The organism is Pseudomonas sp. GW821-FHT10C09 (genome assembly GCF_059415465.1).
The window spans coordinates 57,672-114,228 of sequence record NZ_JBWKNG010000012.1; the positions used below are offsets into that span (position 1 = coordinate 57,672).

51 protein-coding genes and 2 pseudogenes (1 of these 53 running past the window's edge) are annotated in these 56,557 nt (G+C 61.2%); 26 read left to right on the forward strand and 27 right to left on the reverse strand.

Annotated elements, in window-relative coordinates:
* The 4 genes in view from AC07N8_RS14200 to AC07N8_RS14215 are tightly spaced (at most 3 nt apart) and all read right to left on the reverse strand, a layout consistent with a single transcriptional unit that may run on beyond the window.
* Positions 1-1,241, reverse strand: the 5' portion of a protein-coding gene (locus AC07N8_RS14200; RefSeq protein WP_493144151.1) for a sensor histidine kinase. Its footprint begins 73 nt before the window's first position; 1,241 of the gene's 1,314 nt are visible here — the first part of the coding sequence; it begins with the start codon at positions 1,239-1,241; the stop codon falls past the left edge of the window.
* On the reverse strand, positions 1,238-1,906 hold the full coding sequence (locus AC07N8_RS14205) for a response regulator transcription factor (protein WP_483842642.1): 669 nt from the start codon (positions 1,904-1,906) through the stop codon (positions 1,238-1,240). The genes AC07N8_RS14200 and AC07N8_RS14205 overlap by 4 nt, the downstream gene beginning before the upstream one ends.
* 3 nt (positions 1,907-1,909) lie before the next feature.
* Positions 1,910-2,215: a PepSY domain-containing protein gene (locus AC07N8_RS14210; protein ID WP_483842641.1), complete on the reverse strand. Its 306-nt coding sequence runs from the start codon at positions 2,213-2,215 to the stop codon at positions 1,910-1,912.
* Complete coding sequence (locus AC07N8_RS14215) at positions 2,215-2,523, reverse strand: PepSY domain-containing protein (RefSeq protein ID WP_483842640.1); 309 nt, start codon at positions 2,521-2,523, stop codon at positions 2,215-2,217. The genes AC07N8_RS14210 and AC07N8_RS14215 overlap by 1 nt, the downstream gene beginning before the upstream one ends.
* 272 nt (positions 2,524-2,795) lie before the next feature.
* On the opposite strand from AC07N8_RS14215, the gene AC07N8_RS14220 reads away from it, so the two are divergent.
* The 4 genes from AC07N8_RS14220 (at position 2,796) to codA (ending at position 6,698) form a co-directional block, all read left to right on the forward strand.
* Positions 2,796-3,875: a patatin-like phospholipase domain-containing protein gene (locus AC07N8_RS14220; RefSeq protein WP_123432466.1), complete on the forward strand. Its 1,080-nt coding sequence runs from the start codon at positions 2,796-2,798 to the stop codon at positions 3,873-3,875.
* 84 nt (positions 3,876-3,959) lie between these two features.
* A complete protein-coding gene (gene queD / locus AC07N8_RS14225) occupies positions 3,960-4,316 on the forward strand; it encodes a 6-carboxytetrahydropterin synthase QueD (RefSeq protein ID WP_081744008.1) in 357 nt (118 codons plus the stop codon).
* 211 nt (positions 4,317-4,527) lie between these two features.
* The gene (locus AC07N8_RS14230) at positions 4,528-5,352 is read left to right on the forward strand and encodes an alpha/beta fold hydrolase (protein ID WP_493144157.1); all 825 of its coding nucleotides are present in this window, start codon (positions 4,528-4,530) and stop codon (positions 5,350-5,352) included.
* Between the two features lie 104 nt (positions 5,353-5,456).
* Positions 5,457-6,698, forward strand: a complete 1,242-nt coding sequence (codA, locus tag AC07N8_RS14235; RefSeq protein WP_493144159.1) for a cytosine deaminase — start codon at positions 5,457-5,459, stop codon at positions 6,696-6,698.
* A gap of 112 nt (positions 6,699-6,810) precedes the next feature.
* Here codA and AC07N8_RS14240 read toward each other — a convergent pair whose 3' ends face one another.
* Positions 6,811-7,803 (reverse strand): diaminopimelate epimerase, encoded by a 993-nt coding sequence (locus AC07N8_RS14240; RefSeq protein ID WP_493144161.1) that lies wholly within the window; start codon positions 7,801-7,803, stop codon positions 6,811-6,813.
* Positions 7,804-7,997: 194 nt separating this feature from the next.
* On the opposite strand from AC07N8_RS14240, the gene AC07N8_RS14245 reads away from it, so the two are divergent.
* Positions 7,998-9,584 (forward strand): glucan 1,4-alpha-maltotetraohydrolase domain-containing protein, encoded by a 1,587-nt coding sequence (locus AC07N8_RS14245; protein ID WP_493144163.1) that lies wholly within the window; start codon positions 7,998-8,000, stop codon positions 9,582-9,584.
* 109 nt (positions 9,585-9,693) lie between these two features.
* Complete coding sequence (locus AC07N8_RS14250) at positions 9,694-10,845, forward strand: MFS transporter (protein WP_483842634.1); 1,152 nt, start codon at positions 9,694-9,696, stop codon at positions 10,843-10,845.
* Positions 10,846-10,941: 96 nt separating this feature from the next.
* Here the strand turns inward: AC07N8_RS14250 and AC07N8_RS14255 are convergent, their stop codons facing one another.
* From AC07N8_RS14255 to AC07N8_RS14275, 5 genes are all read right to left on the reverse strand, one after another.
* A complete protein-coding gene (locus AC07N8_RS14255) occupies positions 10,942-13,365 on the reverse strand; it encodes a TonB-dependent siderophore receptor (protein WP_493144165.1) in 2,424 nt (807 codons plus the stop codon).
* A gap of 108 nt (positions 13,366-13,473) precedes the next feature.
* Entirely contained in the window at positions 13,474-14,448 is a 975-nt protein-coding gene (locus tag AC07N8_RS14260) for a FecR family protein (protein ID WP_493144166.1), read from the reverse strand.
* Between the two features lie 40 nt (positions 14,449-14,488).
* On the reverse strand, positions 14,489-14,989 hold the full coding sequence (locus AC07N8_RS14265; protein WP_059182462.1) for a sigma-70 family RNA polymerase sigma factor: 501 nt from the start codon (positions 14,987-14,989) through the stop codon (positions 14,489-14,491).
* A 137-nt stretch (positions 14,990-15,126) separates the two neighbouring features.
* Positions 15,127-16,617, reverse strand: a complete 1,491-nt coding sequence (locus AC07N8_RS14270) for an aldehyde dehydrogenase family protein (RefSeq protein WP_483842631.1) — start codon at positions 16,615-16,617, stop codon at positions 15,127-15,129.
* A 48-nt stretch (positions 16,618-16,665) separates the two neighbouring features.
* Positions 16,666-17,055: a c-type cytochrome gene (locus AC07N8_RS14275; RefSeq protein WP_483842630.1), complete on the reverse strand. Its 390-nt coding sequence runs from the start codon at positions 17,053-17,055 to the stop codon at positions 16,666-16,668.
* A gap of 242 nt (positions 17,056-17,297) precedes the next feature.
* Here AC07N8_RS14275 and AC07N8_RS14280 point away from each other — a divergent pair, with 242 nt between their 5' ends.
* The 3 genes and pseudogenes from AC07N8_RS14280 to AC07N8_RS14290 all read left to right on the forward strand — a co-directional run.
* Positions 17,298-18,620: an alginate export family protein gene (locus AC07N8_RS14280; RefSeq protein WP_483842629.1), complete on the forward strand. Its 1,323-nt coding sequence runs from the start codon at positions 17,298-17,300 to the stop codon at positions 18,618-18,620.
* 416 nt (positions 18,621-19,036) lie between these two features.
* A pseudogene (locus AC07N8_RS14285) lies at positions 19,037-20,086 on the forward strand (methyl-accepting chemotaxis protein); the annotation flags it as partial.
* Positions 20,087-20,347: 261 nt separating this feature from the next.
* A pseudogene (locus tag AC07N8_RS14290) lies at positions 20,348-20,944 on the forward strand (methyl-accepting chemotaxis protein); the annotation flags it as partial.
* 160 nt (positions 20,945-21,104) lie between these two features.
* Here the strand turns inward: AC07N8_RS14290 and srmL are convergent.
* Both srmL and AC07N8_RS14300 read right to left on the reverse strand, forming a co-directional pair.
* A complete protein-coding gene (srmL, locus tag AC07N8_RS14295) occupies positions 21,105-22,256 on the reverse strand; it encodes a PheS-related mystery ligase SrmL (protein WP_483842628.1) in 1,152 nt (383 codons plus the stop codon).
* A 287-nt stretch (positions 22,257-22,543) separates the two neighbouring features.
* Positions 22,544-22,906: a DUF6124 family protein gene (locus tag AC07N8_RS14300; RefSeq protein ID WP_483842627.1), complete on the reverse strand. Its 363-nt coding sequence runs from the start codon at positions 22,904-22,906 to the stop codon at positions 22,544-22,546.
* Positions 22,907-23,520: 614 nt separating this feature from the next.
* Between AC07N8_RS14300 and AC07N8_RS14305 the strand changes: the two genes are divergently transcribed.
* Genes AC07N8_RS14305 through AC07N8_RS14315 form a run of 3 tightly spaced genes read left to right on the forward strand, consistent with a single transcriptional unit; the run spans position 23,521 to position 27,151 of the window.
* Positions 23,521-24,846 carry an amino acid permease gene (locus AC07N8_RS14305; RefSeq protein ID WP_483842626.1) on the forward strand — a complete coding sequence of 442 codons (1,326 nt, stop codon included), beginning with the start codon at positions 23,521-23,523 and terminating at the stop codon, positions 24,844-24,846.
* Positions 24,839-26,119, forward strand: coding sequence for an aspartate aminotransferase family protein (locus AC07N8_RS14310; RefSeq protein ID WP_493144170.1), 1,281 nt, complete (start codon positions 24,839-24,841; stop codon positions 26,117-26,119). Before AC07N8_RS14305 ends, AC07N8_RS14310 begins: the two co-directional genes overlap by 8 nt.
* 9 nt (positions 26,120-26,128) lie before the next feature.
* Entirely contained in the window at positions 26,129-27,151 is a 1,023-nt protein-coding gene (locus AC07N8_RS14315; protein WP_493144172.1) for a phosphotransferase enzyme family protein, read from the forward strand.
* A 112-nt stretch (positions 27,152-27,263) separates the two neighbouring features.
* Here AC07N8_RS14315 and hpaC read toward each other — a convergent pair whose 3' ends face one another.
* Positions 27,264-27,776 (reverse strand): 4-hydroxyphenylacetate 3-monooxygenase, reductase component, encoded by a 513-nt coding sequence (hpaC, locus tag AC07N8_RS14320; protein WP_493144174.1) that lies wholly within the window; start codon positions 27,774-27,776, stop codon positions 27,264-27,266.
* Between the two features lie 258 nt (positions 27,777-28,034).
* Between hpaC and AC07N8_RS14325 the strand changes: the two genes are divergently transcribed.
* The gene (locus tag AC07N8_RS14325; RefSeq protein WP_007945336.1) at positions 28,035-28,664 is read left to right on the forward strand and encodes a response regulator transcription factor; all 630 of its coding nucleotides are present in this window, start codon (positions 28,035-28,037) and stop codon (positions 28,662-28,664) included.
* Between the two features lie 116 nt (positions 28,665-28,780).
* Here the strand turns inward: AC07N8_RS14325 and feaR (AC07N8_RS14330) are convergent, their stop codons facing one another.
* From feaR (AC07N8_RS14330) to AC07N8_RS14370, 9 genes are all read right to left on the reverse strand, one after another.
* Entirely contained in the window at positions 28,781-29,698 is a 918-nt protein-coding gene (gene feaR, locus AC07N8_RS14330; protein ID WP_483842622.1) for a transcriptional regulator FeaR, read from the reverse strand.
* A 152-nt stretch (positions 29,699-29,850) separates the two neighbouring features.
* Entirely contained in the window at positions 29,851-30,798 is a 948-nt protein-coding gene (locus AC07N8_RS14335) for a PDR/VanB family oxidoreductase (RefSeq protein ID WP_493144176.1), read from the reverse strand.
* A 235-nt stretch (positions 30,799-31,033) separates the two neighbouring features.
* Entirely contained in the window at positions 31,034-31,774 is a 741-nt protein-coding gene (locus AC07N8_RS14340) for an SDR family NAD(P)-dependent oxidoreductase (protein ID WP_493144177.1), read from the reverse strand.
* Between the two features lie 11 nt (positions 31,775-31,785).
* A complete protein-coding gene (locus AC07N8_RS14345) occupies positions 31,786-32,286 on the reverse strand; it encodes an aromatic-ring-hydroxylating dioxygenase subunit beta (protein ID WP_493144179.1) in 501 nt (166 codons plus the stop codon).
* A complete protein-coding gene (locus AC07N8_RS14350; protein WP_493144180.1) occupies positions 32,283-33,566 on the reverse strand; it encodes an aromatic ring-hydroxylating oxygenase subunit alpha in 1,284 nt (427 codons plus the stop codon). The genes AC07N8_RS14345 and AC07N8_RS14350 overlap by 4 nt, the downstream gene beginning before the upstream one ends.
* Positions 33,567-33,598: 32 nt before the next feature.
* Positions 33,599-34,720: an amidase gene (locus tag AC07N8_RS14355; protein ID WP_493144182.1), complete on the reverse strand. Its 1,122-nt coding sequence runs from the start codon at positions 34,718-34,720 to the stop codon at positions 33,599-33,601.
* A complete protein-coding gene (locus AC07N8_RS14360; RefSeq protein ID WP_493144184.1) occupies positions 34,717-35,187 on the reverse strand; it encodes a nuclear transport factor 2 family protein in 471 nt (156 codons plus the stop codon). Before AC07N8_RS14360 ends, AC07N8_RS14355 begins: the two co-directional genes overlap by 4 nt.
* Positions 35,188-35,190: 3 nt before the next feature.
* Entirely contained in the window at positions 35,191-35,562 is a 372-nt protein-coding gene (locus AC07N8_RS14365; RefSeq protein ID WP_007945348.1) for a hypothetical protein, read from the reverse strand.
* A gap of 26 nt (positions 35,563-35,588) precedes the next feature.
* Positions 35,589-36,752 carry an acyl-CoA dehydrogenase family protein gene (locus AC07N8_RS14370; protein WP_493144186.1) on the reverse strand — a complete coding sequence of 388 codons (1,164 nt, stop codon included), beginning with the start codon at positions 36,750-36,752 and terminating at the stop codon, positions 35,589-35,591.
* A 241-nt stretch (positions 36,753-36,993) separates the two neighbouring features.
* On the opposite strand from AC07N8_RS14370, the gene AC07N8_RS14375 reads away from it, so the two are divergent.
* The 10 genes from AC07N8_RS14375 to AC07N8_RS14420 all read left to right on the forward strand — a co-directional run bounded on the left by AC07N8_RS14375 (position 36,994) and on the right by AC07N8_RS14420 (position 48,038).
* The gene (locus AC07N8_RS14375) at positions 36,994-38,475 is read left to right on the forward strand and encodes an ATP-binding protein (RefSeq protein WP_483842614.1); all 1,482 of its coding nucleotides are present in this window, start codon (positions 36,994-36,996) and stop codon (positions 38,473-38,475) included.
* Positions 38,476-38,803: 328 nt separating this feature from the next.
* Positions 38,804-39,952 (forward strand): amine dehydrogenase large subunit, encoded by a 1,149-nt coding sequence (locus AC07N8_RS14380; RefSeq protein WP_483842613.1) that lies wholly within the window; start codon positions 38,804-38,806, stop codon positions 39,950-39,952.
* Positions 39,953-39,965: 13 nt separating this feature from the next.
* Positions 39,966-40,505, forward strand: coding sequence for a MauE/DoxX family redox-associated membrane protein (locus tag AC07N8_RS14385; RefSeq protein WP_493144189.1), 540 nt, complete (start codon positions 39,966-39,968; stop codon positions 40,503-40,505).
* Between the two features lie 3 nt (positions 40,506-40,508).
* Complete coding sequence (gene mauD, locus AC07N8_RS14390; protein WP_493144191.1) at positions 40,509-41,141, forward strand: methylamine dehydrogenase accessory protein MauD; 633 nt, start codon at positions 40,509-40,511, stop codon at positions 41,139-41,141.
* A gap of 19 nt (positions 41,142-41,160) precedes the next feature.
* Positions 41,161-41,682: a methylamine dehydrogenase light chain gene (locus tag AC07N8_RS14395; protein WP_218436500.1), complete on the forward strand. Its 522-nt coding sequence runs from the start codon at positions 41,161-41,163 to the stop codon at positions 41,680-41,682.
* A 126-nt stretch (positions 41,683-41,808) separates the two neighbouring features.
* Positions 41,809-42,330: a cytochrome C gene (locus AC07N8_RS14400; protein WP_493144193.1), complete on the forward strand. Its 522-nt coding sequence runs from the start codon at positions 41,809-41,811 to the stop codon at positions 42,328-42,330.
* Positions 42,331-42,503: 173 nt separating this feature from the next.
* Positions 42,504-43,085, forward strand: a complete 582-nt coding sequence (locus AC07N8_RS14405) for a hypothetical protein (protein WP_483842609.1) — start codon at positions 42,504-42,506, stop codon at positions 43,083-43,085.
* Between the two features lie 200 nt (positions 43,086-43,285).
* Positions 43,286-44,635: a GntT/GntP/DsdX family permease gene (locus tag AC07N8_RS14410; RefSeq protein WP_027925460.1), complete on the forward strand. Its 1,350-nt coding sequence runs from the start codon at positions 43,286-43,288 to the stop codon at positions 44,633-44,635.
* 140 nt (positions 44,636-44,775) lie between these two features.
* Positions 44,776-46,101, forward strand: a complete 1,326-nt coding sequence (locus AC07N8_RS14415; RefSeq protein ID WP_483843428.1) for an OprD family porin — start codon at positions 44,776-44,778, stop codon at positions 46,099-46,101.
* Positions 46,102-46,361: 260 nt separating this feature from the next.
* Positions 46,362-48,038, forward strand: coding sequence for an MFS transporter (locus AC07N8_RS14420; protein WP_493144196.1), 1,677 nt, complete (start codon positions 46,362-46,364; stop codon positions 48,036-48,038).
* A gap of 44 nt (positions 48,039-48,082) precedes the next feature.
* Here the strand turns inward: AC07N8_RS14420 and AC07N8_RS14425 are convergent, their stop codons facing one another.
* On the reverse strand, positions 48,083-49,096 hold the full coding sequence (locus AC07N8_RS14425) for a GlxA family transcriptional regulator (RefSeq protein WP_483843505.1): 1,014 nt from the start codon (positions 49,094-49,096) through the stop codon (positions 48,083-48,085).
* A 234-nt stretch (positions 49,097-49,330) separates the two neighbouring features.
* Here AC07N8_RS14425 and tynA point away from each other — a divergent pair, with 234 nt between their 5' ends.
* Positions 49,331-51,619 (forward strand): primary-amine oxidase, encoded by a 2,289-nt coding sequence (gene tynA / locus AC07N8_RS14430; protein ID WP_493144198.1) that lies wholly within the window; start codon positions 49,331-49,333, stop codon positions 51,617-51,619.
* 151 nt (positions 51,620-51,770) lie between these two features.
* Here the strand turns inward: tynA and AC07N8_RS14435 are convergent, their stop codons facing one another.
* Positions 51,771-52,079, reverse strand: a complete 309-nt coding sequence (locus AC07N8_RS14435; RefSeq protein ID WP_483843431.1) for a cupredoxin domain-containing protein — start codon at positions 52,077-52,079, stop codon at positions 51,771-51,773.
* A 15-nt stretch (positions 52,080-52,094) separates the two neighbouring features.
* Complete coding sequence (locus tag AC07N8_RS14440; RefSeq protein ID WP_493144200.1) at positions 52,095-53,063, reverse strand: metallophosphoesterase family protein; 969 nt, start codon at positions 53,061-53,063, stop codon at positions 52,095-52,097.
* A gap of 154 nt (positions 53,064-53,217) precedes the next feature.
* On the opposite strand from AC07N8_RS14440, the gene AC07N8_RS14445 reads away from it, so the two are divergent.
* Positions 53,218-53,730, forward strand: coding sequence for a sigma-70 family RNA polymerase sigma factor (locus tag AC07N8_RS14445; protein ID WP_483843433.1), 513 nt, complete (start codon positions 53,218-53,220; stop codon positions 53,728-53,730).
* Positions 53,723-54,460, forward strand: a complete 738-nt coding sequence (locus AC07N8_RS14450) for an anti-sigma factor family protein (protein ID WP_493144203.1) — start codon at positions 53,723-53,725, stop codon at positions 54,458-54,460. Before AC07N8_RS14445 ends, AC07N8_RS14450 begins: the two co-directional genes overlap by 8 nt.
* A gap of 33 nt (positions 54,461-54,493) precedes the next feature.
* Here the strand turns inward: AC07N8_RS14450 and feaR (AC07N8_RS14455) are convergent, their stop codons facing one another.
* Positions 54,494-55,408, reverse strand: coding sequence for a transcriptional regulator FeaR (gene feaR, locus AC07N8_RS14455; RefSeq protein WP_483843435.1), 915 nt, complete (start codon positions 55,406-55,408; stop codon positions 54,494-54,496).
* Positions 55,409-55,493: 85 nt separating this feature from the next.
* A complete protein-coding gene (gene paaX / locus AC07N8_RS14460; RefSeq protein ID WP_310270203.1) occupies positions 55,494-56,417 on the reverse strand; it encodes a phenylacetic acid degradation operon negative regulatory protein PaaX in 924 nt (307 codons plus the stop codon).
* Positions 56,418-56,557: the final 140 nt, after the last annotated feature.

Sequence of the window (56,557 nt, forward strand, 5' to 3'; positions counted from 1 at the left end):
CACGTGTCGACGATGTCGCGCACAATCCCCAGCCCCAACCCGTGCCCATCCGTCTGTTCATCCAGCCGCGTACCGCGACTGAACACTTGCGCCCGCTGGTCCGCGGGAATCCCCGGCCCATCGTCTTCGACGCTCAACTCAAACCCGTCCACCGTCTCGACCACACTCAAGCGAACCTCGGCATCCGCCCATTTACAGGCGTTGTCGAGCAAGTTGCCGAGCAGTTCAAGCAAGTCCTCACGGTCCCACGGCAGCTGCAAACCGGCCGGTGCGCGGTAGCTGAGCGCCAGGTGCTCGCCATGAATCATGTTCAACGTCGCCAACAGCCCCGGCAGTTCTTCATCACAATCAAACAACGCCCCCGGCAGCGCGTCGCCGGACAATCGGGCGCGGTTGAGTTCGCGATTGAGGCGTTGCTGGACCTGTTCCAGCTGCTGTTTGAGGATCTTGCGCAACTCGGGATGAGCGTCGAGTTTTTCGCTGGACGCCAGGCTCAACAGCACCGCCAGCGGGGTTTTCAAGGCGTGACCGAGGTTGCCCAAGGCATTGCGCGAACGCTTGAGGCTGTCTTCGGTGTGCGCGAGCAGATGGTTGATCTGTGCCACCAGCGGCTCAAGTTCCACCGGCACCTGATCATCCAGTTGCGAGCGCTGGCCTTGTTGCAGCTGGGCGATCTGTTCGCGGGCCTTTTCCAGCGGGCGCAAGGCGCGGCGCACAGTGATGCGTTGCAACAGCAAAATCAGCAACAACCCCGCCAACCCCAGCCCCAGCCCCACTTGCTGCATGCGTTTGAAGCTCTCGCGCACCGGCGTGTAGTCCTGCGCGACGCTGATGGAAATCGACTGGCCAAGGCGTCGATAGTCGGAACGCAACACCAGTAACTGCTGCCCTTCCGGCCCCAATTGCAGGTTGCTGTGCAGGCCCGGATGCTCCAGCCGTGGCAATTCCTGATCCCACAGCGAACGGGAACGCCAGTGGTTATCGTCGAAGTCGATGCGGAAGTAATGCCCGGAGAACGGGCGTTGATAGGCCGGCGACAGGTGCCGCTCATCCAGTTGCAAGCCTTGCGGCCCACGGACCAGCGCCACCAGCAGGTTTTCACTGTCGTTGCGCAGCCCGGCTTCGAGGTAGCGCTGCAAGCCCATTTCGAACAACCACAAACTGGTTTGCGCTAACACCAGGCCGACGACGACCATGACGCTGATCAGTCCCAGGCTCAACCGGCGCTGGATCGACCTCACTGAGCAGCCCCGCCGAACAGGTAACCCTGACCGCGACGGGTTTCGATCACGCTGCGACCAAGTTTGCGGCGCAGGTGGTTGACGTGAACTTCCAGCACGTTGGAATCGCGCTCGGTTTCACCGTCGTAGAGGTGTTCGGCGAGGTGGCTTTTGGAGAGGATCTGTTCGGGGTGCAGCATGAAATAGCGCAGCAGGCGAAACTCGGCGGCGGTCAGCTGAATGTCGGCGCCATCGCGGGTCACGCACTGACGGCCTTCATCGAGGTGCAGCCCGGCCGCCTTGAGCGTCGGCTGATTGGCCTGGCCGTGGGAGCGACGCAGCAGCGCCTGAACCCGCAGGTGCAATTCTTCTGGATGAAAGGGCTTGGTCAGATAATCGTCGGCACCGGCCTTGAGGCCTTCGATGCGCTCGGCCCACGAATCGCGTGCGGTGAGGATCAGCACCGGCGTCGACAAACCGCCATCGCGCCATTGCTTCAGCACCTCAAGCCCCGACAAACCCGGCAGGCCGAGGTCGAGGATGATCAAATCATAGGGCTCGCTGCTGCCCTGATAGACCGCATCGCGACCGTCGGCCAGCCAGTCCACCGCATAACCCTGACGATTGAGGCCGGCCATCAGTTCGTCGGCCAACGGCACGTGGTCTTCCACCAGCAGCAATCGCATCGATCAGTCTTCCTTGTCTTTGAGTAAACGGCCGGTGGTGGCCTCGATGTCCAGCTCGCGGACCACGCCCTCGGCGGTCAGCAACTCGACTTCATAAATGTAGACGTCGTGCTTTTCTTCAAGCTCGGCTTCCAGCAGTTTGGAACCGGGATAGCGATCCAGCGCCTGCTGCAGCAGTTGCTCCAGTGGCAGGATCACCCCTTGCTGGCGCAGGCGCAGGGCTTCGTCCTGGTCGAGGTCGCGGGCCATGACCACCGAACAAAACGCCAGAAGCAGCAGCGCCATGCGTGAAAACGAAAACACCTTCATTACGTATCCTGATGATCCTTGAGAACCTGGCCGCTGACGGCGTCTAATTCCAGGTCCCACTCGATGCCCTGTGGGTCGCGCAGCTCAACCTGATAAATGTACTTGCCGTACTCTTCTTCCAGTTCGGTCTGGGTCACCGTCGAACCGGGGTGTTTGGCCAGAGCCGTGGCGTTGAGCTTCTCGAAAGACACAATGGTACCAGCGTCACGCAGCCTCAGGGCTTCGTCGGGACCGAGGTCGCGAGCGTGGGCGAGGCTGGCGGTCATGGCAATGATCGAGGCGGTGAACAGGGCAGTCAGGGTTTTCATGGGTGTCTCCGTATTTTTATGTGTTGCCTACGAAGGGCACCTTAGCGAGCTGAACTTAATTGAAACTGAATTGCCATCATGAAAGATGGCAACACGATATTGCAGACGTCACCCGAAACCCTGTGGGAGCGAGCCTGCTCGCGAAAGCGTCGGAACACGCAACATTAACGTATCTGACCCACCGCTTTCGCGAGCAGGCTCGCTCCCACAGTGGATTGGTGGTGTTGCCCGACCTGTTTATAATCTTGCGCTTGCCAACCATCGAGACCGGTATGACCGCCATCCACATCAAGTTCCCTTCCCTGACCCTCAAGGCCGGCCCGCGTGCGTTGGCGCGCATCCGCAAAGACGGCTTGAGCGCCGCCGACGTCGGCACGCTGCCGGGGGCCGCCGGTGGCCCCAAGGCATTGGGGATTCAAGGGCTGGACCTGGCGTTGTTTGGCGAATGGCTACCGGCCGCACCGCGCGAACGTTCGCTGATTGGCGCCTCGGTCGGTTCCTGGCGCTTCGCCAGTGCTTGTCTGCCGGACGCCGCCGAAGGCATCCGGCGCCTCGGGCATTTGTACACCGAGCAGAACTTCGCCAAGGGCGTGACCATGGCGCAGATCAGCCAGAGTTCGCAGCGCATGCTCGATGAACTGCTAGACGGCCGCGATGCCTCGATCCTGAGCAACGCGAATTACCGACTGAACATCATGGTGGTCAAAAGCCACGGCAACCTGGCCGACGATCATCGCGGCCGGCTCGGGCTGGCGCTGGGCTCGGTGATCGCCGACAACCTGCGCGGTCGCGCGCGACTGTCGCGGCACTTCGAACGGCTGATCATTCACGACCCGCGCCTGGCCCCGCCGGTCAATGCGCTGAACGACTTTCCGTCGCGCTTCGTTGCGCTGAACGCCGGCAACCTGCGCCAGGCGCTGCTGGCGTCGGGTTCGATCCCGATGGTGATGGAAGGCGTGCGCGACTTGCCCGGCGCCGGTGCGGGGACGTTCCGCGATGGCGGACTGCTCGACTATCACCTCGACCTGCCCTACAGCGGCAACGACATCGTGCTGTATCCGCATTTCACCGACCGGGTGATTCCCGGCTGGTTCGACAAGACCTTGCCGTGGCGCCGCGCCTGCCCCGCGCGCTTGCAGGATGTTCTGCTGCTGGCGCCGTCGAAGGAGTATCTGGCGCGCCTGCCCTACGGCAAACTGCCGGACCGTAACGATTTCAAGCGTTTCATGGGCGATGCGCCGGCCCGGCAAAAATACTGGCGCGCCGCCATGGACGAAAGCCGTCGCCTCGGCGATGAATTCCTCGAACTGGCCGCCAATGGTCGCCTCGGCGAGCGCTTGCTGACCCTTTAGTCAGTGTTTCGCCCGCAGCTCTGGTAAACTCGCCGCCTGCCCACATCGCCGCGGCGATCGCCACCTGACAGAGCTGAAACTACTGTGGAAATTTTCAAGGAATTTACGTTCGAATCCGCCCACCGCCTGCCTCACGTACCGGAAGGCCACAAATGCGGTCGCCTGCACGGTCACTCGTTCAAAGTGGCGATCCACTTGAGCGGCGACCTCGACCCGCACACCGGCTGGATCCGTGACTTCTCGGAAATCAAGGCGATCTTCAAGCCGCTCTACGAGCGCCTGGACCACAACTACCTGAACGACATTCCCGGCCTGGAAAACCCGACCAGCGAAGTGCTGGCCAAATTCATCTGGAATGAATTGAAGCCCCTGCTGCCGGAACTCAGCGCGATCCGCATCCACGAAACGTGCACCAGCGGCTGCATCTATCACGGCGAGTAACCCGCTCCAACAGACAACACAAATCCACTGTGGGAGCGAGCCTGCTCGCGAAAGCGGCGTATCAATCGACATATTCATCGCCTGACACACCGCTTTCGCGAGCAGGCTCGCTCCCACAATGAGACTGCGTTTCGTCAGTGAATGATCAAGCCACCTTCATCGGTGGCTTTTTTATGCCTATGCTTTTTGCCTCGCCCAAGAGGACACGCACATGGCTGACTGGCTGCTGGACCGCCAATACCGTTTCAACGGGCACCGCATTCACTACGCCGTGCACGGCGACGGCCCGCCGCTGGTGTTCGTACACGGCACGCCCTTCTCTTCCTTCGTTTGGCACCGCATCGCCCCGCACTTCATCGGCACGCACCGGGTGCATTACTTCGACCTGCTGGGCTATGGCCAATCCGAGAAGATCGACGGCGACGTGTCGCTGGGCGTGCAGAACGAGTTGCTCGCGCATTTGCTCGATCACTGGGCCATCGAGCGGCCCGACGTGGTCGCCCACGATTTCGGCGGTGCCACCGCGTTGCGCACGCACCTGTTGAACGACAAGGATTACCGCAGCCTGACATTGATCGATCCCGTGGCGCTGACACCCTGGGGTTCACCGTTTGTGCAGCATGTGCGCCAGCATGAAGCGGCGTTCAGTGGCGTACCCGATTACATCCAGCAAGCCATTGTGCCGGCCTACATTCGCGGGGCGATAAAACGCGACATCCCCGATGAAGAACTCGCGCCGTATGTGCAGCCATGGCTGGGTGAGCCGGGGCAAGCCGCGTTCTACCGGCAGATTGCACAGATGGACGAGCGCTATACCCGCGAAGCGGAAGGGTTGTACCCGAGCATTCGGTGCCCGGTGCAGATTCTGTGGGGCGAGGACGACCAGTGGATTCCCATCGAACGCGGCCGGGCGCTGCATCAGCGGATACCGGGGTCGCAGTTTCATCCGATCCCCAATGCCGGGCATCTGGTGCAGGAAGACGCGCCCGAGGCGATCGTCGCCGCGTTGCTGAAATTCCTGCCCCTGACTCAATGACCCCACACTCCTACAAGGGCCGTGCTGTGTTTCGTCACGCGGCACTGGCATGGATCGCCACTGCCGCGCTAATTTAGAGTCATCAACCCAAAGGGACTCGCCTCATGCACATCATCAACGCCCGCCTGCGCAACCAAGAAGGCCTGCATGAGTTGCACCTGGAAGACGGCCTGATCCGCACCATCGCCCGACAGACCGAAGCCCCGACCCTGGGCCCCGAGGACCTGGACGCCGGCGGCAACCTGGTGGTGCCGCCCTTCGTCGAGCCGCACATTCACCTCGACGCCACCCTGACCGCCGGCGAGCCGCGCTGGAACATGAGCGGCACGTTGTTCGAAGGCATCGAGTGTTGGGGCGAGCGCAAGGTCACAATCACCGAGGAAGACACCAGGACACGCGCCAAGAAAACCATCCAGACCCTCGCCGCCCACGGCATCCAGCATGTGCGCACCCACGTCGACGTCACCGACCCGCAACTCACCGCGCTCAAGGCAATGCTCGAGGTGCGCGAAGAAAGCCGGCACCTGATCGACATGCAAATCGTCGCGTTCCCGCAGGAAGGCATCGAGTCGTACCGCAATGGCCGCGAGCTGATGGAAGAAGCGATCTGCATGGGCGCCGATGTGGTCGGCGGCATTCCGCACTTCGAGTACACCCGCGATCAGGGCGTCAGTTCAGTGAAGTTCCTGATGGACCTGGCCGAACGCACCGGCTGCCTGGTGGACGTGCACTGCGACGAAACCGACGACCCGCATTCACGCTTCCTCGAAGTGCTGGCCGAAGAGGCGCGCAGCCGCGACATGGGTTCGCGGGTCACCGCCAGCCACACCACGGCGATGGGTTCTTACGACAACGCTTACTGCGCCAAACTGTTCCGCTTGCTCGGGCATTCCGGGATCAGTTTTGTCTCCTGCCCCACTGAAAGCATTCACCTGCAAGGACGCTTCGACAATTTCCCGAAACGCCGTGGCGTGACTCGCGTCAACGAGTTGCTCGAAGCGGGGATGAACGTGTGTTTCGGCCAGGACTCGATCGTCGACCCGTGGTATCCGCTGGGCAATGGCAACATCCTGCGGGTGCTGGAAGCGGGGCTGCACATCTGCCACATGCTCGGGTATCGCAACCTGCAAAGTGCATTGGACCTGGTGACGGACAACAGCGCCAAGGCGATGAACCTCGGCGAGCGTTATGGCCTGGAAGCGGGACGGCCGGCGAACTTGCTGGTGCTGTCGGCGGACAGTGATTACGAGGTGATTCGCAGCCAGGGCTTGCCGCTGTATTCGGTGCGCGGGGGCAAGGTGCTGATGAAGCGGACGATGCCGGTGGTGGAATGGCCAGGGCAATGAATTTGCACTGACTGTCAGGGCCCCTTCGCGAGCAGGCTCGCTCCCACAGGGGATTTGTGAACGACACAGATCCAATGTGGGAGCGAGCCTGCTCGCGAAGGCTGCGTCAAAATCAACCCATCAACCGAGCCGTACCAAACAGCCTGACCCGACTCAATTCCCCCTCATCTTCCTCCAGCAAAATCGGCGCCGTACCGCCCGGCATCACCACTTTAACTTCACCCGCCGAAACCCAACCGACCCGCCAAGCCGCACACGCCACCGCACTGGCGCTGGTGCCCGACGACGCCGTCGGCCCTTCCCCGCGCTCAAACACCCGCGCGACAACCCGGCCTTCGGATTCAAGCATCGCCCACTGCACATTCACCCCCGCCGGACACGGCTCACCGCCCCCGGCCGGCATGGCATAAGCAATCCGCAGCAACCCTTCAGCCAGCGGTGGTTCACGCATCTGCGCATTGCTCGGCAACGCAGCGGCCTCGGCCACCAGCGTCACGCAATGTGGATTGCCGACACGCACAAACTGGCTGCGGTTCCAGGCCGGATCCAGCGCCGACAATGGCGCGACATGACTGACATCCCGACCGTTCAACAGCACCTCTTCCACACCCTGCGCGCCCACGGCTTGCGGCCCGAACGTTGGCGTTCCGAGGTCCAGCCAAAACCCTTGCACGCCCTCGACCTCGGCCGGTTTCACAGACGTCTCCCCCGGCGAAACCGTGTCCATCTTGTCGTGATGAACCCGCAGCAGGCACGCCCCCTCCTCCGGCATCAAGCCCTGCTCACTGAGCGACTGGGAGAAAATCGTCAGCCCATTGCCACTGCGTTCGGCCAACGTGCCGTCGGTATTGACGATCAGCAAGTCATACGGCGGCGCCGCTTGAAACGGTCCGACCAGTAAACCGTCGCTACGATGATCCTTGCTGCCGGGCGGCTGAGTGCCGGGGGCCCAGGCACAAAATGCCTCGATCGCGGCCAACGCCCATTTCTCGCGGGTTTGCGCGGCCTGACTGGCCTGCGCAGGCAAATCGATACCGCTGCCACGCACGACGTCAGGCGCGACAACCGCATAAATATTGCCTCGAGCATCGTAGAACCGGGTCATGGATCAATCCTGAATTCAGCGTGAGAAGAGCTCGTACTGTAGGCCACCGCCAGAAAATTCTCATCTCACTGAACCGTTATGAGCACCCTGCCCTCTATCGCGAATCGGTTGGACCGACCTGTCAGTTATGACAGCAGACAAGTCTTTGCAGCGGGCCCAGAGTGAAGTTCTTCATTCGCACCTGGGACAGCCTCATGAAAAGGACCTCGCGGCTAGCGCTATTCATTGCCCTGGCTTTCACCGGTACGGCAATGGCCGACGCATCAGCCCCGGTTCGCAATGGCACCGGGGAAGAAATCCTGCTGCAGGGGTTCCACTGGAACTCCAGTCGCAACGAACCCGAAAAATGGTATGCGGTATTGGCACGCATGGCCGGTCAAATCGGCAACGACGGTTTTACCGCCATCTGGATGCCGCCGCCGTGGCGAGATACGTCCAGCTGGGTAGACAGCAACAAAGGCACCTCCGGGGGTGGCGAAGGTTATTTCTGGCGCAGCTTCGATAAAAACAGCCAGTACGGCAGCGATGAGCAACTCAAAACGGCCGCCGCGGCGCTGAACAGTGCCGGGGTAAAGGTGATTTATGACGTGGTGCCCAACCACATGGATGACAGCCAGGTAAACAATCCTCTGTTTCCCGGTGGCCGCAACGAGTGGCGCCACGATTGCAACCAGTGCGACGAAGGCGACGCCTTCATGGACGGCAACGCGGACCTGAACACCGGCAATACCGACGTCTATGACACCTTCAAAAACGAGCTGGTTAATTTGCGCCAACAGTACGGAGCCAAAGGTCTGCGCTTCGACTTTGTGCGCGGCTATGCACCGGAAACCGTCGATCGCTGGATGACAGCCTTTGGTAATCAGCAATTCTGTGTCGGTGAAATGTGGAAAGGCCCCAGCGAATACCCGGCCGGCGATTGGCGCAGCGAGGCCAGTTGGCAGGATTCACTCAAGGACTGGTCCGACCGGTCCCACTGCGCCATCTTCGACTTTGCCCTGAAAGAGCGGATGCAGAACGGTTCAATCGCCGAATGGCGGCATGGGCTCAACGGCAATCCCGATCCACTCTGGCGCAAGATCGCCGTCACCTTTGTCGACAACCACGACACCGGTTTTTCACCCGGACGTTCCGGCGGCCAGCATCACTGGGCATTGACCGAAGAACAGCGGAACAAGGCCTACGCTTACATCCTCAGCAGTCCCGGAACACCGGCGGTGTATTGGCCGGACATGTATGACTGGCAACGCGGCGAGATGATTCGCCAGTTAATCAAGACACGCAAGGAGGCCGGAATCAAGGCCGACTCACCGATTCGTTTTCAGCCTCAATATTCCGGGTTGGTCGCGACGACGACCGGCACTCGCAAAAGCCTGGTGATTGCCCTGGACTCGGACCTGACAAAACTGCCCCAAGGCCTGGGTCAACCGACGCTGGAACGCGATGGCGGCAAAATTCGCCTGTGGAGCACGGCTCCCGAACAACCGCCCGTCAGAGTTGCCTTCACCTGCGACTACGCCACCACTTACCCCGGACAGAGTGTTTACGTGGTGGGCTCATCACTTGAACTGGGGGCCTGGGACCCTGGCCATGCCGTGGCATTGAACTACAAGCCCGAGGAAAACCGCTGGACTGGCTCCATCGATTTGCCGGCGCAACAAGGCATCGAATGGAAGTGCATCGTGCGCGGCAACGATCCGACGAGCGCCGCGCGCTGGCAGCCCGGGCCGAACGTGAGCTTCACCAGCGGCGCAGCCAATCAGACACGCGGGACGTTTTAGACACGCCGCTGCATGTCCGTGAAAACCCTCCGAGGTCGCGGGACGCTGCCTGATATGCAAGGATGTTGCCTTGCCTATCGTCAGCAACCCGCAATGCCAAGGATTTTCCATGACTGCCCTCAACACTCCCGCGCCTGTCATCCCCGGCCGTCTGGAGCAGATGTCCACCCGCATCGCCTTCTTCATCGCCGGTCTCGGCATCGCCGCCTGGGCGCCGCTGGTGCCCTACGCCAAGGCACGGGCCGGGCTGGATGAAGGGACGCTCGGTCTGCTGCTGTTGTGCCTCGGGGTCGGGTCGATTCTGGCGATGCCAATGGCAGGGCTGCTGGCGTCACGCTTCGGCTGCCGTCGCGTGGCAGCGGGTGGAACGCTGCTGATCTGTGCGGCCTTGCCGTTGCTGGCGACGGTGTCGTCAGTGCCGGCGTTGATCGCCACCTTGTTCATGTTCGGTGCCGGGCTGGGCACGGTGGATTCGACGGTGAACCTGCAAGCGGTGATCGTCGAACGGGCCAGCGGCAAGAACATGATGTCGGGATTTCACGGGATGTTCAGCCTCGGCGGGATCGTCGGCGCGGCGGGCGTCAGTGGCTTGCTCGGCCTTGGGATTTCACCGCTGGGCGCGATGTTGGTGGTGATTGCCGTGCTGTTGCTGGCCCTGTTGAAAGCGGCGCCGCACCTGTTGCCTTACGGCAGCGAAAGCACCGGCCCGGCGTTTGCCGTGCCCCATGGCATCGTGCTGTTTATCGGCGGGATGTGCTTCATCGTGTTCCTCGCCGAAGGCGCGGCGCTCGACTGGAGTGCGGTGTTCCTGACGCAGGAACGCGGGATCGATACCGCGTATGCGGGGCTCGGCTATGCGGCGTTTGCGCTGACCATGACGGCCGGGCGCTTGACCGGTGACCGGATTGTCCGGCGCCTGGGTTCCACGCGGGTGATGGTGTTCGGCGGGCTGACGGCTGCGGCGGGCCTGGCGCTGGCGACGTTCGCACCGGCCTGGGAGACAGCGCTGGTGGGGTATGCGTTGTTGGGTGCGGGGTGTTCGAACATTGTGCCGGTGCTGTACACCGCTGTCGGCAAACAGACGGTCATGCCCGAACACATCGCCGTGCCGGCCATTACCACATTGGGTTATGCGGGGATCCTCGCCGGCCCGGCGCTGATCGGGTTTATCGCCCATGGCAGCAGTTTGAGTTTTGCCTTTGGGTTGATGGCGTTGCTGCTGGTGGCGGTGGCCATTGGCGGCAAGGTGTTGAAGGCTTAAAAGCTTCGCGAGCAGGCTCGCTCCCACAGGGAATTTGTGAACGACACAGATCCAAGGTGGGAGCGAGCCTGCTCGCGAAGAAGGCGACTCGGTCTATCAGAACCCCACACTGGCCTGCACAAAGAACGTGCGCGGCGCCCCCACGTACATCCCCGAGTTATTGTCGCTGGACCGGGTGAAATACTGCTTGTCGAAGATGTTCTTCACCCCGGCGCCCAGCTTCAGGTTCGACAACTGCGAACCAAAGTCATAGCCAGCGCGCGTGTTCCAGGTCACGTAACCCGGAATATCGCCAAACTGCCCGTCCGCCGAACCTTCGGTGATGTAGTTGCCGTTGAAGCTGCCATCGGCATTCACACCCGTACCCGGCGAGCGCTGCTTGGACTGGGCAAACGCATCGAGGTTGTAGGTCCAGCGATTGATGTCGTAACGCAGCCCGGCGGTCGCCACCTGGCGCGAGTAGAACGGCAGGTCACGGCCCTTGAAGCCCGGAATCTCACCCTCATAAGTGGCGCGGGTGTAGGTAAAACCGGCGTTGGCGGTCAGGCCATCGAGCATCGGGTTGAGCGCAGCCATGTCGTAATGCACGGAGGTTTCAATACCCTGGTGCTTGGTCGCGCCGAGGTTAGTCCAGCCCACGTCGTTGCTGATGTATTGCAGTTCATCATCGAAGTCGATGTAGAACAGCGTCACTTCGCCGCCCCACACGTCGTTGTTGTAGCGCGTGCCGACCTCATAGGTCTTGGCCTTTTCCGGCTCCAGGCCGTTGGCGGTGTTGTCGCCGATACCACCCTGGCCGAGCTGGAAATACTGCAGGCTGCCAAACGACGTTTCGTAGTTGGCGAACAGCTTCCACTCTTCAGACAGGTGGTACATCACGCTCAGGGCCGGCAGCGGCTCGTTGCTTTCGATGCTGCGGTTTTTCTCCGGCACACGCTTGCCGGCGGTATCGAGCACGGCGCGGTCGTGCCAGTCGGTGCTGATGTGTTCGAAGCGGATGCCCGGGGTCACGGTCCAGTTGCCGATGTCGATTTTGTTGTCGATGTACACCGAGTTGGCTTCAGTGCCGCCGGTACGGTCCTGGAACACATGGCCGTCAGAGGACGGCGTCAGCACCGGCTGATTGTTCACCAGCGCGACACGGCTTGATTCTTCGTGCATCGCTTCCTTCAGGTAGCGATAACCGACGCTGACTTCCTGCGTGGTCGGGCCCACGTCAAACACATGGGACACCCGTGGTTCGATGCCGAAGGTGTAGTAACTGCGCGGGTACGAGCTGAGGGTTTTCTGGTCGCGGGCGGCGATGTTGCTGCCGCGAAAACTGTCGGTGTAGTACGTCAGCACTTCGGCCTGGGTACGGTCGTTAATCTGCCGCGCCCACTTGAACGACACGTCTTTGCGGCGGCCGCTGAAGTTGTCGTAGTCGCGCACGGACTGGAACGGGTCGGCGTCGTATTGCGCCTGCGTCAGGCCGCCGGGCATGTCGGCGCTGGCGTCGTAATAGTGAAAGTTGAGGCTGAAATCATCGACATCGGTCGGTGCCCAATGCGTCTTGAGGATCACGTCGTCGATGTCGTTGCCGTTGTTGCTTTCGCGGTAACCGTTGCCGTTGACGCCGGAATACAACAGCGCCATGCCGATGCCGTTGTCAGCGGTGCCGCCGACGAATGCGGTGTCGATGTGTTTCCAGCCACCGTGCTGTGAAGTTTCCAGGGTGGTGCCGATTTCACCGGTGGCTTTTTCCGGGATCGCGCGCGTCACGAAGTTGATCACGCCACCGACGTTTTGTGGCCCATAACGCACGGAACCGGCGCCACGCACCACGTCGATGCTGTCGAGGTTGCCCGAGGAAATCGGCGCCATCGACAATTGCGGCTGGCCGTACGGCGCAAACGCGGCCGGTACGCCGTCGATCAAGACGGTGGAGCGCGGCGACAGACGCGAGGTCAGGCCGCGCACGCCGACGTTCAGGGAAATATCGCTGCCGCCGGTGCCGTTGGCGTCCTGTACTTGCACGCCGGGCACACGCTTGAGCACGTCGCCGACGTTCATCGCGCCCTGCTCGATCATCGCTTCACGGCGAACCACCGTTCGCGCGCCGGGGTGATTCTGCACCAGGGCCTCATCAGCATCGTCGAGCCAGTCACCGACCACTTTGATGTCGGTCATGCCCAGTTCAATCGGACCCGCAACAGCGGAAGTCTGTGCCGGGGTCAGGGTCACCGAGCCTTCATCGATCTGGTATTGCAAGCCGCTGCCTTGCAGCAATTGGCGCAAGGCCTCTTCCGGCGAGATGTCGCCGTCGACGGCCGGGGCTTGTTTGCCGGCGACCAGTTCAGGACTGAAAAAAACCTGCAACGAAGACTGCTGGCCCAGCTCACTCAAGGCCTCGCCCAGTGGCTGCGCTGGAATATGAATGCCACCGGCGGCGAACGCCTGGGGCAGCGCGGCGCTGACCGCCAAGGCGAGCGCCAGCGGTAACCAATGGGTTTTGTTGTTTTTGGCAGAGGTGTTATTCACGTCGAACAATGTCCTGTGGATCGCAAACGTATGCGTTTGTTAATGCAAACCAGTTGCAGTTGGACAAGAAGACGATGAACTCGAAAAAAACCTGAATCGGTTTGGAAATTATTTGGAAATTATTTCCTGACTGCCGTCATCGAGGGTGCGCACGGCCACCGGCAGGATGCTCGGCAGGGCCTTGAGCAGGGCGTCGGTGTTGTCGGATTTGAACACGCTGGTCAGGCGCAGGTTGCCGACTTTGTCGCTGCCGACGGTGAGCGGCTTCTCGCGATAGCGCGACACTTCGGCCGCCACCTCGCTGAGGCTGGCGTTGTTGAACACCAGTTTGCCGCTGCGCCACGCGGTCAGTTCTGCCGGGTTGACGGCGTAGGCCGCCGCGACAGTCCCTTGGGCGTCAATGCGCGTACCGAGGCCGGCGCTCAGGCTGACAAATTCGGCGCCCTGCCCCTGAACCTTGACCGTGCCCTGTTCCACCGCCACCCGGGTTTCGCTGAGATCGCGGCGTACATCGAAGCGCGTGCCGGTGACCGTGACCAGACCATTGCCAGCATCGATCACGAACGGTCGGCTGGTGTCGTGCTCGACGCTGAACATCGCTTCGCCCTCGATCAGCTCAATGCCGCGCCGGTCTTTTTCAAAGTTCACCTGAATGCGGCTGCGGCTGTTCAAGTCGATCACCGAACCGTCGGGCAACGCCACATGACGGCGCTCACCCAACGCAGTGGAATATTCGGCCGTGTAAGGCGCCGGATGATTCAAACCGCTGAACAAGCCCAGGCCCAGCGCCACGGCCACCACACTCGCGGCCACCGCGTAACGCACCCACGACTGGCGTGCTTTGCGGACTGGCGGGTTTTCGCATAACGCTTGCAAGCGCGCGGCCGGCACCAGATCAGCCGCCGTCCACAAGCCTTGCAGGACTTCGAATTCTTCTCGATGTTGAGGGTGTTCGCCGAGCCACGCCTCGAAGCGACGGTATTCGACGACGTCCACCGCCGGCTCCTGCATCCGCACAAACCAGCGCGCCGCGTCGTCCCGAACGGTTGCATGCCCGCACGCACAATCACGAGTATCCATCATGGAAGTTCCTGTTGAGCTGGGGGTGAGAAGGCGTTGCCGATCATGGTTGCAACCCGTCGAGGCGGTCGCGCAGATGCCGCAACGTGCGGATCATATACTTTTCCACCATGTTCTTGGACAGCCCTAGGCGCTCGGCGATTTCAGCCTGGGTCAGGCCTTCGATCTTTTGCCACACAAACACCTTGCGGCAATTGAGCGGCAGCTCGGTGAGCGCCCGTTCGATGGAATCGGCCAACTGGATCGCCTGCATGTACTGCTCCGGGTCGCCGGTCGACGACACACTGAGATCATTCGCCTGCGACTCCATGGCGCCCCGTCGATCCTCCCGCCGATAACCGTCCACCGCGATGTTGCGCGCGGTCTGGTGCAAATAGGCCCGAGGCTGCTCCACCGCCGCCGAATTCGACTCAAGCACCCGCACGAAGGTGTCGTGGGCCAGATCCTCGGCCTGCTGACGATTTCTCAGGCGACGGGTCCAGGTGCCAACCAACTCTTCGTAATGCTCGAAAAAGCCGTGTCTGCGGGGCAGCTTGGGGGTCATTGCGGTGTGCTGTGGGAACGGGGCGTGAATAGTAATGCTTCCTATTAACTGGAAGCAATGGATTCCACGTCGGCCGTGTCGCCGTTAGTCAGTCAAGCCAACGGCCCCCATTGCAGGGGCCGTTGCAAATCACTTAATCAGTGCGCAATACACACCGATTTCAACTCGGTATACGCCTCAATCACCGCACGCCCGAACTCACGGCCCATGCCCGATTGCTTGACACCACCAAATGGCATGGCTGGGTCGAGCAGCACGTGGGCGTTGACCCACACCGTACCGGCCTCGATACGCGGCACCAAGTTCATCGCTTTACCGAGGTCATTGGTCCACAGGCTCGCGGCCAAACCGTAGCGGTTGTCGTTGGCCAGCGCGATCACGGCGTCTTCATCATCGAATGGCATCACGCCCAGCACCGGGCCGAACACTTCTTCACGGGCCACGGCCATGCTGTGGTCGATGTCGGCCAGAATGGTCGGCTGCACGTAGAAGCCCTCGCCTTCCACTAACTCACCGCCCGACACCACGCGCGCGCCTTCGCGGCGGGCCAGTTCGATGTGCTTGAGCACGCTTTGTTGCTGCTTGCGCGACACCAGCGGGTTGATCGCGGCGTTGCAGTTCATGCCCGCGCCGATTGGCATGGCGGAGACCGCAGCGGCGAGCGCTTCGACGAATTGGTCGTGGATCGAGCGGTGCACGTAGAAGCGCGACGCCGCTGCGCAGACCTGGCCGTTGTTCAGCAGGCCACCGAGGATCGCGCCTTGCACGGCTTTTTCGATGTCGGCATCAGCGAGCACGATCATCGGGTTTTTGCCGCCCAGTTCCAGCGAGAAGCGTGTCATGTTTTCCATGCACGCCACGCCGACGCTTTTGCCCACGGCGGTGGAACCGGTGAATGACACTTTGCTCACCAGCGGATGCGCGGTCAGCACGCCGCCCACCGAAGCACCGCCACCGGTGACGACGTTGAACACGCCAGCCGGAATGCCGGCTTCCAGCGCCAGCTCAGCCAGGCGCATGGCGGTCAGCGGGGTTTCCATCGCCGGTTTGATGATCACGGTGCAACCGGTGGCCAGCGCCGGCATCAGTTTCCAGGCAGCGATCAGCAGCGGGAAGTTCCACGGCACGATCCCGACCACCACGCCCACTGGCTCACGCTTGGTGAACGCGGTGAACTTGGCGCCCGGCGGCAGCGGGATCGACACGTCGAAGGTCTGGCCTTCGATCTTGGTCGCCCAGCCGGACATGTAGCGCATGAATTCCACGGTCGCGTTCAAGTCGAGGGCGCGGGCCATGTTGATCGACTTGCCCTGGCTCAGGGTTTCCAGTTGCGCCAGTTCTTCGGCGTGCGCTTCAACCAGTGCGGTGAAGTTCAGCAGGATGCGTTCGCGGTCGGCCGGACGCAGGCCCGACCACACACCGGATTTGAACGCTTTATGGGACGACTGCACGGCCTGCTCAACCACGTCCAGCGGCGCGTCCAGGGTTTCGCACAGGGTTTGCCCGGTGGCCGGGTTGACCACGGCAATGGTCGGGCCATCGGCCAACACCCATTGGCCATCGATAAAGCAGCCATGGCGGCGGTCAAGGAAGGCGGCAACCTGCGGCAGAATTTCAACGTTGCTCATTATTCACCTGTCATTCAAACGTGGGGGTCAGCCTGAGAATCCGGCTGTTCAGCGTTGTTCTTTGAGATAGCAGACCACTGCCTGACGATCATCAGCGGAGGCCAGCCCCATGTAGGGCATGTAGGTCCCGGGCACATAAGCCTGGGGTTGGGTGATCAATTGCGTGATGGTTTCGGCTTGCCAGGTCACGTCTTTGCTGCGCATCGCCTGGGAGTAGCTGAAGCCTTCGAGCGAGCCGGATTTGCGCCCGACCACGCCCGAAAGGTTCGGCCCCATCATCCCGGCCATGCCTTTGCTCACGGAGTGGCAGACCCCGCATTCATTGGCGAAGACCTGGGCGCCGTGGCCCTGATCCGGCGCGCAGTCAGCGGCGACGACGGTTTGCGCCAGCGCCAGGGTCAGCACACCGATGAGGGAAAATTTCTGCGAAGTGAACATAAGAAAGCGACCTTGAAAATCCGTGAGGGGAAGCGACAGCAGGGTTGAGACGGATTGTCAGCGGTCAGTGACGCCCAGGCTTTGCCCTGCGTGCCAGTCGTGTTGGCTGGCCTGCCAAACCGGGCATTTTGGCAAGCACAGGCAACTCTTTGGCAACCACACAAAAGGCCGAAAAAGTTCCGCGCCTTAGTATCGAAACAGACCTCAACCCTGTGGTCATGAACAAGAATGGATGCCACACCATGCTCAAGTCCCCCTTGCTTCGTCTCTCGACGCTCGCGCTGATGATCAGTGCCTCCCAGGCCCATGCCTACGAACTCTATGCCAATGACGACAGTCATCTGAACGCCACGCTGGAAGCGGTTTTCGGCGCTTTCCACAGCCAGGAAAACTACGCACTGTCGGGCCGTCTCAGTGAAGGTTCCTCGTCCTGGCAAGAGGGCTACGTCAAGTACGGCCTGAGCTTCGACAAAGGCCTGGCCGGTTTTGGTACCGCTTATGGCGCCGGCAACATGCTCAGCTCCGGCACCTGGGGCGACGGCGATGCCGCCGGTTTCAGCGACGGTTCGGAACGCACCACCAAGTTCGAAGACGCCTACCTCGGCTGGCGCTCGGGCAAGTTGTTTGAAGCGATGGGTGATGACGGAATCGACCTGTCCTTCGGCCGCCAGAACATCGTGGTCGGCGACGGCTTCCTGATCGACGGCGACGCGCTGAACATGGGCAAGGGCTTGGCCGACGGCGAATTCAATCGCGGCGGCGCCTACTACCTCGCCGCCCGTAAAGCCTTCGACGAAACCGCCGTGTTGCGCCTCGGTGGCAAACAAGGCTGGCGCAGCGACCTGATGTGGCTGAAGTCGGATAACCGCGCCCAGGCCAAGACCGAAATGTACGTCGGCACCCTCGAACACGTGGCCGAAGCCGGCACCGTTGGCCTGACCTACATCGACACCACCGATGTCGACGAGCAATACGCATCCCCGTTGCAAGCTGAACGCGACGGCATGAAGACCTACAGCCTGCGCGCCACCGGTAATGCCGGGGTGAAAAACCTGTTCCTGTCCGGTGAATACGCCGAGCAGGACAAACCGCACACCGGCAACGAAGACGCCTGGTACCTGGAAGCCGGCTGGACCTTTTCCGACGCCCTCTGGACGCCGTATGTCAGCTATCGCTACAGCCGCTTCTCGGAAAACTACGACACGTTGTTCTACGGTTTCAGCCGCGGTTACGGCACATGGTTCCAGGGTGAAGTGGCGGGTAACTATGCCGGGCCGTTCAACAGCAACTCGCGCATCCAGAACGTTTCCATGAAGGTTTCGCCACTGGAAAACCTCAACGTCGGCGTGATGTATTTCAACTACGACACCATCGACCGCAACCTCGGCAACACCGATGGCCACGAGGTGGACCTGTACGCCGAATGGCACGTCAACGAGCACCTGACGGTGATGCCGCTGGTGGGTCTGTACCAGCCGGACAAGAGCGCCGAACAGGGTGGCACCCAGTTGGGCAACAACGACAAAAACCTCTACAGCCAGGTGGTGTTCGCCACTACGTTCTAGGTTTTGTCCGACGCAAATCATCTAGCAACCGGCGCAATCCCTGTGGGAGCGAGCCTGCTCGCGAAGACGGAGTGTCAGTCGACATGTGTGTTGCCTGATACACCGCTTTCGCGAGCAGGCTCGCTCCCACAGGTTGCGCAAGCCTCTACAGATCGCGTTTGCAGCATTAATGTGTTTCAAGGAAAAAGGCCTTTCCAATGCACTCAAGATTTCTGACGATCCAGAGCAAGATCGCCCTGCTCGCCGGCCTCTGCCTGTTGTTGGTGGTGGGGCTGCTGATGGGCTTGTCGCTGTATCAAACTCATCAAAGCAGCCAGCAAGTGGCCAAGGCCAGCAGCGACATGCTCGCCAACGCCGCCAAGGAACACATGCAGGCGCTGGGCACCGTGCAGGCGATGCAGGTGCAACGCACCTTCATGCAGACTCATGAATACGGCCAAGGCTTGTCGCGCTATTTGCTGTACTTGCGGCAACTGCAACAGCAGGGTCATCTGACCCGCCCACAACTGCGCCAGGAGCTGAGCACCCAGCTACACCAGGCCCTGATCGACAAGCCCGACCTGCTCGGGCTTTATGTCATTTTCGAACCCGACGCCCTCGATGGCGCCGACGCCACGTTCGCCAACCAGGCGGACACCGGCAGCAACGAGACCGGCCGCTTCTCCCTGTACTGGGTGCAAAGCAAACCCGGCGAACTGCAAGCGGTGATCGGTGACGAAGCCCTGCTCGCCAACACCTCCCCCGGCCCCAGCGGCGCGCCGTACAACGCCTTCTATACCTGCGCCCGCGACACCCGCCAGGCGTGCGTGCTGGAACCGTATTTCGACGAAGCCTCCGGCAGCCGCAAACTGGTGACCAGCATTGCGTTCCCGCTGATGGACAACGGCAAAGTCATCGCCGTGGTCGGCCTCGACATCAACCTCGCCGCCCTGCAACACAACAGCGAAGCCAGCGCGCATCAACTGTTCGACGGCCACGGGCAGATCAGCATCGTCAGCCCGCGCGGGGTGATTTCCGCCAACAGCCAGGACGTCAGCCGCCTCGGGCAGCCGCTGGACGATGCCCCGGTGATGGACGCGCTGCGTCAGGGCCAAGCGAAAGTGTTTGTCGACCAGCAGCAGATCAACGTCCTCGAACCGCTGGCGCCGATTGCCGGCGCTGCACCGTGGGGCGTGCTGGTCGGCGTGCCGCAAGACGTGTTGCTGGCCCCGGTGACCACACTGCAAAACGAACTCGACGCGCAAGGCGTGCAAAGCACCGCGCTGGAGTTGTTGCTGGGCGGTGGCTCGGCGCTGCTGGGGTTGATGCTGATCTGGTATGCAGCGTTTCGCATCACCCGGCCGCTGCAACTGCTGACGCGGGTGATGGAAGATATTTCCCTCGGCGAAGGCGATTTGACCCGGCGCCTGTCGGTGCAATCGCGGGATGAAATCGGCCAACTGGCGACGGCGTTCAATCGCTTTGTCGAACGTATTCATCATTCGATCCGCGAAGTGTCTTCGGCAGCGCTCGGTGTCAACGAAGGGGCCAAGCGTGTGCTGCTCGCCTCCAACTCATCGCTGAGCAACTTCGACGAACAATCGACCCGCACCAACAGCGTCGCCGCTGCGATCAATCAACTGGGTGCCGCCGCGCAGGAGATCGCACATAACGCGTCCGATGCTTCGCAACAGGCTTCGGCTGCGCGGCAACAAGCCGAGGACGGTCGCCAAGTGGTGGAGCGCACGATCCAGGTGATGAACGAACTGTCCGGCAAAATCAGCACCTCGTGCGCCAACATCGAAGTGCTCAACGGCAAAACCGTGAACATCGGGCACATTCTCGAAGTGATCAAGGGCATCTCGCAGCAGACCAATTTATTGGCGCTCAATGCCGCTATCGAAGCCGCCCGCGCCGGTGAAGCGGGACGAGGTTTTGCAGTGGTCGCCGATGAAGTGCGCAGCCTCGCCGGGCGTACGCAGACGTCGGCGGCGGAGATTCAGCAAATGATTGAAGAGCTGCAAATCGGCGCGCGCGAATCGGTGACGACCATGACCGAAAGCCAACAGCACAGCGAGGAAAGCGTGAGCATCGCCAACCTGGCCGGTAAACGCTTGAGCAGCGTGACACAGCGCATTGGCGAGATCGACAATGTGAACCAATCGGTGGCAGCGGCGACGGAAGAACAGACGTCGGTGGTTGAGGCGTTGAATGTCGACATTACCGAGATCAATACCCTGAATCAGCAAGGGGTGGAGAATCTGCAATCGACGTTGCGGGCGTGTACTGAGCTGGAAAGGCAGGCGGATCGGTTGAATCAGCTTGTGGGTAGTTTCCGGATCTAAGATGGGTGTCGCCTGACCCACCGCCATCGCGGGCAAGCCCGGCTCCCACAGGTTTTGAGGTGATCACAAAATGTTTGAACATGACAAAACCTGTAGGAGCGTGGCTTGCCCGCGATGAACGATGACGCGGAGTTTGAGTGGTTACTGGGGCCGCTCAATGTCAAACATTAGGAAGATCCATTCTATAACCCGCCCCCGGCGCCCCTTCATGCATCGCCGCCTGAATGTCCGCATACAACGCATTCGCCTCAGCGGTAGTGATTGATCGCGAGCAATCACGCAACACCACACGCAAAAGCACGTTTTCCTGGCCCGGCAGCATCCCAAGTCGCTCAATGGCCTGCGAGGGTAAATCCAAGAAATCCCAACGCCCCTTGATCTGCATCTCTTCGATCCAGTCAGAACTATCACCCGCAGCCAGCAACATCCTTTCGGTCAACACTTCTTCGCTTAGCCCCGGCGTTACCGCCAACGAAATGTCACGAGCAATCGACGGCAAACGAGATACCGCAGTCCATGCATTCAGATCATGCATCTGCGCCTGCACTCGCGTGTTCTGATCGCGTAACAAGCGAATATCCGGGATGCCTTTGCGTAACATGGTCAGTCGATCCAGTCCCATTCCAAGTGCCAGCCCCCCATGACGCAGCGGGTCGATCTTCAAGCGTTCCAGCAAAGACCTCGCAATACGACCGCATTCCAGCACTTCGACTTGTGCACCGTCATTCAATACATTCACTTCAATTCCGCCCTCTGTGTAGTGATGAGGACTGTCGCTGTAGACCCAGTTTTTTTCAGGAACGGCGGAATTGAGAATATCGCCAACCAGACGCAATAGATGCTCATGCGTGGACAGTTCCGGATCACCCAGCACCCAGATATCCATTTGATGTGGTTCAGCACAATGCCAACGATCCCGACTATCGCGACGGAAGGTAATTCCCGGCGCAGCGAGCAAGATCATCTGCCCCGGTTGCCGCATTTGAGCGGCTCGCTGAAGCGCTGCTGGAATCTGACTGGTGGTTTGCGTGCGTAATAGCGAGCACTCATCGACCCAACGTGTATGTTCACTCCCGAGCGTGACTTCTGCCGGGTCATAACCGAGCAAACCGTAATTTTCCTCAGCAGACACAATCCTCGGCCCTGTCTGCTGTTGAGCTTGGGGCCAGCCTTTTTCAGCGAGTCCTTGGAGGACTTCATTCAGCAGCAGCCGGACGGCGTGATCGGGAGTGCTTGATTCGGTTAGATCAACCATTAGCAGGGCTTGTTTGAGTGCACTGTCCGTAACGGTTTTCCTTGAAGACTTATCCATACTCTTTCTCTCGACAATGGGTCCTTGCGGACAAAGTACACAGCCGTTGGGGTGTTAAGTCGCAGAGTGAGGAAAATCAGAAGGTGCTGACAGGACGGTCTTACATAGGGGCGTGCAGTATTGGAATGCGTTGATGTGTCGGTCTTGATTCACTTTTGACGGAGGTGATGCCATCGCGGGCAAGCCACGCTCCCACAGGTTTTATAGTGTTCAATCATTTTGTGATCACCTCAAAACCTGTGGGAGCCGGGCTTGCCCGCGATGAACGATGACGCGGTCTCAGCGTATTACTTCGGCACCTCAACGTTATCCATCATCCGGTTCGCCGCCAGTTCCGCCAGCATGATGATCTGCTGGATCGCCATGGCCGTGTGCCGATGCGGCCCTTCCAGGTACCCCGCGAAATCGCTGGTCATGACACTGGCCTGGGCCAAGGTCTCACAGGTGTGGGCCAACAGGTCTTCGTCCCGCAGATTCGGTGCGAGCATGAACATCGTGCTGGGTTTGCGGGTGGCCGGGGATTTGATGGCGCCGGGGTTGAGGTAGTGATCGAGGGCGCGTTCGGCGGCTTCGTGGAATTTCTTTGAATCGACTGATTCGTAGGGGGATGCCGGATCTGTGTCTGGCGGATTTGGCGTTACCTTGAACATATTTACCTTCGTCCTTATCGGGCAGCCACGCCTCGCTACTAATACGAGGGGTGGCGGCTGTACACAGGTTAGTAGACCGGGAACGAAGGCAAAGCCGGCGCGTCCGAGGACGCCCTGCGCACAGCCACCATCAAATACAGGCATGGAAATACCTGTCTGACAGACACTTGTGCAGCCTTCAAATCCTCGGGCTACTAAACCCGATCACTGAGAATCAGTGACGGGAATCAAGTTACCGAGGGCGTCCAAAGCGCACAAGCCGGCGGATTCTGGCGTAGTCGTAGGCAATGGCGCAAGGCGTTGTAGCTTTCCGGAAGTATCCTTAAACACCTTTAAACAGCACTCCGAACGGGCACCGCTTTCGCGAGCAGGCTCGCTCCCACAGTTGACCGCGTTGTCCGGCCCTACGCGGTCCAATGTGGGAGCGAGCCTGCTCGCGAAGAACGATAACGCGGTCCCCCTGAGCGCCCCCCCAACCAATTCTGGCATCCACAAACAACCAGATGGCATACGCACAAACAAGCCCCACCCCCACCCCCGCGTAGTATCAAAACCGATCCCCTTTTCTACCCCCCAAAAACAACAAATCGACCCCAGGGTCGCGGGAGACTTCTGTGCTTAAGAAAAGTGCGTTGGGCTGGCCAAAGATTGCCGGCCTCGGAATTGCGTTAGTGGTGGCCGGGCAGTTCTCCGGCTGGAATTTCGGCCTGATGGCCGGCGGCTGGATGAACATGCTGATCGCCACGGTGTTGATGGCGTTGCTCTGCGGCGGGTTGGCGTTGTGCGTCGCCGAACTGTCGACCGCATTGCCCAGCGCCGGCGGTGTATTCGTCTATGCACAAAGCGCCTTCGGGCCGTTCGTGGGTTACCTGGTCGGCGTCGCCTGCGCGATAGCGCTGACCATCGGCACCGGTGCGGCGGCCACCTTCATTTGCGCCTACACCGAATCGATTTTCGGCCTCGGTGGCTGGCCGGTGAAAATCGCCTTGTTCGCGGTGATCATAGGCATCCACCTGCGTGGCGTCGGTGAGGCCATGGGCCTGACCATGATCGCGGGCGTTATCGCCGTCGTCGCGCTGCTGACCTTTGGCGTGGCCATGGCGCCGCACGTCGAAATGGCGAACCTGTTGACGATGCCGGCGGCCCTGACCGGCCCAGCCGTCAGCCTCGGCGGGATCTTCGCGTGTGTGCCCTTCGCGATCTGGCTGTTCATCACCGTCGAGCAGACGGGCTCGGCGGCGGAAGAAGCGCATAACCCTGGCCGCACCATGCCACGGGGCATCCTCGCCGCCATCGGCACCTTGCTGGTGACCGCGTTGGTGGTGTTGGTCTGCGCACCGGGCGCCGGTGGCGTCGAACTGGTCGGTTCTGCGGGCGATCCGCTGTACGCCGCGATGACCAGCACCAACGTCTACGGCGACGCTTCGTGGCTGGCCAAGGTAGTGGGTTGCGGCGCGGTGTTCGGGTTGATCGCCACGTTCTTCTCGCTGATCTACGCCGCCTCGCGCCAGTTGTTTGCCATGGCCCGCGACGGTTTGTTCCCGCAGTGGCTGGGCAAGACCGGCAAGCGCGGCACGCCGTTCCCGGCCTTGCTGCTGATCGGTGCGATCGGCCTGCCGATGTCCGCCGTCGACCCGGCCACAGTGATGCTCGCGGTCGTGCTGCTGCTCAACGTCTGCTACCTGTTCATTTTCGGCGCGTACCTGCGCATCAAAAGCAGCCAGCCTGACCTGCCGCGCCCGTTCCGTCTGGCCGGCGGCACCGTGGTGGCGTGGCTGGGCCTGGCCCTGACGCTGGTGGTGATCGCTGCCTGTTTCCAACTCGACATGATGATGCTGATCGCCCTGGCGGTGACCTTCGTCCTGTGCATTTTCAACTTCCTGCTGCGCGCCCGGATGCCCGCCCGCAGCGCCGATCTCGAGGTTCCAGACCATGCCTGAAGACACGCTCCTGCAACGCCGCCATCGCGTCCTTGGCAGCGCTTCACCGTTGTTCTACGACAAGCCGTTGCACCTGGTGCGCGGTGAAGGCGTCTGGCTGTACGACGTCGACGGCCAGCGCTACCTCGACGTCTACAACAACGTGCCCTGCGTCGGCCACTGCAACCCGCACGTGGTGGAAGCGATGCACCGCCAGGCGATGACGCTGAACATCCACACCCGTTACCTCGACGAGCAAGTGGTGCGGTACGCCGAACGCTTGACCGCGACCTTCGCCGAGCCGCTCGACACCGCGATGTTCACCTGCACCGGCAGCGAAGCCAACGAACTGGCGCTGCGCCTGGCGCGGTTTGCCAGCGGCGGCACCGGCATCATCGTCAGCGATTACAACTACCACGGTAACTCGGCCTCGTTGGCCGAAGTGACCACCGCGTTGCCCTCACCCGAGCCGTTCGCCGCCCATGCCCGCGCCGTGCCGATTCCGTGCCTGTACCACGCGCCCGCCGGCACCACTGAAGCGCAATTGGCGGAGGAATATGCCGCCAATATCAAAGCCGCCATCGCCTCGATGCAGGCGCAAGGCATTCGCCCTGCCGCACTGCTGATCGACACGCTGTTCGCCAACGAAGGCTTGCCGCGCGTGCCGGCGAGTTTCGTCAACAAAGCCGCTGAGTTGATTCGCGCGGCGGGCGGTTTGTTCATCGCCGATGAAGTGCAATCCGGCTTCGGCCGCACCGGCGATCACCTGTGGGGTCATCAGGCCCACAACGTGGTGCCGGACATCGTCACTCTCGGTAAACCAATGGGCAACGGCTACCCACTGGCCGGGCTGATCACCAGCAAGGCCTTGGTCGAATCGTTCGGGCGCAGCGCCATGTACTTCAACACCTTCGGCGGTTCGCCGGTGGCGGCGGCGGTTGGTATGGCGGTGCTGGATGTGATTGAAGAGCAACAGCTGCTGCGCAACGCGCAATCCGTCGGCGCCTATGTGCAGCAGCGCCTGCAAGGGTTGGCTGGCAAGCATTCGATCATCGGTGATGTGCGCGGCAAAGGGTTGTTCTTCGCCATGGAACTGGTGCGCGACCACGCCAGCAAGGAGCCTGCCGGCGCGGAAGCGCGAAAAGTGGTGAACGACATGCGCGAAAACGGCGTGCTGATCAGCAAGATCGGCGCCGGCGACAACATTCTCAAACTGCGGCCGCCGCTGGTGTTCAACCGCGACCACGCCGACCTCTTCGTTGACACGCTGGACCGCGCCCTGAGCGCTCTTTGAGGCCCTGTCATGACTGAATTCCACAGCCTGAGCCACGACCAGCAAGTCGCCAAACTGCACGACCTCGCCCGCCATGCCCTGCAACAGTGGGACGGCAAGTTTGGCGAGATCGAACTGGTGAAATTCCGCGAAAACGCGGTGTTCTCGGCCCGGCGCGAGGACGGCCAGCGCGTCGCCCTGCGCATCCACCGCAACGGCTATCACTGCGAAGCGGCGCTGCGTTCCGAGCTGCAATGGATGGAAGCCCTTGCCACCGCTGGCATCACCGTGCCGCAGATTATCCGCGCGCGTAATGAGCAACATCTGGTCGAAGTGCTGCATGCCGACATCGGCGAACCGCGCCACATCGACATGCTCGCCTGGCTGCCGGGCGCGACGGCGGGCACCTCTGAAGCCGGGGTGCAGGCGGATACTGAAATCGATTTTCTGTTTGCCGAAGCGGGCGCGATTGCCGCGCGCATTCACTCGCATGCGGCGAGTTGGCAGCAGCCGGACGAGTTTGTGCGGCATGCCTGGGATGAGGACGGATTGATCGGTGCCAATCCGTTTTGGGGGCGCTTCTGGGAGCTGGAACAGCTCAGCGATGATCAGCGTTCACTGTTGCAACACGCTCGTCGCCAAGCGCGCAACGACCTGCGTCGTTACGGGCGGCACCTGGACAACTTCGGCATGATTCACGCGGACCTGGTGCCGGAGAATCTGCTGATTGAAGGCCCGCAGTTGAGGTTGATCGACTTTGATGATGCGGGGTTTGGCTGGCACATGTTCGAGCTGGCGACGGCGTTGTATTTCTGCCTGGATGATCCGCGCTATGAGCAGATCAGAGCGGCGTTGCTGGCCGGGTATGACGCGGTCAAGCCGCTGACCGAGGCAGACCGTGCGACGTTGGCGTTGTTTCTGATGCTGCGCGGCACCACGTACCTGGGCTGGATTCACACCCGCAAAGGCACGCCGACGGCGATTGAGATGGCGCCGATGTTGATTGAGCGGGCGTGCTTGTTGGCCAGGGAATATCTGCAACAGGTGCGGTGACTGGCAGACCGCTTTCGCGAGCAGGCTCGCTCCCACATTGGTCCGCGTCCGTCCGGACAACTCGGTCAAGTGTGGGAGCGGGCTTGCTCGCGAAGAACGATAACGCGGTGTATCAGCAAACCGCCCCCGCATGCTCCAGCCGATGAAATAACCGGTTGAAATACACCAGGCTGTCCCTCTGCGCTCGCACACCAACATTCGACAACTCAACAAACATCACCGAATGCGACCCGACTTCCTTGCACTCAGTGATTCGCCCTTCCAGTTGCACCAGCGCATCGCGCAGCAACGGCACGCCCGTGTCGCCTTCGTCCCACAGGTCCCAGGCAAAACGTTCGGCCATCGACACTTGGGTCATGCCGGCGAAGTGGCGGGCCAGTTCTTCCTGTTCGCCGCACAGCACGTTGACGCACAAGTGGCCGTTGGTGCGGAACACGTCGTGGGTGGCGCTGTTGCGGTTGACGCAGACCAGCACGGTCGGTGGCGAATCAGTGACCGAGCACACCGCGCTGGCGGTGATGCCGCATTGTCCGCCGGGGCCGTTGGTGGTGATGATGTTCACCGCAGCAGGCAGCTGCGCCATGGCGTTGCGAAAGTCGATTTGCTGCTGGCTCAGGTCGGCCATGTCGATGCCCCTTCCTTCAGGAGGACCGTCGTTGCGCGGTCCTTGGTGATGGAACAAGACTAAGACCCCAGGCGGCCCGCAACCATTCTGACGATCCCCATGGCGAGGTGGGCTTTCCGCTAGTCGACTAGGTGGTTTCTTTATCGTCAGCGCCCTTCGCAGTGGGTATCCTGCTTTGAGGCGCCAACATAGGCGCAAGTCCGCCGCAGCGTGCACGCGTGCGATAACAATAAATAGAATTTCTCGTGGCAGTCCCTGATGGAAACCCGCAAACCGATTGTTTACATCGTCGATGACGACAAAGACCTGCGAACCTCGCTCGCCTGGTTGCTGGAGTCAGTCAGTGTGCAGGCGCAATGCTTTGCCGGCGCTGAAGAGTTTTTGAGCCAGTACGACCCCAAACAGCCGGCGTGCCTGGTGCTGGACGTGCGCATGCCGGAAACCAGCGGCTTTCAGTTGCAGGAGATCCTCAACCAGCGTGGCAGCACGTTGCCGACGATTTTCGTGTCGGCGCATGGCGACATTCCGATGTCGGTCACGGCGATGAAAAACGGTGCGCTGGATTTCGTCGAGAAGCCGTACAACCCGCAACAGATGATCGACCGCATTCAGGCCGCGCTGAAGACCGCCGTGCATGCCCAGGCCGATCAGCAGCAGCGCCAGAACCTGCAAGGCAAGCTCGCGCTGCTGACCAGCCGGGAACGGGAAGTGTTGATGCTGGTGATCGATGGCAAGGCCAGCAAGGTGATTGCCCGGGAGCTGAACATCAGCGTGAAGACCGTTGATGTGCACCGGACCAAGATCAAGGAAAAGATGGGCGTGAGCAGCATTGCCATGCTGGTGCGCGAGGTGCTGCATTTGCCGGTGGATGAGCCGGCGCGGCACTGAACCTTAATCTTCGGCGGTCATCAGGCCGCCTTCGCGAGCAGGCTCGCTCCTACACTGGAACTGTGTACGCAGGACCAATGCAGGAGCGAGCCTGCTCGCGAAGAACGATAACGCGGTCAGTGGCTATAGCGCTTGCGGTACTCGCCCGGCGACACACCGAAGCGGGATTTGAACGCCGAGGAAAAGTAGCTGGAATCCGAAAACCCCCACGCATAGCACAACGCCGATAGCTTCTGCTCAACGTCAGAGCGGCGCAGGTTTTCCGCGCAGAAATCCAGGCGCCGATGCTTGATGTATTGCGCCACCACCAGCCCGCGCTTGGAAAACATCCGGTACAAACCACGCACCGAAATCCCCACCTCTCGGGCAATCAGCTCCGGGCACAACTCTTCGCTGCTGATGTGCTCGTCGATGTAGGCGATGGTTTTGCGAAACTGCCGCTCATGAGCGTCGGCGCCGACGTCACGAGCGCTGATCCCCGGCAACAGCAGGCTGACCAGCGCATCGAGCACCGCTTCGCTTTCCTGCATGTCGAGGCTTTGTTGCTGGCGGGTTTCCAGGACCATGCGGTTGGCCAACGCTGCCAGTGGCGTGTTGGCCGCAATGCGCGTGGCGCAGTTGACCGCGTTGAAGTGCGAACCACGCTGCACCACCTGGCGCGGCAGGATCAGCGACAACTGCCGGGAATCCTCGTTATAGGTCATGTCACTGGGACGGCAAGCGTCGATCAGCGCGATGTCGCCACAGCCCAATAACGCGCGGTTGTCGCCCTGTTCGAGTTGCGAACTGCCACGCAGCTGGAACACCGCGTAGTAGTGGCCGTCGCTGCTGGTACTCACGTCTTTGCTGGTGCGATACAAATGCACATGGGCCATGTCGACCACACTGAGGTTGATCGCGCCACTGCGGTACTCCGCCAGTTCACCGTAGAAATTCGCGTCCAGTGCGCGGGCGTCGAAGCGCCCACAGGCCTGATTGACCTGGCTTAACCAACTTTCGAATGCATCGTTGCGCACCGCCGAAGTAGTACTCATGACCGCAGGGCCTCACGTCAGTTTTATTGTTATTTTTCGACCGCTTCGTCGAGCGGTTCGATTAATTCCGGGTACTGACCGTCTCCTCCCTGGACGGTCGTGGGGCGCCGATTTAATCGACTCCCACGCAATGTTTCCAGGGGTTTCGCCCCTTACAGGTCCAATACCAGACGAGCGGAAAGCGCTCGCGAAACGCAGGCGCAAATTTGCTTGTTGCCCGCCTTCTCCTTACTCGACAAACAGTTGTCGCGGTGTTCCGGAACCCCGTCCAGCACCTCGACGATGCACGTACCGCAGATGCCTTCGCGGCACTCGGTGTCGATGTCGCAGCCGTGGGCCTGAAGCACGTCGACCAGGCTGGTATTGGCCGGGATTTGCAGCACCGCGCCGGAGCTGGCCAGTTCCACTTCAAAACCGCCACTCGGGCCGGCATTGGCGGCGGGATCGGCCTGGAAATGCTCCAGGTGAATCGCGTCTTCGCTGCGGCTGCGGGCGGCGACTTCCACCACTTTGTTCATGAACGGCGCCGGGCCGCAGGTGTAGACGTGGGCGGCGCTGCCGGCCTGAGCCAGGCTTTGGGTCAATGCCGCGTCCATGTCGGCCGGTTCGACGCCGAAATGAAACTGCACATGATCGGCGAATGTGCTGGCCAACAGCGCAGAAAACGCGGCGTACTCCGGCGAACGGGCGAAATAGTGCAGGCGATAGGGCTGACCACTGTCTGCCAGTCGATAAGCCATGCTCAGCAGCGGCGTGACACCGATGCCGGCGGCAAACAGTACGTGCTCGGTGGCGGTCGGGTCGAGGCGGAACAGGTTGCGTGGCGCACCCATTTCCAGCTCCATGCCCTCCTCCACCTCGTGCAGGGCGGCGGAACCACCGCGCGACTGCGCTTCTTTTTTCACCGCCACCAGATAGGCGCGGCGATCCTGCGGCGGACTGCACAGCGAATACTGGCGGGTCACCCCGGTCGGCCCGGTCAGGTCGACATGCGCCCCCGGTTCATAACTGTCGAGCGGCTGACCGTCACTGCGCACGAGGCGAAAGGAACGGATATCCAGCGCTTCGTCGACGATCCTTTCGATCCTCACCTTCATCATTGCATCACCTGAAATACGGTTGATTCGATTAATTCTTGGGTCCGGCAAAGCTTTTGTGGCGAGGGGGCTTGCCCCCGTTCGGCTGCGTAGCAGTCGTAAAATCTGTGCTTTCGCCGAGATCTTGGGGCCGCTTCGCGACCCAACGGGGGCAAGCCCCCTCGCCACAGGTAATCCTCTTCAGCAATGGCAAGCCCCATGAACACAGACAAGCTCCCTCGCCACAGTTGATTGCGTGTCAGCGCATGAACAACCCGCCATTGATGTCCCAGCACGCGCCGGTCACGGAGGCGGCGTGGTCGGCAATCAATAGCAGGACGCTGTCGGCGATGTACTCGGGGGCGCCGAGGGTGCCCGCCGGAATCATCTTCAGAATCTGCTCCAGCCGCTCCGGCGCCACGGTTTCGCGCACGATCGGCAGGTCCAGCGGCCCCGGCGAAATGCTGTTGACCGTCACGCCCTGCGGCGCCAGTTCACGGGCGAAGACCTTGGTCAGCGTCGCCACCCCGCCCTTGGCCGCCGCGTAATGCGCGCCCGTGGCGGTGCCGCCGTTCTGCCCGGCGAGCGAGGCGATGTTGACGATGCGACCAAAACCACGCTCGGCAAAGTGCGCGCCGAACACCTGACAGGCGACAAACGTGCCGCGCAGGTTGATCGCCATCGACTCGTCGAACTCCTCGGGCGTGATCTCCATCAGCGCCGCGACTTTCGATTGACCGGCGTTGTTCACCAGAATGTCAGTACCGCCCCAACGCTCGGCGAGCAGGTCACGGGCCCGGACAAAATCGGCCTTGTTGCGCACATCCAGCTCGATGGCCACGGCCGTTGCACCGCTGCCGTCAAGCTCCGCTGCCAGCCGTTGCACGCCATCGAGGCGCACATCGGCCAGCGCCACGCGATAACCCGCCGCGTGCAAGCGACGGGCGATGCATTCGCCAAGACCGCGCGAAGCGCCGGTCACCAGGGCTACTCGGTTCATGGTGTTGGCCCTCACAGCAGGAAACCGAGCGCGCTGAGGCTGTCGGTGGAGTTGATCAGGCGCACGACCTTGCGTTCCAGTTTCGCCACGCCATCGACGAAGCGAATGCGGTGATTGAGGTCGGCCACGAACGGCGTGTGTACCCCGCGTTTGTAGGCGTACAGCAACTGCGCGGAGTTGACTTCAACGAGGTCACCGGCCGCTTCCACCAAACGAAAACGCGAAATCGTGCGAATGGTTTTCGCCGCGTCCACCGCCGACGGCGAGTAGCCGGCGGTCAGGCGTTCGATGCGCAAGTCACGCATGCGCGCATCGTCGTAGGCGTAGTTGAGTGTGGCTTCAAAGTCTTCGGTGTCCGGGTCGATGGGCACGATGTACTTGCCGCTGTCGCTCCACAAGGTCGCCCATTCGGCGTAGTTCTTGTGGTCGAGCAGCTCGGCTTCGCGCCAGATGAATTCGATGGCCTGGGCCAACGGGCCGGAAAAACCGTTCAGGGTGTCGTGATTGCTCATTGGCTCATCATCCTTTTCCACATGTCGTAGGCACCGCGCATGCCGCCCTCGTCGGTGGCGTGGCTGACCTTGTCGCCGTTCTCGGCGGTGATTTCGCGGTTCAAGCCGCGGTTGACCAGGATGGGCGCGTCGACGCCGGCGTACGAACCGCGCTGCACGCGGTCCCAGGCTTCGGCATCGTCGGGGCTGCCGAAACCGAACGGGCCCTGGAAGTGTTCGTGAATGCGCATGCGTTCGCGGTTGGCGATTTCCGGGCCGCCGTCCATGCCGAGGGCGACGTGGCGGATCTCGGTTTCGGTGACCGAGACCGGGCGCAGCACGCGGAAGAACGACATCGACATCGCGACGTTCGGGAACAGGTTCAGGTTGAACCCGGCGCCGTGCAGCGAACGCACGATGCGGCGCACCTGATCCGCCGGCATTGTTTTCGACAGTTCTTCAGTGACGTGGACGAAGCGCTCCTGCAACTGTTCGGTGCCGTCGTCGTGATCCAGATCGACGTGCTCCGGCACCATCACCATCACGCTGTGGCCGTTACCCAGCGAATGGGTGACCGCTTGTTCGTCGGTCATGAACGAGAGCATTTCCGAGGTTTCTTCATCCACCGACGACATGAACGACTTGTGCACGATCGGGAAGTGATAACCGTCGGTGGTGTTTTCCAGCTGGATTTTCCAGTTGCCCTTGAAGCTGAACTTGTGTTCGCCCTGGGTCTTGATCGGGTAGCCGGCGCCCTGCTTCATGAACAGGTCCATCCAGTGTTTGGCGCCGCCGAGGAAGTCTTCCAGCGGTTCGATCTCGTCGTTGTAGCTGGCGAAGACCATGCCGGCGTAGCTTTCGACGCGCAGGCTGGTCAGCGGCAATTCCGACTTTTCCAGGATGCCTTCGTAGCCGTCCGGGTACGGCAGCGCGCGCAGTTTGCCGTCCAGGCCATACGACCAGCTGTGGTATGGGCAGGTGAAACCGGTGGCGTTGCCTTTGTGTTTTTCGCACACGGTGGCGCCACGGTGACGGCAGCGGTTTTCCAGGACGTTGATGGTGTTCTTCTTGTCGCGAACCACGATCACCGGGCGACGGCCGATGGTCGCGGTCTTGAAGTCGCCGCTGTTGCGCACTTCGCTTTCGTGCGCCACCCACACCCAGGTGCGGTAGAAAATCTTTTCCAGCTCGGCTTCGAACAGCACCGGATCGTTGTACAGCGAGACGTCGACGCGGTCGTGGCTGACCAGTTCGCCGGGGCTTTTCGATGATGCGATCAGCCGGTATTCATGAGTGCTCATGCGGTTCTCCTCATGGCTTTTATGATTTGTTTTCAGGGGTGCATGCTGTGTTGAAGTTGCGCACCAAAGGCGCAGACCACTTCGTCCTGACCTTTACGGCCGACAATCTGCAAGCCGACTTTCAGCCCGCCGCAATCCAGTTCCACCGGCACCGTCAGCGCCGGATGGCCGCTGAGGTTGAACGGTCGAACCAGCGGGGTCATGCCGGCCACGGCTTTGCTCGCGCTGCGCGCTTCGACCAGCGTGGGCGGCAGGCTCGGCATCGTCGGCAACAACAGCACGGCGAACTGCTCCAGTGCGGCGTCCACTTGCTGGCTGAAACGCGCACGGGCTTTCTCCGCTTGCGCCAGGTCGGCGGCGCTGGTGCGGCTCGCGGCTAACAAGCGTTGCTCGACGTCCGCACCGATTAACCCTTTGCCGGTGAGGTGGCCGAACGCGGCCCAGTTTTCAAAATTGATCACGGTCAAACCGGCGGTGAACGCGGCTTCGAATTCGCTCAGGTGCAGGTTGCTGCGGCGCCAACCAGCACGGTCAGCGGCGGCACCGAGGCTCGCTTGCAGGTGCGGATCGCAGTCGACTTCGAGGAAACCGACGCAGGCGTTGCCCAACGGCAAGCCCTGAACCTGAAAACCGGGGCAGATCACTTGCATCGCTGCGATCAGGTCCGCCATGTCGGCAGCGAACGGGCCGACGCAATCGAGGCTGGATTCGGCCGGATGCGCGCCGATTCGGCTGACTCGGCCGTAAGTCGGCTTCAACCCGGCAATGCCGCAGCACGCCGCCGGCACACGCACCGAGCCGCCGGTGTCGGTGCCAATGGCGATGTCCGCCAGACCGGCCGCGACAGCAGCGGCCGAACCGCTGGAGGAACCACCCGGCACCCGATCCGGTGCTTGCGGATTGATCGGCGTGCCAGTCCAGTCATTGATGCCGGTGACGCCAAACGCCAGTTCATGCATGTTGGTCTTGCCAACGATTTGCCAGCCAGCGTCGAGGATTGCATCGACGACGTCGGCGTTGCGGGTGGCCGGTGCCGCCTCGGCAAACGCGCGGCTGCCGGAACGGGTCGCGTGCCCGGCAATGTCGATGGAGTCTTTGATCGCGACCCGTTTGCCGCTGCCACCGAGTAAAAATTCGCTGATAAACGTGCTCATGCGCCCAACCCCGTGTTGAACAAGCGTTGCGTACGGAAATGCGCGATCAGCCAGACGCCGTCGACACAGCGGAAATCGATGTTCAGGCGCGTGCCGAACAACTCGCTGCGGCCATCGTCGTAGGTGGAAATCTGCTGCATGATCCACTGCCCTTGGGCCTTGTTGCCGTCGACCACAATCGACTCGCTGGTGAGGTAATGCAGGTTCAAGCGAAAGTGCTCCGAAGGCGGCAGGTAACCGCCGACAAATGCCGCGATCGCCTCACGCCCCTGGTGCTGGCCGAAGGTCTGCGCGGTCTGGCTGCCGACGCCTTCCCAGATCGCATCGACGCAAAACAGCGCGGCCAGGTCGCGAACATGGGTCGGCGCCCTCGGCACATCGCACAGGTCCATGTAGCGCGCCATCAAGCGGCGCACCTGGCTCTCCCCTTCCAGCGTTGCAAGTCGCTGCAGCAAGGCCTCGTTCATGGCTTAAACCTTGGCTGCGTCAGGGATGGTCAGCGGGCGACCGATGCGCGCTTCGACCTTGGCGTAGCGCCACAGGCTGTATTCGTTGACTGGCGTGGTGCGGAACAGGTTGCAGGCATCGATCACCGATTGGTGGCAGTCGACGTCGGCCATGATGTAGACGGTCCACGGCGAGGTCGTGGACGGGCCGACCATCAAGCGGTCATCGTCCATCGCGCCCAGCACGGTGATGCCCGGCATGGCGCCGAGCGAGCCCATCATCTGGCTGAAGCCTTTCCACACGCTCAGGCCTTCGCCGGTGGGCAGGTCGAAAAAGTTTTGGGTGATGCCGATGCAGAAGACGACGCGCAGTGGTTCTTGAGTGGTCTGGGTCATGGAATTTGATCCTTGGAATAGTGGGTTCAGATGTAGCCAGGGAATGGCGGTACGCCGAGGAACACCGAACCGGCGCCGTCGTACAGGCCTTCGCTGAGAAATGCGTGCTGGGTGACCACCATCGAATCGCGCAGGTAGCGCTGCAACGGATGGCGCAGGTAAATCGCGGTGGTGCCGGCGAGGCTGTAAGCGCTCTGCACCACGGCCGCACCGGCCTGGGACACGTGAATCGCGGACAGGCGCAACAGGCTGGTTTGCTCCGGCGTGACCGGGTTGCCGGCGAGGATCGAGTTCCACACCTGCTCGGTGGCGTTGTAGAAGAAGCCACGGGCGGCGGCCAGTTGCGCTTCGGCCTTGGCGATTTCGATGCGCACGTAAGCGCGGTCGGCCATTTTCGGTGCGCCGGTGATGCCGCTGCCGGCCGCCATGCGGCTCACTTCATCAAGCGCAGCGCGGGCCAGGCCGAGGTTGACCACGGCCAGCACTTGCGCGGCGTAGGCAATCGACGGGTAGCGGAACAGCGGCTCATCAATGGTCGCAGCCCCGCCCCGGATGAACGTCCTGCGCTCATCGACGTGTTTGTCGGTGACGCGCAGGTCGTGGCTACCGGTGCCTTTGAGGCCGACCACGTCCCAGTTTTCAACGATCTCGACCTGATCGGCACGGAACACCGCAGTGCGCGGCTTGCCACCGGCAGCACCGATGCCGACACCGAGCAGGTCCGCGCCTTTGCAGCCGCTGGCGAATTTCCAGGTGCCGTTGACCTGCCAGCCACCGTCGACCGCTTCAGCAGGCTGTAACGGGAACAGTCCGCCAGCGAACACCAGATCCGGGCCTTCTGCGTAGATTTCAGCGAGGGTTTCTGGTGGCAACGCGGCGAGATACACCCCGGCGCTGCCGAAGCTGGCGACCCAGCCAGCGGAACCGTCGGCTTCGGAGATGCGTTCGATCATCTGCAGGAACAGCGCAGGCGCCAGCGCATCGCCGCCGAAGCATTTCGGCGTGGCGGCGCGGTAGATACCGACCTGTTTGAAGCGCTCGATCATGTCCCGTGGCACGTGGGAGCCGGCGTCGAATTCATCGCGGCGTTGGCGCACTTCATCCAGCACGCGCTGAAATTCCTGGCGGTGGACGCTGGTGTCGTCGACGCCTGGCAGAGGGTCTTTCTGCGCGGTAGCTGAACGCAGCATGGGCTTGATCTCCGTTGACTTGTTATTAGACGGAGCCTGCCTTGGGGCGGGGCGACCGTTGATGGGTTCAGTGTAAAAACCGCATCCGCTCGCCACTATTGGGGCGTGTAACCCCAAGGCTAAAGAAAACCCCTAGCCCGCCCCCGGTTACCTCTGAGCGCATCGCCGGGCGCAAGCCGGTATAAAACGCCATACTTCGACTTCATCTGTAGTCGACCCCTCTGCCGCCAAGGGCTGCGCGATGTATCTGCCAAAACCGAACGACTTCTACGCCCTGATCGAAGCCATGCCGCTGTGCATCATTCTTCACGATGCGCACAGCAAGGAGATCCTGTGGGCCAACGCCGCCGCCCTGACGGCGCTGGGGTTTACCCTGGAAGAATTGACGCCGCTCAAGGCCCCGGACATGACCAGCGATGCGCCGCAGTACCGGCGCTCGGTCGGCTTGCGTTGGCTGGAAGGCGCGGCGCGCACCGGTCAGCGCGCCATCGAGTGGTGTTATCGCTCCAAGCAAGGCGTGGAAATTCTCTCGGAAGCGGTGGCGACGCTGGTGCACCTGGACGGTCGTGATGTGTTGATGGTGCAGTTCCGCGACATCTCCAAGGAAGACAAGGTCAAGCGCGACCTCAAGCGCTTCGAAAGCCGCCTCAAGGCGTTTATGCAAGATTTGGCCGAGGGCGTTGCGGTGCTCGGGCCGCAGGGCGATATCCGCTTTATCAGTGAGTCCGCCGCGCAACTGCTCAACAGCGAGGATCAGCCGCTGATCGGCGAAAACTTCCTCGACTGGTGCGACGAGACTTCACGCCAGCGCCTGCTGCAACAGTTGTCCTGCGAGCAGCCGGAACATGCACCGTTCAGCGTTCACTACCACTTGCAGCGGCGTGACGGTGAATGGCGCTGGCACCATGCGACGTGCCGCTATATCGAGATCGAGGACGATCTGGTCGGGCATTTGCTGCTGTTCCGCGATGTCACCGAACAGGTGCGCGCCGAGGAAGCCCGGCGGGTCAGCGAGCAGAAACTGGAATACCTGGCGCGCTACAACGCCATGGGCGAGATGGCCGTGGCGATTGCCCATGAGCTGAGTCAGCCGCTGGCCGCCACGCGTAATTTCATTGAAGGCGCGGTGATTCGTCTGGGCAAGGATCAAGGCACCGATCAAGGCGTGGCGTGGGGTTTGCAGAACGCGGTGCGGCAAATCGAGCACGCGTCGGTGATCATCAAGAGCGTGCGCGAATACGTGGTCAAGCTGGAGCAATCCGAAGAGCTGATCGACCTCAATGAGCTGCTGCGCGAGACCCAATACTTCATCAGCCTGCGTGCCGACCCGAGCCGGATCAAGGTCGAGATCGTGACGGGTCCTGAACCGTTGCTGATCAGTTGCGAGAAGGTGTTGATTGGTCAGGTGATCCTGAACCTGGCCTTTAATGCCATTGAAGAAATGAGTGATTTGCCGCCGGAGCGCCGCGTGTTGCGGATTCAGGCGAGCCGTGACGATCAGGTTGCGCTGGTGCGGGTTGAGGATCGCGGACGCGGGATTCAGGCGCTGGAGCAGGACAAGCTGTTCGACGGGTTTTTCTCTTCAAAAGTCAGCGGCAACGGCATCGGCCTGGCGCTGTGCAAAAACATCATCGGCCGCCATCGCGGGGATATCTGGGCGCAAAACCTGGAGCCTTGTGGCGCGGTGTTCACCTTCTCCCTTCCCCTCGCCACTCCCGCCTGACGCCTGTAAAGGCACCCATCGATCTGTTGAACACGACGCGACCCCTGTGGCGAGGGGGCTTGCCCCCGTTCGGCTGCGAAGCAGTCGTAAAAATCTGCGTTCCGGCCGAAATCTTTGGGGTCGCTTCGCAACCCAACGGGGGCAAGCCCCCTCGCCACAAAAAGCCGAAAACCATGGGTTTGTGGGGTGTCAGTGAGACTGGCACAGACACACAACCACTTGGCAGCCACAGCAATTCTCGGCTTTTCCCGGCGAGGCAGAATCGAATTGTAAAAATCTGCCCAAGCACCCGCGATCTGCGTGAATAACAATTCAGGGAGTTCCCCTAATGCGAACCAACAGGATCAACGTACAGTCAGCGCTAGGTCTGAGCCTGCTTGTACTCGGCTTGAACAGCGCCCGTGCGGACCTGCCGGCCGACACCATCGGCCAGACCGTCCTGGCGTTTCCGCCGGAAGTCCATCGTGCGTTTATCGTCGACGTCGAATTCGAAAGCTTCGTGGCGGGCCGCGTCACCGTGGTCGACCCCGACAAAAAACGCGTGCTCGGCATGGTGCCGACCGGTTTTGCCGCGCCTTCGACACTCAGCCGCGACAAGAAAACCCTCTACAGCGCCGACATTTTCTATTCGCGCGGCACCCGCGGCACCCGCACCGATGTGCTGACCGCGTGGGACACCTCGACCCTGGCGCCGGCCTGGGAATTGTTGATCCCGACCAAGCGCGCCGAGTCGTTGACCCAGCGTTTCGGTATCGGTACCAGCGGCGATGACCGCTTCGTCTACGTCTACAACTTCACCCCGTCGACCTCGGTGACCGTGGTCGACACGCAAACCAAAGCCGTCACCGCCGAACTGGCGATTCCGGGTTGCGTGCTCAACTACCCCGTCGGCAACCGCCGCTTCGCCTCGCTGTGCGGCGATGGCAGCTTGCAGGTGATCACGCTGAACGATCAGGGCCTGGAAACCGCGCGCACCCGCACGCCGTTCTTCGACCCGAACGCCGAGAAGCTCAACGAGCGCGCGGTGAACGTCGGCGACACCTACTACTTCACCACCACGACCGGCACGGTTCGCCCGGTGGATTTCTCCGCCGACGCGCCGAAGATCCTGCCGTCGTGGTCGCTGACCACCGACGAGGAAAAGAAAGCCGGTTGGGCACCGGGTGGCTGGCAGCTGATGGCCGTGGCGCCGAAGCTCGACCGTTTGTACGTGTTGATGCACGACGCGCACGAACCGATGAAGTGGGAAGACCCAAGCACGCTGATCTGGGCGTATGACCTCAAGACCCACAAGAAAGTCGCGACCCTGGAAGCGCCGGTACCGGTGTGGAGCATGCAAGCGACGGGCGACGACAAGCCGCTGTTGCTGGGTGCCGACGTCGAAGGCGGTTTGCAGATTTTCGACCTGAAGACCAACAAGCTCACCGGCAGCATGCCGAAAGTCGCAAAAACCGCGACTCAGGTCATGAGCTACTAACCGAGGTTCGGCCATGCACTTCGATCCGATCTTCATCATTGCCAGCGCCCTCACCATTGCGGTGTTGCTGGCCAGTGCCGCGACGCACAAGGTGCGCGCGCCGGCACGTTTTGCCAAACAGTTGGCGGACTACCAACTGTTGCCCCAGGCGCTTGTGCGCCCAGTCGCCCGTGTGATTCCAGCGGTAGAGCTGGTGATTGCATTTGCGCTGCTGGTGCCGGTCAGCCGGTATTGGGCAGCGTTGGCGGCGGCCGGTTTGATTGCGCTGTACGCCGCCGCCATCGGCGTCAACTTGTGGCGTGGTCGCCGCGACATAGACTGCGGCTGCGCCGGCCCGGACCAGGCACAACCGTTGCGCCCGATCCTGTTGCTGCGCAACAGCGTGCTGGTGGGCGTGGCGCTGCTGGCCAGTGTGTCGCCGCTGGCTCGCGACCTGGGTTTTTTCGATGGCTTCGTCACCGTTGCCGCCAGCGCTGTGGCGCTGCTTCTGTACGCCGCAGCCGATGGCTTGCTGGCGAACTCCCCTCTTCTGCTCAAACTGATTGGTAGGTGATCAATGGAAGGCTTAATTGTTTCCAACGTTTTGCTCTGGATTTTGCTCGCGGCCGTGGCGTTTGCCGTCATGGGCCTGGTGCGCCAGATTGGTGTCTTGCACGGTCGCCTGGCCCCGGCCGGCGCACTGATGATGGACAAAGGCGTGGCGGTCAACGAAGCCGCGCCGCAAGTCACCGCCTCCGACCGTAACGGTCGCCCGGTGAACTTCGGTTATGCCGGTGAAAAGAACCAGCTGCTGTTCTTCCTCTCGCCGACCTGCCCGATCTGCAAATCGCTGTTGCCGGCGATCAAATCCATCGCCAAGGAACAGGCTGATCGCCTCGACGTTGTGTTCATCAGTGACGGCGACATGGACGCCCAACAAAAGCTGATCCGCGAACACAAACTCGAAGACGCCACGTATGTGGTCGGCCCGGAAGTCGGCATGACCTATCAGATCGGCAAGCTGCCTTACGCCGCCCTGATCGACAAAACCGGCACCCTGCGCGCCAAAGGCCTGGTCAATTCCCGCGAGCACCTGGACAGCCTGTTCGAAGTCGAGCACCTGAAAAAATCCACGTTGCAGGAATACCTCAACAGCCAGCCGCAACCCCATGGCCACGACCATGACCACAGCCACGGCCATAGCCACTGATTAAGGCAGGGAGACTTTTATGAAACTGCTGGACTTGTTGTTCGAGCGCTCGACCCGTCGAGTCGCCGACACCACCTCGCGCCGCAAATTGCTGTCGCGCATGGGTTCCCTGATGGTCGCGGGCGCTGCACTGCCGCTGCTGTTGCCGCTGGACCGCACCAGCAAGGCGCTGGCGGCCGACAACCCGAAAGCCGGTGACCCGGGTGATCCGAACAGCTGCGACTACTGGCGCTACTGCTCCATCGACGGCTTCCTGTGCAGCTGCTGCGGCGGATCGGTAACGTCCTGCCCACCGGGCACCGAAGCTTCGCAAGTGACCTGGATCGGCACGTGCCGCAACCCGGCCGACGGCAAGGATTACATCATTTCCTATAACGACTGCTGCGGTAAGCAAAGCTGCGCCCAGTGCGCTTGCACCCGTAACGACAGTGAAGAACCGGCCTACCGCCCGTTCAACAACAACGATGTGAACTGGTGCCTGGCCGCCAAATCGCACATCTATCACTGCACCGTTTCGATCATCCGTGGCGTCGCCGTTTAACGCGCATTGCCGCCGGTTGCTCACGCAATCGGCGGCTTTTTTGTGCCCAAACGCGATTCTGTGGCCCACTCCTACAAAAGTGCGGCGGTGGTTTCAGAAAGTGTGTTTACCGTAGAGGTGCTTGTCATGCGTAGGTTGCTATTTCTCGGTCTGGTGTGCGTCATGGCTGCCCCGCTCGCCTATGCCCGGGCCATTCCCGACCCGGCGCAGCGGCATGCGCCGGGCAATGAAGAACTGCAAAAACCCATCGCCCAGGCCGGTTACAGCGTGGGCGTGAACTACCAGTTGCAATGCGCCGGTTGCCATTTGGGCAACGGCATGGGCTCGGCCGCCAATGACACCCCTCGGCTCACCGGGTTTGTCGGCAACTTCCTCAAGGTTCCGGGCGGACGTGAGTTTCTGGTGCGCGTGCCGGGCATGTCGCAATCGGCGCTGAACAACGCGCAACTGGCTGACCTGCTCAACTGGTTGATGCGCGAAGACGGCCTGGCGGGCAAAAGTACGCCGGCGAATTACCAGCCTTACAGCGCTGAAGAAGTCGCGGAACTGCGGCACAAGGCGATGCTGAACCTGCCGGGCACCCGGGCAGAGTTGATCAAGGCCATGCGTGCGCAAGGGATCGCGATTGAAGATGGCATGAATTATTGAATCCGGGTGTCGCAACGACGCCTGACTGGAAATGAGTGTCATTTCAGCCATTTCCAACGCTTTTTTTGCAGCCGGACTTCGTGTCGCCACCAGCCTTCTAGACTCATCGAATCAAGCGAAGCCACCTTCCGTGTGCTTTTCACTACGCTGATGAAAAACAAGGAAAAAATAACTTGAAGGCTTCGGCAATCTGTTTCGCCGGCAGCGTGCTGTTTTCGGTGGGCGCTTCTGCCACCGGGATCATTCCTGTCTTCGACCTGGATTTCACCCGGTCAGCCGATCAAACCCTGAAGAAGCTCAACATCAACGACGCCTGCATTGTCGCGGCGCCAGACCCCGTCGCGTTCACCTATTGCCGGGAAGGCTCGACCACCCTGTGGAAGTATCAGGCTGTTGACCTGGAACAGTCGGCGATCCACGTGGGTGCCCGGCAGCCCAATATGCAGACCGGGCAAATCAGCGTGCTGGAAGTCAACAGCGCGGCGTGCCTGGAGGAAATGCAGTCCGACGCTAAACCGGCCATGGTGTGCAGGGCGATACTCAGCCTGGTTGTGCTGATTCTGCTGATTGGCTTGCGATACACCTACAAGGTCATTCGCCACCACTACGATCAACGCTCGGCGTTATCGGACCCCTTCTGGCAACCACCGCTCGAGCCTGTGCCGCCGGCGCACCATGCCATGGGCAAGGCATTAGGCGCATTTGCAATCGCCGGGTTGCTGGCCCTCGTTTATTGCTGCTGCGCCGTTATCTGACCTCGACTGCCCCGCTGAACCCGCGCACCGCAGGATGAAAATCCGCCTCTCCCAATTTCAAAAACAACGACAACCCGTACCTCTGTGCGACAAGCCTTATCCCTCCACGAAAATTACTTTCGCCTCGTTTGAAAATCACCTTTCGAAATGTTTTAAGAGTTTCACAATCCATTCGACGTGACCCTTTCGAGGAGTACCGCATGACCCTGTCCTTCGGCTATTGGCTGCTGGTGTATGCCGCCATCGCCATCATTGCGCTGATCGTGCTGATCGCCCGTTACCGACTCAATCCCTTCATTGTGATCACCCTGGTGTCCATCGGCCTGGCCTTGCTGGCCGGGATGCCCGCGTCGGGCGTGGTCGGCGCCTATGAGGCCGGGGTCGGTAAAACCCTGGGCCACATCGCGCTGGTCGTGGCGCTGGGTACCATGCTCGGCAAGATGATGGCCGAGTCCGGCGGTGCCGAGCAGGTGGCGCGGACCTTGATCGACCGTTTCGGCGAGAAGAACGCGCACTGGGCGATGGTCTGCATCGCGTTCCTGGTCGGGCTGCCGCTGTTCTTCGAAGTCGGTTTTGTGTTGCTGGTGCCGATTGCCTTTACCGTGGCGCGGCGTGTCGGGGTGTCGATTTTGATGGTCGGTTTGCCGATGGTCGCGGGCTTGTCGGTGGTTCACGCCTTGGTGCCGCCGCACCCGGCGGCGATGCTGGCGGTGCAGGTGTATGGCGCGTCGGTCGGGCAGACGTTGATGTACGCGATTTTGATCGGCATTCCGACGGCAATCATTGCCGGGCCGCTGTACGCCAAGTTCATCGTGCCGCGCATTCAGTTGCCGGCGGAAAACCCGCTGGAGCGCCAGTTCCTCGACCGCGAACCGCGCGATAGCCTGCCGGGCTTCGGCATCACCATGGCGACCATCCTGTTGCCGGTGGTGCTGATGCTGATCGGCGGCTGGGCCAACCTGATTTCCACGCCGGGCAGCGGCTTCAACCAGTTTCTGCTGTTCATCGGCAACTCGGTGATCGCCCTGTTGCTGGCGACCTTGCTGAGCTTCTGGACCCTCGGCATCGCCCAGGGCTTCAGCCGTGAATCGATCCTGAAATTCACCAACGAATGCCTGGCACCCACCGCCAGCATCACCTTGCTGGTCGGCGCCGGCGGCGGTCTGAACCGGATTCTGGTGGACGCTGGCGTCACCGATCAGATCGTCAGCCTGGCCCACGAATTTCATTTGTCGCCGCTGATCATGGGCTGGCTGTTCGCCGCGTTGATGCGCATTGCCACCGGCTCCGCGACGGTGGCGATGACCACGGCGTCGGGGATTGTCGCGCCGGTGGCGATTGGACTGGGTTATCCACACCCGGAATTGCTGGTGTTGGCGACCGGCGCCGGCTCGGTGATTTTTTCCCACGTCAACGACGGCGGCTTCTGGCTGATCAAGGAATACTTCAACATGACCGTGGCCCAGACCTTCAAGACCTGGACCGTGTTGGAGACCATCATTTCCGTGGTCGCTTTCGGCCTGACCGTGGGCCTTTCCTATCTGATTTAACCGCGCGCCATTCGACTCAAAAAACACGTCACCCCGACGGCCTGCTGCTCTGGTCGCTCATCGGGCGCGCCCTTCTGCGCGCCGGTTTCGGGGTGGCGGCGACTCTCCAGAAAATCATAAGAAATCACCAGGAGCACCGTATGTACACACGAGCCGTCCCCACCGCCCTCTTGCTGGCCGCCAGTTCCTTGTGCGCGCAGGCCGCAGACACCGCCGCGCACGGTTTTCTGGAAGACAGCAAAGCCACCCTGTCGATGCGCACCTTGTATTTCAACAGCGACAACCGCGACGGCACCGCGGCGCCTTCGAAAACCGAGGAGACCGCCCAGGGTTTTGTGCTGCGTTATGAGTCGGGGTTTACCCAAGGTCCGGTAGGGTTCGGCCTGGATGCGCAGGCGCTGCTTGGTATCACGCTGGACAGCGGCGACGGCCGCCACGTCGGCAGCGGCATGATCCCCACCGACGGCGACGGTGCAGTGGGTGCCTGGAGCAGCTTCGGCCCGACGGCGAAGATGCGCATCTCCAAGACAGAGTTTCGCTATGGCACCTTGTTGCCCAAGTTGCCGATCCTCATCGCCAACGATGCGCGCCTGTTGCCGCAATCATTCACTGGCGCCCAGATCACTTCGAACGACATCGAAAACCTGACGTTGACCAGCGGCGTGCTTGAGCACGCGGTCGGCCGCGCTTCGACGGACCGGACTGGCCTGTCAGTCCCCGGTGCCACACAGGACAGCAACAAGTTCTACTACGCCGGCGGCGACTACAGCATCACCAAGGATTTGAAAGCGCAGTACTACTTCGCGCAGCTGGAAGAGTTCTACAACCAGAACTTCCTGGGGCTGGTCCACGTCCTGCCGATTGACGGCAAAAGCTCCCTTACCACTGACCTGCGCTACTTCAACACCACGTCGACCGGCGCCAACAGCAGCGCCGCCGGCCGGGCCCGAGGCTACGGCATGTCGGGTTACACCGAGGACAACAACGGCGAGATCGACAACAACACCTGGGCGGCGATGATCACCTACGTGAACGGTGGCCATTCGGTGTCGCTGGGGCATCAACAGGTGAGCGATGGCAGCAACTTCGTCCAGCCCAACCAGGGCAGCCTGGTGGACAAAGGTGCCGGTGGCGGCAGCGTTTACCTGCCCACGGACAAGATGATCCAGAACTTTGCCCGCGCCGGTGAACAGACCAATTTCGGTCAATACACCTATGACTTCGCGCCCTTGGGCGTGCCGGGTTTGAAAGCGACTGTGGCGTACCTCAAAGGCACGGATATCAAGGCCCGCAACGCCAGCGATCAGTCCGAGTGGGAGCGCGACATGACCCTGGACTACGTGCTGCAATCGGGCACGCTCAAGGGGCTCGGGTTCACCGTGCGCAACGCCAAGTCCAACACCGATGCCGGGCGCAACGTCGATCAAAACCGCTTTATCGTCAACTACACGATCTCGCTGCTGTAACTACCGCAATCTGTGGCGAGGGAGCAAGCTCCCTCGCCACAAGTCGGCGTTGACCAGAATTAGAGGGGGCACTGATTTGTAAGCCGTGTGATGGCGAGTGGATATCTGCACGAAGCTGATTATGCTTCAAGTAACCCGGCAGCAATGCCGGCGCCCTGCTTCGTGCAATTTGCAATCCGACGACATCAGCCCCAGGGCCTGGGTGCGGCAATTTTTGAGAGGTACTCCGGCCTAAAACAAGAGCAAGACGGAGAACACTCATGGCCGTAATCGACACTACCACCACGGGCCGCGCGCCCGGACACGGCATCACCAAGGAGGAACGCAAAGTCATTTTCGCGTCGTCCCTGGGTACCGTATTCGAATGGTATGACTTCTACCTTTACGGCTCTCTCGCCGCGATCATCGCCAAGCACTTCTTCGCCGGCGTCAACGAGACCACGGCGTTTATCTTCGCCCTGCTCGCCTTCGCTGCGGGCTTCGCCGTGCGGCCGTTCGGCGCCATCGTGTTCGGCCGGTTGGGCGACATGATCGGGCGCAAGCACACCTTCCTCATCACCATTGTCATCATGGGCATCTCCACCGCCATCGTCGGCTTCCTGCCCGGCTATGCCACCATCGGCGTGGCGGCACCGGTCATCCTGATCACCTTGCGCCTGTTGCAAGGCCTGGCACTGGGCGGCGAATACGGCGGCGCGGCGACGTACGTTGCCGAACATGCACCGCCCGGCAGGCGCGGTTACTTCACCTCGTGGATCCAGACCACGGCGACCCTCGGCCTGTTTCTGTCACTGCTGGTGATTCTCGCCTGCCGCACCCTGCTTGGCACCGAGGCGTTCGAGGCCTGGGGCTGGCGGATTCCATTCCTGCTGTCGATCCTGCTGCTGATTGTCTCGGTGTACATCCGCCTGCAACTGAGCGAATCACCGGTGTTCAAGAAAATGAAGGAAGAAGGCAAGGCGTCGAAGGCGCCGCTGACCGAATCCTTCGCCCGTTGGGGCAACCTGAAAATCGTCATCATGGCGTTGCTCGGCGGGACTGCCGGCCAGGCCGTGGTCTGGTACACCGGGCAGTTCTATGCGCTGTTTTTCCTGCTGCAAACCCTGAAGATCGACCCGCAAACCGCCAACCTGTTGATTGCCGGTTCGCTGCTGATCGGCACGCCGTTTTTCGTGATATTCGGCAGCCTGTCCGACCGCATCGGTCGCAAGGGCATCATCATGGCTGGCTGCATCCTGGCGGCGCTGACCTACTTCCCGATCTTCCACGCGTTGACCCAGTACGGTAACCCCGACGTGTTCGTTGCGCAGGAGAAAAACCCGGTCACGGTGATCGCCGATCAGAGCCAGTGCTCGTTCCAGTTCGACCCGGTGGGCAAGGCCAAATTCACCAGTTCCTGCGACCTCGCCAAGAGCCTGCTGGCGAAGCGTGCCATCCCCTACAAAAACGAGAAGGCGGAACCGGGCACCGTCGCGCAGGTGCGCATCGGCGACAAAGTGGTCCAGAGTTTCGAGGGTACCAGCCTGCCGGCCGCCGACTTCAAGACCCGCAACGACGCCTTCACCGCCACCCTCGCCACTGCCCTGAAGGAGGCCGGTTACCCCGAGAAGGCTGACCCGGCGAAGACCAATTACCCGATGGTGTTGTTGCTGCTGACCATCCTCGTGATCTACGTGACCATGGTCTACGGGCCTATCGCCGCGTGGCTGGTGGAACTGTTCCCGGCGCGCATCCGCTACACCTCGATGTCGCTGCCGTACCACATCGGCAACGGCTGGTTCGGCGGGTTCCTGCCGACGGTGGCCTTCGCCATGGTCGCGGCCACCGGGGATATCTATTACGGGTTGTGGTATCCGATCGTGATCGCGGTGATGACGGCGATTCTGGGCACGTTCTTCCTGCCGGAAACCAAGGACCGCGAGCTCCATCACACCTGAGATGAGCAGCCGCCCTCTCCTGCCGGGGAGAGGGCGCGGCTGTTTTATTTGACCAGTCGGGTTTCCTTGGACGGCCGGTAGCCGAAATACGAGCTGTAGCACTTGCTGAAATGGCTCGGCGAGACAAAACCGCACGCCACCAGCACGTCCACCTGGGACAACTCGGTGTGCTGCAAAAGCCGACGCGCCTCGGTGATGCGCAGTTCCATGTAATAACGCTGCGGCGTGGTGCCCAGTTGTTCCTTGAACAGGCGCTCCAGTTGTCGACGTGATCGGCCGGCGTACACCGCCAGCTGTTCCAGTTCCAACGGCTCTTCGAGGTTGGCGTCCATCAGCTTGACCACCTCGCGCAACGGCGCGCTGACGCAGATGTTTTCCGCCGGTTTGATGCGCCGGTAGCGCGACTCTTCAAACGCCAGAATGTCCTCGATGCCCTCGACCAGGGCTTTGTCGTGCAGCCCCTTGATCCAGTCCAGCGCCATGTGGAAAGCCCCCGCAGGGCTCGACGCCGTGAGTCGGTCGCGGTCAATCACATAGGGTTCGCTGGTGACCTGCGCCGCTTTGGACACCTCCGCCAGTGCCGGTCGATGTTCGGGGTGAATGGCGCAACGGTAACCGTCCAGCAGGCCGGCGCTGCCGAGGAACCAGGCGCCATTCCACAGCCCGGCGAGGGTGACGCCACGCTCTGCTGCGGCTCTGAGCAAGTGGACGAAGTCGTCGGCGACCTTCAGCTCCGTGCGGTAGCCGCCACACACCACCAGCAGGTCCAGTTGCTGAATCGCTGCGGCATCGAAACGCGCGTCAGGCCGGATCACCAGGCCCAGGTCACTGACCACCTCGCCGTCATGCAAGCCAAACGTTCGCGAGGCGAACAGGCCGGGCCGCAGCAGATTCGCGGTGACGATCGTGTCCAGCGCCTGGGTGAACGCCGGCAGCGAGAAGTGTTCGAGCAGCAAAAAGCCTGTGCGCGTCATCGGCACAGGCTTGTCCGCAGGTTCGTTTAAGTAGCGGAGGTTTTTACCCTTCATGCCGCCGCTGAATTGCCGTCGTTCGATCAATGTCCGACTCACTCGTTTACGTTAACTACAGAAATCAAAACCAGCGGACTCATTATGCGACAGATCAGGCCCGCTGGAAGACGGCCAACGCCAGGTTGTTGATTGTGGATTAACCTTGGACAACGAACCATTTAGGCACGCAGCCAAAAGAATCTGGCAGGATTTCACAAGAAGCCGTCCATTGGCTGTAGCAAAGTGTGCTGTGCTGTCACCGGATTCCCAAGGAACTCAGAAATGTTCACGTCCATTGCCTCGCTGAAAAGAAAACCGCTTGCCCGACTCGCGCTGGCCATCACCCTGGGCACTGTCGGTTTGCCGGGCTGGATGTCCACTGCACAGGCCCATGGCGGGGCCGCCGAAATGGTGCCTTTGCAGTCGACCCTTGAAGAATTCGGGGCCACGGTCAAATGGGACAACTACGCCAACCTGTTCGTGATTGCCAAGGACGGGGTCTACCTCAAGGTCAAGCCGGACAGCAAAGTCGCCATGCTCAATGGCAAGCCGATGAAGCTGGCCGTCCCGGTGGTGTTCAAACACAACACCGCCTACATGCCGAAGGACTTCATCAATCAGGTGTTCCAGTCCGGCCTGGACAAGACCTTTGTCGTCGAAACCCGCCCTAACCCGCTCAATCCGTTGACTGCGGACGAAATCAAGGCTGCGGTGGACATCGTCAAGCAGTCCGAGCATTACCAACCCGGTTTCCGTTTCACCGAAGTCTCGGTCAACGAGCCGCCGAAGGATCAGGTCTGGAACTTCGTCTTCACCGGCCAGAACGTCACGCAGCCACGCCAGGCCAACATCGTGGTGCTCGATGGCAAGCATGTGATCGAAGCCCTGGTCGACCTCGACGCCAAGGCGCTGAAGTCCTGGAAACCGATCGAAGGTGCCCACGGCATGGTCCTGCTGGACGATTTCGCCACCGTGCAATCGGCCGTGGAAACCAGTCCCGAGTACGCCCAGGCGCTGGCCAAGCGCGGCATCACCGATGTGAAAAAAGTCGTGGCCACGCCGCTGACCGTCGGTTATTTCGACGGCAAGGACGGCCTCGCGCAGGACAAGCGCCTGCTGAAAATCGTCAGCTACCTCAACACCGGTGACGGCAACTACTGGGCGCACCCGATCGAAGGCCTGGTGGCGATTGTCGACCTTGAGCAAAAGAAGCTGATCAAGATCGAAGACGAAGCGTTGATCCCGGTGCCGATGAAACCCACGCCGTATGACGGCCGGGGCCGCAAGGGCGCCGAGGTCAAGCCGCTGGAGATCATTGAGCCGGAAGGCAAAAACTACACCATCACCGGCAATAGCATTCACTGGCAGAACTGGGATTTCCACGTTCGCCTCGATTCGCGGGTTGGCCCGATCCTGTCCACCGTCACGTATGACGACAAGGGCAAGAAACGCAAAATCATGTACGAAGGCTCCCTGGGCGGGATGATCGTGCCGTACGGCGACCCCGACGTCGGCTGGTACTTCAAGGCCTACCTGGATTCCGGCGATTACGGCATGGGCACCTTGACCTCGCCGATTGCCCGCGGCAAAGACGCCCCGGAAAACGCCGTGCTGCTTGACGCCACGATTGCCGACTACACCGGCGCGCCGACCGCGATTCCCCACGCCATGGCGGTGTTCGAACGCTACGCCGGCCCGGAATACAAACACCAGGAAATGGGCCAGCCCAACCTCAGCACCGAGCGCCGTGAGCTGGTGGTGCGCTGGATCAGCACCGTCGGCAACTACGACTACATCTTCGATTGGGTCTTCCAGCAAAACGGCACCATCGGCATTGACGCTGGCGCCACCGGTATCGAAGCGGTCAAGGGCGTCGAGTCCAAGACCATGCACGACACCACCGCCAAGGAAGACACGCGCTACGGCACCCTGCTGGACCACAACATCGTCGGCACCACGCACCAGCACATCTACAACTTCCGCCTGGACATGGACGTGGATGGCGAAAGCAACTCGCTGGTCGAGGTGAACCCGGTGGTGTTGCCAAACGACCGTGGCGGCCCGCGCACCAGCACCATGCAGACCGAGCACAACGTGGTCAGCACCGAGCAGCAAGCCGCACAGAAATTCGACCCGTCGACCGTTCGCCTGATGACCAACTTCAGCAAGGAAAACAAAGTCGGCAACCCGGTTTCCTATCAGCTGATTCCGTATGCCGGCGGCACCCACCCGGTGGCCAAGGGCGCGAACTTCGGCAAGGATGAATGGCTGTATCACCGCCTCAGTTTCATGGACAAGCAACTGTGGGTGACGCGCTACGACCCGCAGGAGAAGTACCCGGAAGGCAAATACCCGAACCGTTCGGACAAAGACTCGGGGCTGGGGCAGTTCACTGCGGATAACCAGTCGATTGAAAACACCGACGACGTGGTCTGGCTGACCACCGGCACCACGCACATCGCGCGGGCCGAGGAATGGCCGATCATGCCGACCGAATGGGTGCATGTGCTGTTGAAGCCGTGGAATTTCTTTGATGAGACGCCGACGTTGAACCTCAGCGTCCCGCAGTAACTACACGCACAAAACCTGTGGGAGCGAGCCTGCTCGCGAAGGCGCAGTGTCAGATAAATTAATGTTGTCTGATATTCCGCTTTCGCGAGCAGGCTCGCTCCCACAAGGGTCCGGGGTTCTTCAGGTGGATTGGTCGCAGATGCTTGCAGTTTTACTGGCTCACCACAATCTTCCCGATCATCTGCGGATGCAGCGCACAAAAATATTCGTACTCTCCCGGCGTGTTGAATACCCAGGAAAAGCTGTCATTGGTATCCAGTGCCCCTGAGCGAAACACCTTGTGGGTTTCCGCCACAGTGTGCGGAATCTGGTCGTCGTTCACCCACGTCACTTTGGTGCCCACGGCCACGTTCAAATCCTTGGGCCCGAACATGAACTCCTTGATATCGATTTTCACCTCCTGAGCCCAAACCGGCATCGACAGCATCAGGCAGGCCACGGCCAACACTCGCTTTTTCATCTGAACGCCCTCCCCCTAAACCAGTGTCGAATCAATCAGTGCCAGCGGATGATCGCCCTGCGTCGCTCGCACATCGGTGATCCCCAGGTAATTGCGCAATTGATCCGCCGCCACCGTCATCGGCCCGGGGGTCGGTGCCGCACCTGGCGCGGGTTGTGGATAAGCGGTGCCACGGGCGGTGTGGAAGGTGATATTGCCTTCGACTTTCTGGATGACCTGGTGGATATGCCCGTTCAACACCGTCACCGAACCGTACTTGCGCAGCATGGCAATCGCCTGATCACCATCCTCGGTGCCCCAGCCCCACGGCTGATAAACCGTCCACAACGGAATATGGGTAAACACCACGATGGGCGTGCTGCTGGTCACAGCGCGCAAATCGTCGGCCAGCCACGCCAGTTGATCGGCGCCTAGGGTTGCTTCACGTCCGGCCTGGAAATTGAAGACATTCACCAGCCCGATAAAATGCACACCGTGGTCATCGAAGCTGTACCAGCCATTGCCTTTGGTGCCCTTGCCGTAACGCTCCAGATAGAGCTTGCCGCCGCCCTCGTCGAGGGTGTCGTGCTCCCCCGGAACGTAGTGCACGGTGGACGGCAGGCCCTTGAGCAGTTGCGCGGCCGTGTCAAATTCCTCGGGTTTGGACAGGTGGGTGATGTCGCCGGTATGCAGGATCAGCGACGGCGGTTTTGGTAGCGCGATGACCTTGTCGATCGCCACTTGCAAGGTCTTCACCGGTTCCGGATTAGCCTCCTTGTTAAAGCCGATGTGCGAGTCGCTGATCTGCACGAAGTGGAAGGTGCTGGCCAGTGCCTTGGGGTCGGCAACGTTGCCCGCTGCATCCAGGGCGAAGGCCCGGGGAATGCCGCCGCTCAGGGCCCAGATGACCCCCGCCCCGGCCCACGCCGAGCATTTGAGCAGTGTCCGGCGGTCGGGGTTGAGCGGGCCGTCGGTGCGGAGCGGGTGTCTTGATTGAATGTCCATCGGTTTTCCCTCGCTGGCGAACTACAGTGATGGTGCTGACACGAGGTACAACCCGGCGGGACGGGGCTTTATTCCGGGTCGAAAAAATAATTTTTTCCAGGGAATAAAAGGCCGCGCAACACAGTTATAGGGGTGGGACAGTGCGGGAACCACTATGAAGCGATTTGAGGAACTGTTTGCGCCCCACCTGGACGCGGCCTACAACCTCGCGCGCTGGCTCACCGGAAATGACAGCGCCGCGCGCGATGTCGTGCAGGAAAGTGCCCTGCGCGCCTTCCGCTTTTTACATCGCTTCGCCGACGGCAACGCCAGGGCCTGGTTCCTGACCATCGTGCGCAACGAAAGCTACACCTGGCTCAAGGCCTCGGCCGGGCATCATTGGGTGGCGATCGGCGATGAACTGTCCGAAGAGGACGCCGCGCTGAGTCATGGCCAGACCCCGGAACTGCTGGCCATTCACACCGAAAATGCGGCGCTGATCCAGCAAGCCCTGTGCGCCCTGCCGCCGGCGTTTCGCGAGGTGATTGTTCTGAAAGAACTCGAAGACCTGCCCTACAAGGACATCGCCCTGGTGGTCGATATTCCCATCGGCACCGTCATGTCGAGACTGGCCCGGGCGCGTGCCATGCTCAAGCTCGAACTACTGAAGTTGCACGATCATGAATGAACTCGACTGCACGGTTTGCCAGACGTTGATGCATGGCTACCTGGACAAGGAACTTGATCCGCCGACGACGGCCACGGTGGCCGGGCATCTGGCCGAGTGCGCCGAGTGCGCGCAGTTGCATGATCAGGCGCGGCTGCTGATGCTCGGCGTGAAACGCCAGGCGCCGTATTACACGGCTCCGGCGTCGTTGACGGCCAGTGTGTTCGCCGCCGCTGCCCCGCCACCAAACATTGTCCAGCGCTGGCGGACCTGGTTCGCACCGGCCTTTTCTGCGGCAGCGCTGGGCCTGGCGGTGGTGCTTTATGTGGCAACGCCGGCCAGCGAGCAACCGTTGATGGACGAGGCCGTCTCCAGTCATGTCCGCTCGTTGATGGGTGAGCATTTGAATGATGTGGTGTCGTCCGACCGCCACACTGTGAAGCCTTGGTTCACTGGCAAACTCGACTTCTCGCCGCCGGTCGTCGATTACTCGGCACAAGGGTTTGTGCTGTTGGGCGGGCGGCTGGATTACCTGCAACACCAGACCACGGCGGCCCTGAGTTATGGGCGGGCCAAGCACGTTATCAATGTGTTCATCCTGCCCACCTCGGAGGCGGACACGCCGCTACAGAGCAAGGCCATTCGTGGTTTTAACGTGGTGTCCTGGCAAGCGAATCACATGCGCTTTGTGCTGGTGTCCGATCTGGAGAAAAGCGAGCTGGAGGCGTTCAGCCAGATGCTCAAACCGTAGTACAAAACCCTGTAGGAGTGATTCAGACGGATCTCAGGCGCGGTTTTTTCGGTACTCGCCGGGGGAAATGCCAAACCGCGATTTGAACGCGGTGGAGAAGTAGCTCGAATCGGAGAACCCCCAGGAGTAACCCAGCACCGACAGTTTCTGTTCGGTACGCGATTGGCGCAGGGACTCGGCGCACAAATCCAGCCGACGATTCTTGATGTACTTCGCCACCACCAAGCCTTTCTTGGCAAAGATCCGGTACAGCCCGCGCACCGACATCCCGACTTCCCGCGCCAGCCATTCCGGGCACAGGTCTTCGGAGCGAATGTGTTCGTCGATGCATTCCAGCGTCTTGCGAAAGATCCGCTCATGCAGATCGTTGCTGTCTTCAGCTTGGCTGATGGCCGGGCGCAGCAGGCTGACAATGGCCTCCAGCGTCGCCTCGCTTTCCGCCAGGCTCAGGGTGTTTTGCTGCGCAGCATCGAGAATCAGTCGATGCGAGAGCATCGCCATCGGCGATGACGCGACGATGCGGTGACCGCACTTGACCGGGTTGAAGCGCAAGGATTGCTCGATCAGCGACGAAGGCAGAATCAGCGACAACTGCCGGGAGTTTTCACTGTAGGTGAAGTCGCTGGGGCGCGAGGCGTCGATCAGGGTGATGTCGCCGGCCGACAGCAACACCTTGCTGTCACCCTGGGCCATGCCCGCCGTGCCGTCGAGCTGGAACACCGCAAAGTATTTGCCGCCCTCGCCCGCCGCGATTTGCGCCGGGGTGCGGTACAGCCGCGCCTGGCAAGCATCGACAAAACTGAGTTTCAGCGCACCGCTCTGGTGTTCGCGGATCTGCCCGGAAAACTCTTCGCCCAGGGTTTGCGCATTGAAGGCGCCACAGATCTGGTTGATCTGATGGATCCACTGGTCGAATCCATCACGGCGCTGTGCATTTGCAGAAATCATGTCAGGCCTCACGCAGGCTTATTTTTATTATCTACGCCAATCCTCCGGTTCTCCCTAACCACCCCGCTCCCACAACAATGACGGACTACTTCAGCCCGCCAAACCGTCGATAGAAACTTTCACCCACGTCCGGCAACGGACCGTCGGCGGTTTCCAGTGCACTGTTCAACCATTCCTCGGCTTTGGCGTAGATCAGCCGGTAAATGTTGCGGCACAACTGGCGCGCTGCCCGACCTTCCCAATCACCGGGCAGTAGTTCGTCCGGCAGTTGCGGGTCGCGCAACAGCAGTTTGCGGTATTCATGAATAAGCAGGACGCGTGCCAGGAAGCAGTCGCCCGGTTGCAGGTTCTCTTGCTCGCGAAGCGCTTGCCAGAGCGGTCGGAACAGCTGGATGAACTCGCTGTAATGAGTTGCCAGTTCTTCGATGTTCCAGCTTTCCTTCACCTGCAAACGCAGGGCCTTGGACGCCAGGACGTCCTGCGCCGTGGTTTCGAAGACGATGGTTTCTTCCTGGACGCCGAGGTCGAGCAAGGTCGCATTAAGGTCGGTGCGGTCGCTGCGCGGACACGCCAGCACGGCGGGCGAAATCGCACCAAAACCTTGCCACTCCAGTTCTTCGCGCACTTGTTTGCGCTTGTCCTGGGTCAACTGCGTGAGCATCACCAGGCACCAGGAACCGTCCCACGCCGGCACGGTGGAGCTGTAGACGCGCTTGAACGCCTTGTCGAAACGCCGGCGACCGGTGCCAGTCAGGCTGTAATAGCTGCGACGCCCAACTTTTTCGGCGGTAAGCCAGCCTTCTTTGGTCAGGCGGAAAATCGAGGTGCGGATCAGTCGCTCGTTGATGCCGATGGGCTCGAGCAATTGAATCAGGCTGCCCAGCCAGACTGTCCCGCCGTGGGGTTCGATGGCATCGCCGTACAGCGTAATGATCAAGGAACTGGCGCGGATCGGCGTCTGCTCCTGGAAGCGAGTAATCAGTTGGTTCAAGGGTGTCAGGGACGACATGGGCGTACCGGGCTGAAAAAAGAAAAGGAATATACCGAATGTCCGCCAGTTAATCGCACTTCCTGTGGGAGCGAGACTTTGTGGTGAGGGGGCTTGCCCCCGTTTGAGTGCGCAGCGCTCACAAGATTTTTGGGCTGCTG

Excerpts from the sequence above, each read along its gene's own strand:
- AC07N8_RS14440 (WP_493144200.1), bottom strand. The coding sequence starts at position 53,063 with ATGGACATTCAATCAAGACACCCGCTCCGCACCGACGGCCCGCTCAAC.
- paaX (WP_310270203.1), bottom strand. The coding sequence starts at position 56,417 with ATGTCGTCCCTGACACCCTTGAACCAACTGATTACTCGCTTCCAGGAG.
- AC07N8_RS14300 (WP_483842627.1), bottom strand. The coding sequence starts at position 22,906 with ATGTTCAAGGTAACGCCAAATCCGCCAGACACAGATCCGGCATCCCCC.
- AC07N8_RS14445 (WP_483843433.1), top strand. The coding sequence starts at position 53,218 with ATGAAGCGATTTGAGGAACTGTTTGCGCCCCACCTGGACGCGGCCTAC.
- AC07N8_RS14245 (WP_493144163.1), top strand. The coding sequence starts at position 7,998 with ATGAAAAGGACCTCGCGGCTAGCGCTATTCATTGCCCTGGCTTTCACC.
- AC07N8_RS14260 (WP_493144166.1), bottom strand. The coding sequence starts at position 14,448 with ATGATGGATACTCGTGATTGTGCGTGCGGGCATGCAACCGTTCGGGAC.
- AC07N8_RS14250 (WP_483842634.1), top strand. The coding sequence starts at position 9,694 with ATGACTGCCCTCAACACTCCCGCGCCTGTCATCCCCGGCCGTCTGGAG.
- AC07N8_RS14265 (WP_059182462.1), bottom strand. The coding sequence starts at position 14,989 with ATGACCCCCAAGCTGCCCCGCAGACACGGCTTTTTCGAGCATTACGAA.
- AC07N8_RS14310 (WP_493144170.1), top strand. The coding sequence starts at position 24,839 with ATGCCTGAAGACACGCTCCTGCAACGCCGCCATCGCGTCCTTGGCAGC.
- AC07N8_RS14395 (WP_218436500.1), top strand. The coding sequence starts at position 41,161 with ATGAAACTGCTGGACTTGTTGTTCGAGCGCTCGACCCGTCGAGTCGCC.
- AC07N8_RS14415 (WP_483843428.1), top strand. The coding sequence starts at position 44,776 with ATGTACACACGAGCCGTCCCCACCGCCCTCTTGCTGGCCGCCAGTTCC.
- feaR (WP_483842622.1), bottom strand. The coding sequence starts at position 29,698 with ATGAGTACTACTTCGGCGGTGCGCAACGATGCATTCGAAAGTTGGTTA.
- srmL (WP_483842628.1), bottom strand. The coding sequence starts at position 22,256 with ATGGATAAGTCTTCAAGGAAAACCGTTACGGACAGTGCACTCAAACAA.
- AC07N8_RS14340 (WP_493144177.1), bottom strand. The coding sequence starts at position 31,774 with ATGAACCGAGTAGCCCTGGTGACCGGCGCTTCGCGCGGTCTTGGCGAA.
- AC07N8_RS14345 (WP_493144179.1), bottom strand. The coding sequence starts at position 32,286 with ATGAGCAATCACGACACCCTGAACGGTTTTTCCGGCCCGTTGGCCCAG.
- AC07N8_RS14210 (WP_483842641.1), bottom strand. The coding sequence starts at position 2,215 with ATGAAGGTGTTTTCGTTTTCACGCATGGCGCTGCTGCTTCTGGCGTTT.
- AC07N8_RS14380 (WP_483842613.1), top strand. The coding sequence starts at position 38,804 with ATGCGAACCAACAGGATCAACGTACAGTCAGCGCTAGGTCTGAGCCTG.
- AC07N8_RS14370 (WP_493144186.1), bottom strand. The coding sequence starts at position 36,752 with ATGCTGCGTTCAGCTACCGCGCAGAAAGACCCTCTGCCAGGCGTCGAC.
- AC07N8_RS14215 (WP_483842640.1), bottom strand. The coding sequence starts at position 2,523 with ATGAAAACCCTGACTGCCCTGTTCACCGCCTCGATCATTGCCATGACC.
- AC07N8_RS14315 (WP_493144172.1), top strand. The coding sequence starts at position 26,129 with ATGACTGAATTCCACAGCCTGAGCCACGACCAGCAAGTCGCCAAACTG.
- AC07N8_RS14270 (WP_483842631.1), bottom strand. The coding sequence starts at position 16,617 with ATGAGCAACGTTGAAATTCTGCCGCAGGTTGCCGCCTTCCTTGACCGC.
- mauD (WP_493144191.1), top strand. The coding sequence starts at position 40,509 with ATGGAAGGCTTAATTGTTTCCAACGTTTTGCTCTGGATTTTGCTCGCG.
- tynA (WP_493144198.1), top strand. The coding sequence starts at position 49,331 with ATGTTCACGTCCATTGCCTCGCTGAAAAGAAAACCGCTTGCCCGACTC.
- AC07N8_RS14350 (WP_493144180.1), bottom strand. The coding sequence starts at position 33,566 with ATGAGCACTCATGAATACCGGCTGATCGCATCATCGAAAAGCCCCGGC.
- AC07N8_RS14420 (WP_493144196.1), top strand. The coding sequence starts at position 46,362 with ATGGCCGTAATCGACACTACCACCACGGGCCGCGCGCCCGGACACGGC.
- AC07N8_RS14355 (WP_493144182.1), bottom strand. The coding sequence starts at position 34,720 with ATGAGCACGTTTATCAGCGAATTTTTACTCGGTGGCAGCGGCAAACGG.
- AC07N8_RS14220 (WP_123432466.1), top strand. The coding sequence starts at position 2,796 with ATGACCGCCATCCACATCAAGTTCCCTTCCCTGACCCTCAAGGCCGGC.
- AC07N8_RS14280 (WP_483842629.1), top strand. The coding sequence starts at position 17,298 with ATGCTCAAGTCCCCCTTGCTTCGTCTCTCGACGCTCGCGCTGATGATC.
- AC07N8_RS14240 (WP_493144161.1), bottom strand. The coding sequence starts at position 7,803 with ATGACCCGGTTCTACGATGCTCGAGGCAATATTTATGCGGTTGTCGCG.
- AC07N8_RS14275 (WP_483842630.1), bottom strand. The coding sequence starts at position 17,055 with ATGTTCACTTCGCAGAAATTTTCCCTCATCGGTGTGCTGACCCTGGCG.
- AC07N8_RS14435 (WP_483843431.1), bottom strand. The coding sequence starts at position 52,079 with ATGAAAAAGCGAGTGTTGGCCGTGGCCTGCCTGATGCTGTCGATGCCG.
- AC07N8_RS14230 (WP_493144157.1), top strand. The coding sequence starts at position 4,528 with ATGGCTGACTGGCTGCTGGACCGCCAATACCGTTTCAACGGGCACCGC.
- AC07N8_RS14325 (WP_007945336.1), top strand. The coding sequence starts at position 28,035 with ATGGAAACCCGCAAACCGATTGTTTACATCGTCGATGACGACAAAGAC.
- feaR (WP_483843435.1), bottom strand. The coding sequence starts at position 55,408 with ATGATTTCTGCAAATGCACAGCGCCGTGATGGATTCGACCAGTGGATC.
- AC07N8_RS14450 (WP_493144203.1), top strand. The coding sequence starts at position 53,723 with ATGAATGAACTCGACTGCACGGTTTGCCAGACGTTGATGCATGGCTAC.
- codA (WP_493144159.1), top strand. The coding sequence starts at position 5,457 with ATGCACATCATCAACGCCCGCCTGCGCAACCAAGAAGGCCTGCATGAG.
- AC07N8_RS14360 (WP_493144184.1), bottom strand. The coding sequence starts at position 35,187 with ATGAACGAGGCCTTGCTGCAGCGACTTGCAACGCTGGAAGGGGAGAGC.
- AC07N8_RS14410 (WP_027925460.1), top strand. The coding sequence starts at position 43,286 with ATGACCCTGTCCTTCGGCTATTGGCTGCTGGTGTATGCCGCCATCGCC.
- AC07N8_RS14335 (WP_493144176.1), bottom strand. The coding sequence starts at position 30,798 with ATGATGAAGGTGAGGATCGAAAGGATCGTCGACGAAGCGCTGGATATC.
- AC07N8_RS14400 (WP_493144193.1), top strand. The coding sequence starts at position 41,809 with ATGCGTAGGTTGCTATTTCTCGGTCTGGTGTGCGTCATGGCTGCCCCG.
- AC07N8_RS14375 (WP_483842614.1), top strand. The coding sequence starts at position 36,994 with ATGTATCTGCCAAAACCGAACGACTTCTACGCCCTGATCGAAGCCATG.
- AC07N8_RS14365 (WP_007945348.1), bottom strand. The coding sequence starts at position 35,562 with ATGACCCAGACCACTCAAGAACCACTGCGCGTCGTCTTCTGCATCGGC.
- hpaC (WP_493144174.1), bottom strand. The coding sequence starts at position 27,776 with ATGGCCGACCTGAGCCAGCAGCAAATCGACTTTCGCAACGCCATGGCG.
- AC07N8_RS14385 (WP_493144189.1), top strand. The coding sequence starts at position 39,966 with ATGCACTTCGATCCGATCTTCATCATTGCCAGCGCCCTCACCATTGCG.
- AC07N8_RS14205 (WP_483842642.1), bottom strand. The coding sequence starts at position 1,906 with ATGCGATTGCTGCTGGTGGAAGACCACGTGCCGTTGGCCGACGAACTG.